This window comes from Desulfoluna sp. CYM3A (genome assembly GCF_056829965.1).
Genome location: NZ_CP186556.1, coordinates 4834055 through 4890795, shown reverse-complemented (window position 1 = coordinate 4890795; position 56741 = coordinate 4834055). Strand labels below are relative to the sequence as shown.

The window sequence follows — 56741 nt, the reverse complement described above, 5'->3', positions numbered from 1 at the left end:
GCGCTCAAGGCCTTTCAGATTCAGCCGGAAGATTTCGAGACCCCGGGCATCGCCCTCGATCCCTTTCACCCGGACGACCGGCCGCGGGTGATGGGGCGGGTGGAGATCACCCTGGCCGGGGGGGATGTGGAGCCCGCCGAGTACCGCATGATCAGCCGGGCTGGTGAGGAGAGGCGGGTGTTGCTGCACTCGGCCCCCATCGTCAAAAACAGCGCTGTGGTGGGTATCCGGGCGAGCCTTGCCGATGTGACGGAGTACCGTTCCATGCAGGAGGCCCTGCTCAAGCAGGGCAAACTGGATCTCATCGGTTCGTTTATCGGGGGCATCGCCCATGACTTCAACAACCTGCTTGCCGTTATGGTGGGGCGTGTGGAGCTGGCATCTCTCTGCCTTGACGAGGAGTCGCCGGCCATGAAGCACCTGGCGACCATGGATGAGGCCGTGCAGCGGGCCCGGGACCTGGTGGAACAGATGATCACCCTGTCGGCCCGGGGGGAGAGGGTGGATGCCACGGTTTCGATTCAGGAGGTGCTTCGCCGATGCGTGAAACAGGCCGGGGGACAGGGGGCCGGTGTGCACCTTGACCTGGCACCCGAAACGCCTCTGGTGGCCGTGGACGGGGCCCAGATGGGACAGGCCATCGATGCCGTATTGGAAAATGCCCTGGAGGCCTGCGGCGGGAAAGGGACGGTGTGGGTGAGCTGCGCCTGTTCCGACAAGGGGCCGCGGAGGCTGCCTGCTCCCGGCGGGACCTCTTGTGTGGACGTGACGATACGTGACTCGGGGTGCGGCATCGCCGAGGAGCATCTGCCCCATATCTTTGATCCGTATTACACCACCAAGGAGCGAAGCTCCCGCAAAGGGATGGGGTTCGGTCTTGCCGTGACCCACGCGGTGGTAACACGCCACCGGGGAACCCTTACCGTGGATTCCCGTCTTGGTGAGGGGACAACGGTCTCTATCTGTCTCCCCGTTGAAGGCGCCGCCCCCGCGTGAGGATCAGAGACCGGATATGCGGTCCATGAAAGCGGCCATGGCAAAGTCTTTTTCCGTGAGCCCCTCGGTGTCGAAGGTGGTCAGGGTGACGTCCACCCGGCCGTATACATTGCTCCACTCCGGGTGGTGATCTTCTTTTTCGGCCTTGATGGCCACACGGGTCATGAATCCGAAGGCCGCGTTGAAGTTTTTGAAGCCAAACCGCTTTTTCAAGGTATTTCCTTCCAGGTGCCAGGGCACCTGACATGCGTCGTTCAACTCCTCAAGACGCATGCTGATCTCCTCTTGGGACAAACCATTGGATTTCATGAAACCTCCAGTGTCTGCGGGCGGTCTGACGCCCTGTCTAACGCATGTCCATGCCGAGACGGCTATACCCTTCTGTCCGAATCTTCCACGGGTCGAATATACCCACACAACAGGCTGTAATAAAGCATCATTGCCCTTGAGCGGTCGTTTGTTCATGAAGTACCCGGGGTAGGCGAAAGCCGTCCAGTGATTCGCCGGATTGTCAGTGCTTCCATGAGTAATCAAATGGTGCAGTGGAATCAAGGGGAAATACACCTTTTTTCTCTTTTTCGGCCCGGCCGACCGGGATGCGATGTACCGGTCGGCCGGAGGCGTGGCATCGGGGCTGAGCGACCGATGCTGTCTTTTGGGGCGATGGCTGCACGAAGGTTCAGAAGGTGTAGAGAAGCTTCATGTTCCAGTCGTGGAAACTCACCAGGGAGAGATCGTCTATGCCGGCAGTGCCTGCCAGCTCCACTTCGAGGTAGAGGGTGTCGTTGAGGGGCCAGTCAATGCCCATGTTGCCCCGTGCGCAGGCATCGGAGCGGGAGAGCTTTCCGTGGTTGGCGGTGCCGTCATCGCTGACATGGATGTCCAGGTAGCCCAGGCCCGCAGAAAGATAAGCCCGTGCGCGGTCTGAGGAGACGGGGTACCAGCGGAGCATGACGGCGACCTGCCGGACGTCCACATCGTCGTCGGTAAGGGGGTTGGAGATGTCGAAATCGTCGAGGAACAGGGTCTCCAGAAGCAGGGCCCAGTCGGTGTGTATGTGGTGACCGGCCACAAAGCTGGCCCCCGAGGACTTGTCGAATTCAAAGTTCTTGCCCGCAAAGTGGGCGCCGACCCCCATGAAGGTGCCGCAGTTTGCGGCAAAGGCGGGCTGGGTGAGCAGGGCAAGCAGGCCGACAATCAGTAGAACGCGTCGTGTCATGGTGTCTCTCCTTTTTTAGCGTGGCAGCGATGAATGTGGTGATGGACATTTACTGACACGAGGAAAAGTTCACAAAGCGTGCCGAACGTCTCGCCCTTTGTTTTTTTGCGGGAACTGTGCGGAGGTGCTTTTAGATCTGAGCGGTGGGTTTTGTTTCGATTTCAGGAGGATGGGAGGTGGTGCGATGGCACGGTGAATTCTCAGGCACCCGCCACGGGGCGGGCGGGAGGAGCACAGCAGGGGGAACCCTTTGTTGTCAGGGGTGTCCGTGGGCTTGCCAAGGTGTCGTGCCCGGGTTGGCACGGCATGGTTTCAAGGGGATGGGGCGGGAAAAAGGGCGGTGAAGCGGTGACGCCGGTGGGCAAAAATACGTTCAAGGGTCCTGCGGACCACCAGGGCGTGCACCAGCTCGCCCAAAGGGCCGAAGGGAAGGCGGTAGCGCACGGTGTCCGTCATGAGGACACCCCCCGGCACCTCCCGGAGTTCATGGTGATGGTACCAGAACCGGTAGGGGCCGAGGCGCTGTTCGTCCACAAAACGAAACGGGGCCTTGATGTGCTTGATCTCCGTCACCCACCGCCTGCGCCCGAGAACGGGCAGGCCGATGCGGTACTCGATGATCAGCCCGTCTTCCATGGCCTCCGGAACGTCGGAGACGATCTCGAACCGGAGCCAGGGCGGGGTGATGGTATCGAGGTTGGCCGGGGCCTGGACAAAGGCCCACGCCTTGTCAATGGTGGTGGGAAGGAGCTGGCTTTGCCTGAGGGTGTGCATGGCCGCCCTGCCTTGTCTGACAGATGAGTCGGCCCGGTTTCGGCCGCAGTTGAAGCTATTGCTCTTCGATGCGCCAGCCGGGGCCGCAGATGATTTTCTTGCCTTTTTCGTCGATGAAGGAGAAACCGCCGCCGCCCCCGCCTTCGGAGGGGAAGGGAAAGACTTTAAAGCGACCCTCCCAGGTTTTCTTCGAGCCGTCGTAGAGGGTATGGGTGATGACCCTGTCCAGCCCCACGGCGTCGGCTCTTAAGTCCTTGACGCTTTTTTTGATGTCCTCACTGGGGATAAAGAAGGTCCAGGCGATCCATCCGGCGATGATGAGCACCACTGCGGCTCCGAATCCGAATTTCCATTTGCTCATGGTGTAGCAGTCCTTTTTTTGATGGGTGTGTCGGGTGGGATCAGTTAAACGCCCCCGGCTTGATTGCGGGGCCTCTGCATGACCGAAATTTTTCCCAGTATACGGGCGATTTGGCCGGATCGCAAGCCTGGGCGGCGGATTGGGTACCAGGTCAGAGAAAAAGGGGCTTGATCCGTCAAGAGGCGTTTGGGTATAGTCATCAGATTCAGAACATGGTGGTTGTCAGAACGGCCCGGAGACGTTTCGGGACCTGGCACCTGCCCCCATCATTACCAACCGCCTGTTCCGTCAGGCTGTGTAGCAAGGGAGCACCATATGGAGATCAAGCGCTATGAAACCAAGGCCCGCATGAGCCGCGCCGTGGTTTACAACAACACCGTATACCTCTGCGGCCAGGTGGCCAAGGACGCCTCAAAGGGCATTACCGAGCAGACCGCCACCACCCTCGAAAAGATCGAGGAGCTCCTTGAGAGCGTGGGGTCCGACAAGGACAAGATTCTGTCCGCCACCATCTACATCAAGGACATGGCATACTTTGCGGACATGAACGCTGTCTGGGATGCCTGGGTCACCCCGGGTATGGCACCTGCCCGCGCCTGTGTTCAGGCCGCCATGGCACGTGAAGAGCTCCTCGTGGAGATCTCCATCGTCGCCGCCGTGTAGATGTCCCGGATAAAAAACCGGCCGCAGGGTGCACGATGCCTGGGGCCGTGTTTTTCCGATGGTTTTCTCCACTTCCTCTGGGCTGCCTGCCTCCCCTTGTCGATCCTTCGAATCAATGCGAAATGCCTCATGCCTGCCCCAGTTTTTTCCGGGTGCATTGTCTTTGTCAGTATAAAATAATGAAAAAAAGGCTGTCTCGGGTTCAGAAACGGTGGCGAAAAGCCGATGACTTGAACGGTTTGGTATGTTTTAAGGCCCGTCGCCGTCCTTGCCCCAAGGACGGGGTTCATGCGGCTTTTTGGTGGGAAATACCGGTACGGGCTTTCCGGGCCGGGTCTGGGGGGGCAATGCATCTTTTACGGAATGGGAGGGCCGGGCATGGTCCGTCGTTGCTGCTGGGGGCGCTGTGCGTCCTTCTGTCGCCGATCTGCGCCTGCGCTCTGGAGCCGGTGTCCCTTCAGCTGAAGTGGACCCATCACTTTCAATTTGCCGGGTACTATGCTGCCCTGGAAAAGGGCTTTTACGAGGACGAGGGCCTGGGGGTGACGCTCCTGGAGGGCGGCTCTCGAAAGCAGGGGCCGGTGAGGGCCGTGACCCAGGGAAAGGCCACCTACGGCGTGGCCGGTTCGGAGCTGCTCATGTGGCGTCTCAACGGGATGCCTGTTGTGGCCCTTGCTCCTGTGTTCCAGCACTCTGCCACGGTGATTCTCGTGCGGCGGGATTCGGGCATTTCATCGCCCCAGGATTTTGCAGGGCGTCGCCTCGAAATGGGCGAAAAAGCCAACGACGCCGAAGTCTGGGCCATGATCCGGGCCGAAGGGCTGAATCCGGGCCAGTTTACACGGGTTCAGAATGATTTTTCAATTGAGGATCTCATCGCAAAACGGGTGGACGGGCTCTCCACCTATGACACCACCGATCCCTTTGTGATGCGTCAAAAAAAGATTCCCTACCGCGTGATCCGCCCCCTTCAATACGGCATCGATTTTTACGGCGATACCCTGTTTACAACCGAAGCGGAAGTGCGCAAACACCCCGATCGGGCGCGCCGTATGGTGCGGGCGTCCATGAAGGGGTGGCGCTACGCCTTTGAGCATCCCGATGAGATCATTGACCTCATCCTTGGGACCTACGTCAAAGGGGCGGACAGTCCCTCCCGCGAGCACCTCGTCTATGAATTCGAGGAGATGAAGCAGCTTGTTCTTCCGCGCCTGGTGGAGCTTGGGCACATGAACGAAGGGCGCTGGAATCACATGGCCGAGACCCTGGTGCAGATCGGCTTGGCAGATCCGGGGTACGATTTGTCCGGGTTTTTCTACAAGGCTGCCGCCCCGATTCCCTTTGACTGGGACCATTGGGCGGTGAGGGGAGGCGGGGCGGCGCTGATTCTGGCCGTCTCCGTGGGGGTCTGCCTCTGTTTTTACAATCGGAGAATGCGGGCGGAGATCTGCCGACGCATCCAAAGCGAGGAGGAGCGCGAGCAGCTTATTACAGAGCTGACCCAGGCCCTGGAAGAGGTGCGGGAACTCAACGGCCTGCTCCCCATCTGTTCCAGCTGCTTTAAGGTAAGAAACGACAAGGGGTACTGGGAGAAGCTGGAGAGCTACATCGAAAGCCACACCAAGGCCCGCTTCAGCCACGGCATCTGCACCGAGTGCATGAAGCAGCGTTACCCCTACCTGTTTGATGAAGAGGAGGAGGCCGACGGGGACGCCGACGCCCTGTACAACGAAGAATCCGGCACCCTGCCCCCGTCGTCGTAACGGTTCTGGCTATTCGTTTTCCATGGCCTGCCGGGTCGGTATGTCAATGACAAAGCTGGCCCCCCCGAGGTCCCCCTGGCCGATGCGGATGGTGCCGTTGTGATCCATGACGATGCGCTGGCTCAGGCTGAGGCCGATGCCGGTGCCGTCGCTTTTGGTGGTGTAAAACGGGTCGAACACGCAGTCACGGATTCGCTGGGGCACGCCGGGGCCCGAGTCCGAAACGGCGATGAGCACCCGCTCCGACTCCATGGCTGTCTTCACCTGGATGACCCGGGGGCCGGGCAGCTCTTCCATGGCTTCGGCGGCGTTGTGGATCAGGTTCATCATCACCCGAAGCAGCAGGTTGCTGTCTGCGTAGCAGGGGAGGGGCTCTTTGCTGAGGCTGGTCTCCACGCGGATGTCGCTCTTTCGAAGGGAGGCCTCGGTGAGCCCCAGGGCATGGGTGACGGGTTCGTTTGCATCCATCACCCTGAACAGGGGCATGCCCGGCTTGAGAAAGTCCATGGCCCGCCTGATGACCGTTTCAATGTCCAGGGATGCCTCCTTGAGCTGGCGGATGCATTTTTGGGTCTTTTCTTCCTGGCCGGGGTCCCCGGCGACTTTTTCCAGGACACCCAGGTAGAGGTTGATGCCGGACAAGGGGTTGCGGATCTCATGGGCGATGCCTGCAGTCACCCGTCCCAGGGAGGCCATCTTGTCCTTGATGCCCACCATGTGCTCCAGCTCCTTGGCCCGGGTGACGTCGATCATGTTGAGCAGGACAGACTCCTGTTCCTGGTAGACGATGCGAGCCGCCCTGCAGTGGACCCACCTTGCTTTGGGACCTTTGTCGCCCTCGGTGGACGGCAGGAAACAGAAATCGGACTCGTTGCAGGCGACCTCGCCGTTTTGAACCACCTCGATAAACCGTTTGATGCTCTCCCTGTCGTCATCGTGGGGGGCAATATGGCTGAAGACGTCTCCGTTGTCCTGCATGGGGCCGAAGAGCCTCTCCTGTTCCGGGTTTTGATAGACCACGCGGTTGCCCTGGATGATGGAGATGCCCACCGGAGAGTTGACGACCAGGTCAAGGAACTGCTTTCTGCTTGCCTTCAGGGCCTTTTCCGCCCGCTTGAATTCCGTGATGTCGGTGACAAAGCCGTCCACCGAAAGGAATTCGTCCTGGGGGCCGTAAAGCCCCACCCCCTGCTCCCAGACCCACTTTTTTTCCCCCGATGCCGTGGTGATGCGGTAGACCAGCCGATACGGTTTTTTTCCCGCCAGGGCCTCCATGATGGTCTCCCGGTTGGGACCGATGTCGTCGGGGTGGACCACTTTTTGGGCGTAACAGAGCTCCATGCCCGGTGCGCACAGGCTCTTGTAGCCGGTGAGCTCCTGGCATCCCTCGCTGGTGTAGTCCATGGGCCAGTTCTCTTTGTCCACGCGGTGGCTGAAGGCCATGCCCGGGAGGTTGCTTACCAGGGTGGCCAGCCTGTGCCTGTTGGCCCGCAGCTCTTTTTCCGCGGATTGCCGTTGGGCCAGCTCAAGGGTGAGCTCCCGATTTTTTGCACTGAGCCGTTTGCGCAGGGTGAGGTTCCAGGCCATGGCAAGCCCGCATGCGGCAACGGCAAGGAGAAGGGCCGGGGACAACGGGGAAGGTGGCTGGGAAATGGGTGTTTCGGCAAAGGCCGCCCCAGGCAGGAGCGTGGCCGCCAAACCGGTTCCCGCAACTGTGCAGATCATGGCACACAGCCTGTTGGTGACAGTGATAAGTGAGCGCATAATATCCTGATATCCCATGATGATGGTGTAAGTATGGCGATATGATGGCACACTTTGTAGGCAAATAGAATATCAATAATAATTTATTTTATAAAATTTAGTATTCCATGATGAGGACCTCTCCGGCATGACCGCCACCCGGAACATGGCAGGGCCGTGATTTTTTTCTTTGACTCTCCCCCAGGGGCGGGCTTCAGGGTGGCGGCTATGTGAACGCGGAACAACAGAACAGAGAAGGCGGAGTATGTACAATATCGGCACATTTTCACGGATCACGGGCCTGACCATCAAAGCCCTCAGGCTCTACCATGAGCGGGGCATTCTGGTGCCCCGTTTCGTGGACGAGAAGAGCGGCTACCGGTACTACAACCGGGACGACGCGGCCAGGGCCCGCGTGGTGGTGGCCCTCAAGGCCATGGACTGCTCCTTGTCGGAGATCCGGCACGTCATGGCTCACTGCGCCGATGAGTCCGACCTGGTGGGATTCCTCCAGAACAAAAGGGAGGCCCTCCAGGCCGAGATCGCAAGGCTCCACGACATCTCTTCTGTCATTGACCGCATCATCAACCGAGAAAGAGAGGTCATTAAGATGCAAGGAAAAACGTTTGAGGTGGAAGTAAAATGCGTGGAACCCCGGCTGGTGGTTGCCCACCGCTGGACCGGTGCGTGGCAGGAGATCGGCGAGGTGGTGCTCAAACTGCGCGGCGCAGCGGAACAGGCGATTTCAGGCCCTGTGGTAAACCTCTGCTACAACGATGAGTACAAAGAATTCGACGCCGACATTGAGGTGTGCATGCCCTTGTCTCAGCCCGTGGAAAGCCCCTGGACCTGCCGCACCCTCGAAGGGGGCGAGTTTGCCACCCTGCTGCACCGGGGTCCCTTTGAAACCCTGGGAGAGAGCTACCTCCGGGTCTTTGACTGGATCGACGCCTCGGGCCGCAAAGCCGGCCTGCCCACCCGCCAGGTGGTCCATAAAGGCCCTGGCCCCCTCCTTGAAGGGGACCCCGAGATGGACCGAACGGAGGTCCAGGTTCCTCGACCGCAGCGACTCTTCAGCTCAAAAAAGCCTCCGGCGGCAAGGTGGGGGCACCTTGAAACCCTATGGCGAATGCATGGAGGGAGACATCATGCATTCGCTTTCGGGGCATTCGCGTGGTGTGTGACATTTGCAGGAGAGGCCCATTTTATTCTTCTGGAAATACGATGAAGGGCCTTTAAAGGCCAGGGCTAATGCATTTAGATTTTGCTCCCGGCGGTCCTGCCGGGGATCAGCTTTTGAAAAGTTAGACAAATAGGCCATAATGAAGCCTTTTCCAGGCTTCGTCGAAACAATCTTATGATTTTCACATTGGGAACGTTTTTTGCGGAGCTTTTTTTCAAAAAAGCGACCCGCCGGAGGCAACTGAGTTGTCACATGCGTTTGCCCTGTTTTAAAAGCGGATTGCCCTTGTGCTTCCCCCACGATTGCGATGCCTGGAAGAATCGACTGGGATGGTTATGAAACAGATTGATTTTTTTTGCCTGATAAGCTAGCGTGCTAACAAAAAGCGGATTGGCCATTCTGCCGTCTCATTTTACCCAAGGAAGATACCATGAAAGGGATAGATCCCAACGAAAGCCTCGGTTTCCAATGCAACCTCACGGTGAAAGCCTTTGTGAACTCCCTTGAAGAGAGGCTTAAAGGGACCGGGGTGTCGCCGTCTCAGCACCGGGCCCTGGCTCACCTCATTGCCCTGGGGCCTTTGCCCCTCACCGACCTGGTGAAGCGGCTGGGCATTGCCACGCCCACCGGCGTGCGCCTGGTGGATCGCATGGAGCGGGACGGCTGGGTAACACGGGAGCCGGACCCCGAGGACAGCAGGCGTAAAATGCTTGTCCCCACGGAAAAGGCCCATGAGGTCTGGGCAACCATCTCGGTGGTTTCAAAGGAGATGCTGGACCAGGCCTATCAAGGCGTGCCCCCCGAAGAGATCGAGAGGGTCATCGCGGTGCTTGAAAGGGTGCGGGGAAATCTCTCCAGTTCCCATTAACCTCCGGTCCCCTTTTTTTATTGTAAAACCTAGCGTACTAACATTGCGGGGAAGTGCTTATGTTTAACATCATGTTGTACCTGGCAGCTTTTGTGTTGCTTCTGATCTCCTACGCCAAAGACAAAGGAAAGACACGGAAGGCTCTGATGAAAGCCTGGAAGTCGTTTGAGAACCTGATGCCCCAGTTTCTCGTCATTCTGCTGGTCATCGGGTTTCTCCTGGCGGCCGTCGGCCCTGAAACCATCACCCGTCTTTTGGGGCAGAATTCCGGCTGGGTGGGGATGGGCATGGCCGCCCTCATCGGGTCTGTGACCCTTATTCCCGGCTTTGTGGCCTTTCCGCTTACGGCGGCCTTATACGAACACGGGGGAGGGCTCATGCAGCTGGCCGTCTTTGTCTCCACCCTCATGGGGGTGGGCGTGGTGACGCTTCCCGTTGAAATGGGGATTTTCGGGCTGCGGGTCTCCCTGGCCCGCAATCTGTTAAACGTGCTGCTGGCCTTTGGGGTGGCTGCGATCATGGGGGTGGTGCTTACATGAGACCTTTGCTTAAACGCTACCGTGTTTTTCTTTTGATGCTCGCGGCCTTGGGTGGCCTCAGTTACGTTAACGCAGACCTTGCCGCACGCTCCCTGGGGCACTCCGTGGATTACCTCGTGGAGATGATGCTGGTGATTCCACCCATTTTTGTGCTTTTGGGTATTTTTGATGTGTGGGTGCCTCGGGAAACCATCGTGAGGCTCATGGGCGGGGAGTCCGGTGCCAAGGGCACGCTTCTGGCCCTTTGCCTGGGCTCGTTTGCTGCAGGACCCCTCTACGCAGCGTTTCCCGTGGCCGGGGTGCTGATCAAAAAAGGGGCGCGCTTTTCGAATATCATGATCTTTATCGGGGCCTGGTCCACCACCAAGGTTCCCATGCTTCTCTTTGAAGCCTCATCCATGGGCTGGGATTTCATGCTGTGCCGACTGGTGATGAACCTGACGGGGCTCATGGCCATTGCCCACATTCTGGATGCGCTGTTGCCCGAGGAGCACAAGGCCCTTTCCCCTTCAGGCTCGAAACGCGATGCGCCTGGCGCTCTTCGATGAGGATCATGGCGCAACAAGCCGCAAACACGTTCCGGTTGCCGATTGAGAGCATACGACGTGCCAACCAATGTGGAGATGACCTAAATCTTTTTTAGACCTGTTTGTCAAACCCAAGGCATCTAAATTGGCAAAAGTTTAGCCCCCGGCAGGGCCGCCGGAGGCTTTTTTCTTTTTTCCTTATTTTTTCCCCCCGCCCAGGTAGGCTTCCCGGACGCTGGGGTTGGCCAGGAGGGCGTCGGCGTCGTCTTCCAGGACGATGCGGCCCACCTCCATGACGTAGCCCCGGTGGGCGAGTTTGAGGGCGGCCTTGGCGTTTTGTTCCACCAGGACCACGGTGACCCCGCTTTTGTTGATCTCGGCCACGGTCTCGAAGATGGCTTTCACCAGGATGGGGGCAAGGCCTAAGCTCGGCTCGTCCAGGAGGAGGATCCGGGGGTTGTTCATAAGGGCCCTGCCGATGGCGAGCATCTGCTGTTCGCCGCCGGAGAGGGTGCCTGCCAGCTGGTTTTTCCGCTCCTTGAGGCGGGGGAACAGGTCAAAAATCCAGCGCCGGGTCTCTTCCACCCGTTTGTGGTTTTTGGCGGTGAAGGCGCCCAGGTTGAGGTTCTCCTGAACGGTTAAGGTGGAGAAGACGCGGCGGCCCTCCGGGGACTGGGTGAGCTTTTCCTCCACCACCTTGTGGGCGGGCATGGTGTGGATGGGTTTTCCGTCGAACCAGATCTCGCCTTCCGAGGGTTTCAAGAGCCCGCTGATGGTCATGAGGGTGGTGGATTTCCCGGCGCCGTTGGCCCCCAGGATGGTGACGATCTCCCCCTCGTCCACGTGCAGGTTGATGCCGTGAAGGGCCTCCACGGTGCCGTATTTCACATGGAGATTTTTTACGTCTAAAAGCACGTTTCGCCCTCCTCCTCATCGTCGTCAGTGCCCAGGTAGGCTTCGATGACCTTCTTGTTGGTCTTTATCTCTTCGGGCAGTCCTTCGGCGATTTTCTTGCCGTATTCAATCACCACCAGTTTTTCGCAGGCCTGCATCACCAGGCTCATGTCGTGCTCGATGAGAAGCACGGTGATGCCGCGGGCCTTGATGCGGGCGATGATGTCGATTAAGGCGTCGGTCTCCTGTTCGTTCATGCCCCCTGCCGGCTCGTCCAGGATGAGGAGCTTGGGCTGGGTGGCCAGGGCCCGGGCGATCTCCAGGAGGCGCTGGTTGCCGTAGGAGAGGCTGTCGGACCGGGTTTCGACATCTTCCGAGAGGCCCACGAAGTCCAACTCGGCCAGGGCCAGCTTGATGGCCTCTTTTTCTTCCCGCTTTTGAAAGGGCGTTTTCAGCATGGCGGCGATGGAGCCGGACGTCATGCGGCAGTGGCATCCGGCCAGGACGTTTTCCAGGGCCGAGAGGGTCTTGAAGAGCCGGATGGTCTGGAAGGTCCGGGCCACGCCCATGGAGACGATTCTGTTGGGGGCCATCCCGTTTAAGACGTGTCCGTTAAAGATCACCTTGCCCTGGTTGGGCACGTAGTTGCCGGTGATGAGGTTGAAGACCGTGGTCTTGCCCGCCCCGTTGGGGCCGATGAGGCCGAAGACGTCCCCGGCCTCCACGTCGAAGGAGACCTCGTCCACGGCCCGTAAGCCGCCGAAGTCCTTGATCAGGTTGTCCAGTGTTAACAGGCTCACGGCATCTCCTCCCGTATCTTGTCAAGGGGGTACGTCCTGGGCCGTGGAGGCAGGAGCCCTTCGTTTCTGAAAATCATCATGATCACCATGGCCGCGCCGAAGATCAGCATGCGGGCCTGGCTGAAGTTCCCGAAGTCCAGGGAGAGGGTGACGCCGAAGTTTGCAAATATGCTGTTGATGAGGTCGCTGACGGCGCTCATGCTTCGGAAGATCTCGGGCAGGCCGATGACGAGAAAGGCCCCTAAGATGACCCCCCGGATGCTGCCGGAGCCCCCTAAGATCACGATCATGAACATCACCACCGACTCCCAGAAGTTAAAGGACTCCGGGGCGATGATGGTCATCTTGGCTGCGTAGATGGTACCCACCATGCCGGCCCACACCGCCCCCAGCACAAAGGCGATGAGCTTGTAGTAGGTGGTGTTGATGCCGCTGCCCTCGGCGGCCACGTCGTCTTCCCGCAGGTAGTTCAAGGCCCGGCCGAACCGGGAGTTTTCCAGGCGGTGAAAGAGAAAGACCGTCACGGCCATGAATCCCCAGATGAGGTAGAAGAACTCGTGGGGTTTTCGGATCTTGAAGCCGAAGATGTACGGCCGGTCGATGCCGAAGATGCCGTTTGCCCCTCCGGTGATGCCGAAGACGTTGTTGATGAGGGCGATGCGCACGATCTCCACAAAGCCGATGGTGACGATGAGGAGGTAATCTCCTCGCAGATGGATGATGGGGCGTGCCACGATCAGGGCCACGAGCCCTGCCATGAGCCCTGCCACGGGCATGAGCCAGAGCACGGGGATGTCAAAGGTGGTGTTTAAGATGGCGGTGGTGTAGGCCCCCACCGCGTAAAAGGCGGCGTGGCCCATGTGGAACAGGCCGGCGTGGCCCAGGATGATGTTCAGGCTCAGGGCCAGCAGGGCGTACATACCGACGCTGTTCAGCACGTCCACCCAGTAGGCGTTGAGAAAGGCCGGTGAGATGGCCAGCAGTGATGCAAGTGCAATGTAAATGGCGTTTCGTTTCATACGGTCATGGCCTCGCTGTAAAAAATTCGGTCCAGGGTTGATAAAGGCGTGGTGGCGGGCCGTGGATGGCCCACGTGCGGGACAGGTCCCGTCACACTTTTTCCGCAACCCGTTCGCCCAGGAGGCCGGTGGGACGAACGATAAGGATGAGGATCAACACGACAAAGGCGATGGCGTCCTTCCAGGCGATGGATATATACGCCGCGCCCAGGGCTTCGATGACCCCCAGGAGCAGGCCGCCGAGCATGGCGCCGGGGATGTTGCCGATACCGCCCAGGATGGCCGCGGTAAAGGCTTTCAGGCCGTAAATCCAGCCCATGGTGAAGTTGATCTGCCCGTAGTAGAGGCCCACCATGAGACCGGCCGCGCCCCCTAAGGCCGGGCCGATGAGAAAGACGATCATGATGACGGCGTTGACGTTGATGCCCATGAGCTTGGCCGCGCCCTGGTCGATGGCAACGGCCCGGATGGCCGTGCCCGTTTTGGTCTTCTGGATAAAGAAGTAGAGGGCGGCCATCATCACCACGGAGGTGAGCAGGATCAGGATGCGCAGCAACGGCACATTGAGGCCGAAGATGGGGATCACCACCTTGGGCAGGATGTCGTGGGGGTAGACCTGGTAGCGGGCGCCGTAGATGAGCATGACGGCGTTCTGGAAGAAGATGGAGGCGCCCAGGGCCGAGACCACGGCCGAGAGCCGGTGGGATTCGCGCAAGGGGCGGTAGGCGATGCGTTCCAGGATGATGCCCACCACGGCCACAAGGCCCATGACCATGATGGCCAGGGCAAGGACCACGCCGAAGGGGCCCAGCCGGTCGGTGAGGCCCAGGGCAGAAAGCAGGGTGAGCCCCAGGTACGCCCCGATGGTGAAGAGATCGCCGTGGGCAAAGTTGATCAGTTTCAAAACGCCGTAGACCATGGTGTAGCCCAGGGCGATGAGGGCGTAAATGCCCCCCACGGCCAGGCCGTTGGTCAGCTGTTGAAAAAACAGTTCCATCTTACTTCTCCGGTGGTACGTCACGCGGCAGAGGCATCGGGAACCCGATGCCTCTGATGCGTGTTGGGATTTCTATCAACCCGGCGATTGCATGCACCCTTTGATTTAAGGTTGTCGCCGGGGTGATAAGCATGCGAGGCGCCTCGCCGTCTTCTGTCTGTCCGGGCGAGGCTGTCGCCCCTTACGGCTGCAGCACGAAGCTCCCCTGGCCGTCAACCTTGTAGAGACGGTAGAGATCGCCTACGCGGTCCCCTTTTTCGTTGAAGGAGAGCTTGCCGGTGAGGCCGGGCATGTCCTTGAGGTCGTTGTGGAGGTACTTGGCCAGGACCTTGGTGTCCGTGGAGCCGGTGGCCTTGATGGCGGCTGCGATGGCGTTGAACCCGTCACCGGAAAGAACCGCCCAGACCGAGCCGGGGACTCCGTTGTACTTCTTGGTGTAGGCGGCAAGGAAGGCCTTGGCTTCGGCGGAGTCCAGGTCCTGGGGAACAGGGGGGCTCAGGAAGAAGAAGCCTTCGGCGGCTTTTTTGCCGGCAATCTTGACCAGGTCGGGGTTGTTGGTGGCGTCGCCGCCGATGAAGGGCACATCCCAGCCCATCTCCATCTTCTGGCGAAGGAGAAGGCCCGCTTCGGGGTAGTAACCGGTGAAGAGGACGGCGTCGGGGGCCGAGGCCTTCATCTTGGTGAGGATGGCGCTGTAATCACGCTCTCCGGCGGTGAGGGCTTCGTAAAAGACGATTTCCGCAGGCTCTTTTTTCAGCAGCGCCTTGGCTTCGTCGGCCAGGCCCTTGGCGTAGGTGGTGTTGTCGTGGAGGATGGCTACTTTTTTGAAGCCCATGGTCATGAGGGTCTTCACCGCCACCTTGCCCTGCTCGTCGTCCCTGGGGCAGGAGCGGAAGAAGTAGTCCAGTCCCTTTTCCGACAGGCGGATGGCCGTGGAGCCGTTGGCGATCTGGATGATCTCCTCTTCGTCGTAAATGTTCTGGGAGGCTTCGGTGATGGACGAGCCGTAGGTGCCGATGACGGCGATGATATCGCGGGTGGCCAGTCGCTGGGCGGCCAGGGCGGCCGTACGGGGATCCTCCTCGGCATCGTCTTCGGTGATGATCTTCAGCACCTGCTTGCCGAGGAGCCGACCTGCAGGCTGTAGCTCCACTAGCAGCTCGACGATTTGTTTCATGTCCTGGCCTTCGCTGGCCCAGGAACCGGTGAGGGGACACATGAGGCCGATCTTGATGGTGGCGGCCGCGGCAATGGATGCCGTCAGGGAAAAACACAAGGCAAGAAACAGAACTCTTTTCATAAACACATCTCCTCATTGTTGGTCTCGGTGTGACGGGATCCGGTCCCACCCGGATCCGGACGGACAGGCGACGAGGGTCATGCAAACCGGTGTCGGCCGGGGGCCGGCCGGCTGTTTGCCCTGTCCGGTCATGCCTACTGGTCTCTTTGCGTCAAGTTGTCTCATATTACTATTGTGCGTTAGTAACGAGATATGACGAGGCCCGTGCATAAGCCGATGAACCCATGGGCACATTGCCACAACGCTTTATGGAAACGGTACGTGGATAGCTGGATACAGCGTTGGGGTTGGGTTGTCCTTACGAACGGTCATTTAACTTCTATTTTCATAAAACATCAAGTTTTTTCTATGGATTGCCTTGTATTGACTTGCTCAAATGTTCCTTGAATTAAGGCCTTCTTTGTCGGCTTTTCGATGATATGGGGCTAATATTATATTTGATTCTTCTGAAGATTTAGAAATTGTGAAGGCGGGTTGCTCGCAGGGTGGGGATGGTAATGATGGGATGGGTGGGGGAACTCGCAAAGGGTGGCCTAAGGGTTCCCTTTCCGGGTATACTGAAATCGGGCCCGGAATCACAGCCGGGTGACGGTGCCGTTCACAGGTCAAGGAGGTGCTTTCATGAAAGAGCTTCGTCCTGTCGGAAATATGGCAACCCTTGAGCTCCATACCGATCTTTGCGCGAGATGCGATTTTTGCGTCGTGGTCTGCCCCCAGGGCGACCTTGCCGGGGATGGCCCTGAAATGCGCGCCACCCGTCAAGACAACTGCCTGGCCTGCGGGGGCTGCGCCCGGAATTGCCCGGTGGCCTCAGCTTCCGCCAAGCCCGGCGTGGGCTGTGCCGCCTATATCCTCTCCGGCTGGGGCAAGGTGGGGACGCCTTGACATTCTGTGGCTACGCATTTCCCTTGTACAAAAGAAAGCGCGGATAATAGAGATCCCAGTGGATGGAGGCGCACCGCAGCCCAAAAGCCAGGGCCAGTCCGTAGTAACGGTTGAAAGCGTGGTCGGGGGCCAGGTGAAGAAGTAGGCAGAAGAGGGAGGCGCCGAGGAGGGCCGGGGTGGCGTAGAACTCCCGGCCCAAAAGCAGGGGCATCTTGCCGGTGAGGATGTCGCGGATCATGCCCCCGGCGATGCCGGTGGTCAGGCCCATGAGCACGGCCACCGGGTAGGAGAAGCCCAGGGAGAGGGCCTTTTCCGCGGCGGTGATGGTGAACAGGCACATGCCGAAGGAGTCGGCATAGAGAAACAGGGTGTAGGTGTTGCTGACAAAGCGGATAAAGAAAAAGGCGATGAGGGCGGCTGCCACGGAGACCCAGAGGTAGGTCTCGTCCCCGATCCAGAAGATGGGGTTGGCGTCCATGAGGATGTCCCGGATGGTCCCGCCCCCAAGGGCCGTCACCACCCCAAGGAGGATGATGCTGAACAGGTCCATGTCCTTTTTGCCCGCCGCCACCACCCCGGTGACGGAAAAGGCGGCAATGCCCACCATGCCGATAAGATAGATGATCATGTGTCGTAGCCTCAGCTGCGCGTTGGGGTCGTCTATTCGTGGGAAACTTTTCCCCGTGATTTTTTCAGGTCGCCGCGACGGGTCTTGGCCTTGAGGCGCCTCTCCCTGGAATTTTTCGATGGCCGGGTGGGGCGCCTTTTTTTGGGCACCGCGGTCACCCCCCGGATCAGGTTGATGAGGCGCTCCAGGGCTGCCTGGCGGTTCATCTCCCGGCTGCGGTGCTCCCGGGACTTGATAATCACCATGCCCTCGTCGGTGATGCGGTGGTCGGACAAGGCCAGGAGCCGCTCCTTGTAGACCTCGGGCAGGGAGGATGCACGGATGTCGAACCTCAGGTGAATGGCCGTGGCCGAGGTGTTGACGTGCTGGCCCCCGGGGCCCGACGCTTTGACGGCGGAGATCTCCACCTCGTCGTCACCAAGGGAGAGTCGCTGTGTGATCATGATTGGCAAAACATGGACTCCTTTGGTATCGGTTCAGGTAACTATTCAGCTTAAAAAAGCCTCCGGCGGCCAGGGGATGCAAGCCCTGGATCCAGGTTCGGGAATGCTCTATCGCCTTCGCTTGACGCGCCGTAGCCCGGTGACGTTGGTTCAGTGGTGATACGCAGACACGGGCGTAAGTGGATTTCTCAGGTTCATCCCATTTCCTGACGGGCTGTGCCCGTGTTGAAGGGCAATCCCCTGGCCCAGGGTACCCTTCGTTCCCAGGCTCCGCCTGGGAATGATGCATGGAGGCTCTGCCTCCACGATTGAGGTTGCGTAACACTGTATATTCTGCTCGTTATGCCGCCATGCCTCACACCTGCAAGGCGGAGCCTTGCAACCGACACCCCCAGGCAGAGCCTGGGAGCGAGGTGTCCGGCGGCCAGGTGGGGGCACCTGGAAACCCTGTGGCGAATGCTTGAAGGCAGACATCAAGCAACGGTACTTTGGGGCATTCGCGTGGGATGTGGCAACCGTGTTTTACAGGAAAGACCTGTTTGTCAAACTTTTCAAAAGTTTGGCCCCCGGCAGGGCCGCCGGAGGCATAACCCCCCTGTTTATTTTTTTGCGCTGTGGTACCACGCGGCAATGGCTGCCGCCGCTTCGGCCGGGTCGACGTTGGGCACGGTGAACAGGGGCGGGGCGTCCACGGCCTTGTATACCTTGTCGTAGTAGTCCACCATCACTTCATTGAGGAACCCGCGATAGTCTCCGGCGTCGATGGCCGCGCACCATCTCTCCACCGTCTCTTTGCCCACCCGACGCGTGAGAAACCGCACCGCGTCTTTGACCATCTCCTCCACCTCTTTGCCGCCTTTGCCGAAGTACTCCTTTTCCAGACGGGCCAGTCGGGTCTCGAGGGGGCAGGTGAGGCCGATGTGGGTCTCTTTTTCAAGGGCCTTGCAGACGGACGGGGGCAAGTTGAACCTGCCGATTTTGGAGCTCTCCATTTCGGTGAGAAAGGGAGGCAGGCTGCCGTCGGGGTTTCGGTGCTGCAGGATGTTGACGTAGAGGTTGGTCTCGAAGTCTCGCTGGCTCTTGGCCAGGGACTCCCCCATGAGGTTGAAGCGGATCTCCCCGAAGACCGAGGCGGCGTGGCCTGCCGCTGCTTCCAGGTGGAGGACGGGCAGGTCCGGGTGGTGTGCCTGGATGTACTCCAGCAGCTCGGATTTCCCGCAGCCGGTCTGCCCGGAGAAGGGGTAGAGGGTCAGCGTGGTTTCGTACAGCATGGTGTGCACCTCTTTGCGGAAGGCCTTTTGCCCGCCGTTGAGGCGCACGGCATCGATGCCGTTCTGGTTGAGCATGCTGGTGGTGTAACGGCTTCGGCCTCCGCCCCGCCAGCAGTAGAGGATCACGGGCCCGCCCTGGGCCAGCTCCCGGACCTTTTCAAGGTAGGCCTCTTCCTTTTGCCGGGCCAGGTGCCAGGCGTAGGAGAGGGCCAGGTCCTTGTCGTGGCGCTTATAGATGAGCCCCACGTTGTGCCGTTCCTCGTTGGTGAGGATGGGGATGTTCACGGCAAAGGGGAGGCGCTCCCGTTCAAACTCGGCCTCGGACCTCACGTCGATGAGGGTGTAGGGCCCTTTTTTCCCGTGGGCCAGGTCCGTGAGAATTTCCGTGAAGTTCTCCTGGGGCATCACCCGCTCGATGGCGGCGATGTCCTTGAAGTGGACGTGGGGGAGGTTCAAGGGAAGCACCTGTTTCAGCAGGGCCGCCAGCTCCTCCTTCTGGTCGTGATCGTGGTTGTCTGTGTCGCTATCGCTATGGGTCATGGGGGGGAATCCCTTATTCTTCGGTTGTATGGGTGACGGATGTCACCGCAAAACGAATCAAAGGGTGCGTTGCGATGGCTTCCTGTATCTCATTGTTGTGCCCGCTTCTTATCAGAAAGGGGCCGGGGGATGCCACCGGAAAAAACAGCACCCCCGAGTCGGGTCACAGGGTTTGTCTTATTTCATCCCAGAAGGCCAGCTCCCGGCAGGGTGGAGACGGGGCGACCTGTGGCCAGGGCGCTGTGGTAGACCTTGGCAATTTTCTCCAGGAACTCGGCGTTCCTCAGAGCCTGCTTGAGGGAGCCCCCCAAGTTCAGGGCGCCGTGGTTCTGCATGATAAAGCAGGCACAGCCGTTGGTGACGGCATCGCCCACCTGGGCGGCCAGGGCGTCGGTGCCGCTGATGGCATAGGGTATCACCGCCACCTGGTTGCCGATGTGCATGGTGATCTCGTCAAAGAGGGGTGGGATGGGGGTGTTGAGCACCGAAAAGATACTGGCGTGGAACTGGTGGGTGTGGGCCACGGCCCCCACGTCCGGCCGCGCCTTGTAAATAGCGGCATGCATCCCCGCCTCGATGGAGGGCTTCAGATCCCCTTCCAGCCGGTTGAGGTCGAAGTCCAGCAGGCAGATGTCCTCTGGGGAGAGTTCGTTGTAAGGCACGGACGACGGGGTGACGGCAAAAAGGTTTTCACCGGGCACCCGGGCTGAGACGTTGCCCCCGGAGCTGAGGTGGGAGCCGAAGTAGTTATTTTCCGAAAGCCAGAGGGCCGAATCCAGGACCTCCTGCTTGATGTCGATGGTTGCGTCCATATGTATAGGAACTCCTTCCTGGCACCACCCGGGCGATACCGGGAGGCCTTCGTTTTTCAAGGTCTTCTATGGTTAAAGTGAGTGGAAAAAGCATGCCTCCGGCGGCGAGGGTGGCGAAGCCACAATAGCGAAAACACCTCGAAAGCTTATTGCCCTTGCACGTTGCCCTTCGTTCCTCAGGGCAACGTGCAAGGGCCTTCGACTCGGGCTGCGCCCGACATAAACGCTGATGGCTTATGCGGGCTGGCTCACAAGCTTCGACGCCACAGGATACGTTGTCGCTACTAGTCATGCTCGGTACCCGCACTGCCTCCGGCGGCCCTGCCGGGGACCAAACGTTTAATCTGCCTTCGCCCACGTCCAAGGGGTACGGCGCGACAAGCGAGAGGGAAAGCGCATTCGCCCCCCTGTCTTCGAGGTGTCACACCTCGCCGCAGGAGTTATTCCGGTTAAAGGCAAGCGGCTCCCTAATGCCCTTCATCGGGTTTGCAGAAAAATAAAATGGGCCTCTCCTGCAAAAGCGGTTGCCATATGTCACAGGCCACGCGAATGCCTCGAAAACGTCTGCATGATGTGTCCCTCCATGCATTCGCCTTAGGGTTTCCAGGTGCCCCCACCTGGCCGCCGGAGGCCTGCTTTTTCAACCCGCTTTATCCATGGAAGGCAATCTGAGTAATGCCCAAACATTTTAGTATAGGCCCCCGGCATGGCACCGTAAAGAAGATTGTGGTGCGGGCTTGTGTCTGCCTGCGGGATACGATAAGAATGGGGAATTTCTTCGTAAATATCGATTGGATTGCAACAGGGCGGTGACCCATCGCCCGGGGAGTGTCGTTATGTTCGGATGGTGCGGAACCGTGCTTCGTGTGGACCTGACCCACGGGACCCTGGAAAAAAAAGAGCTGGACCGTGAGGTGGCCAAGGCCTTCCTCGGGGGCCGGGGCCTCAACGCAAAAACCCTGTTTGACGAGGTGGGACCGGGAGTGGACCCCCTGGGGCCGGAGAACCTTCTCTGTTTTGCCACCGGCACCCTGACGGCCACCACCATGGGGCTCTCCAGCCGTCTCCACGTCAGCACCCTGTCCCCATACAGCGGGATCATGGGGGACGGCAACGTCGGGGGAACCATGGGCAACGTGATGAAGCGCGCCGGCTACGATCAGCTCGTGGTGAAAGGTGCCTCGGATAAGCCCGTCTATCTTCTCATCGAAGACGGGGAAGTCTCCCTCCATGACGCCGGGGACCTCTGGGGCCTGGACACCTGGGCCACCACCGACATCCTCGTGGAGCGCCACGGCAAGGGCGTGAGCGTGGCCTGCATCGGCCAGGCCGGAGAGAACCTTGTGCGCCTTGCCTCCACCATGGTGGACAAGTACGCCTCGGCCTCCCGGGGCAGCGGGGCGGTGTGGGGATCCAAAAACCTGAAAGCCATTGTATTGAGGGGCACCGGACGCCCAGAGCTCTTTGACCGGCCCGGTTTCCTGGCTCTGTCCAAAGAAGACAAGCAGTTCATGGCCAAGGACCGGGTGCAGCAGGAGGTGGCGGCGGTTTACGGCTCCCACTACGGCATCACCCACTGGTATCCCGGGTACCGCAACTTTGAAAAGGAGCTTTCCCCAGAGGAGGTTCCTGCCCAGATTCGCCACGACGCGTGGAAAGAGTACGAGATCGACCGCGTGGGCTGTCAGAGTTGCCACATCAAGTGCAAGAACCTCTACAAGATTCCCAGGGGAGAGCGCAAAGGCGAGGTGGGGGAAGGCCTGGAGTACGAGGCGGTCTACTGCCTGGGCACCAACTGCGGGGTGGACGACCCGGTGGCCATCATGGAGATGGAGAACCTCTGCGATGCCTACGGCGTGGATGTCATTGCCATCGGCAACACCATCGCCCTGGCCAAGGACCTCTACAACCGGGGCATCATCGACGATGAGGTGACGGGGGGCCTCGACCTCTCCTGGGAGAACGCCGAAGACCAGGTGGAGCTGGTCCACAAAACCGTCATGCGCGAAGGCTTCGGCAACCTCATTGCCGAGGGCATGTACTCCCTGGCCAAGATCGTGGGCAACGGGGCCATGGAGTATTGTTACCATACCAAGGGCCTGGGGCGCGGGGTGTACCCTGCGGGTCTCTTCTCCCTGGCACACGCCATCGCCACACGGGGGGCCGACCACCTGCGCGGCCGAAGCTGGTCCTGCGGGGAGAACTCCGATGAGGACGTGCTCAAGGACCTTATGGATAAAGGCATCATCACCGACGATCCGGTCCACTCCATGATCCACGGGGAGCGGGTGACCACCCTGGCCGACACCATCGGCCGATGCAAAGGCGCGGTCAACACCTGGACCTGTGCCTTGCCCCTTATCTGGAAAGGGTCCCTTTTCGACGGCCTGGCCGACATGCTCACCAAGGCCACGGGCGTTGCCTACACCGGCGCCATGGTGGAAGAGGTCTCCGACCGCATCGGGGCCGTGGAGCGCGCCTTCAACGCCCGCCAGGGGATCACCATCACCCACGACATGCTGCCCCAGCGCCCGGACTTCAAGCACTCCCCGGAAGGGGCCGAAGAGCGGGAAGAGCACATGGCCCTGGTGCGGTCCTGGTACCGGGAAAACGGTTACGACCCGGACACCGGGCTGCCCACGGCCGAGACCTATGGCCGTTTGGGCATCCGGGATGTGGGAGACACCCTGGCCCGGGACGGGGCCTACACATCGTGGGACGGCCCCCTGCTGATGGAAGCAGACGCCTACCCCCGGGGCGGAAAGCGGTTCTAACCGGGTTCCCACATGCGACGTTCCTTCGTTACACCGGAGTATAGACGCAGAGAGTGACACCTGGTCCTAAATAAAAAAGGCCCGTAAGCGGTTCTCGGAAGGGACCGTCTGCGGGCCTTTTCATGTTTAATAAAGGAAATAAACGGGAACGCTGTGTTACAGCAGCCGCTTGTCGTCGGGGATGTCGCAGGTGTTGCTGGTACCGCATTGGGAGCAGTCGCAGCTGCACCCTTTCTTTTTACCGGTGAACGTGTGGTAGAGGGACCGCGCGGTAAAGAAAAAAGCGGCGGCCACCACCAGAATGACGATAGCTGTGTCAAGCATGAAATCGGCCTCTCTATTAAAGGGGTTGCGGCCCATGGTGTTGATGGGCACGGGGGCGGTGTAAGCCGCTTGGCACCCCCTGCGGGTGCATGAGAAAGATAGGGAGTGTCTGAGGATGTGTCAATGTAAAAAGTTTGGCTATCCGAAAAATATTTTAGCAAAAAAGAAGGTCTTTGGGTCAAAGTGTTTTACTGATTTTCCGGTTAACTATTTGAAATGATATGTTTGACTGGCCTGGCGTGGTGTGTGAGGGACCTCGTTGACCGATTGAAATCGTTGAAAAAAAGAGTTGCATGGGGTGAGGTGGTGTGCTATCAACCCCATAAAAACTTTGGCTTGCCAAAAAAGAGGCTTCCCGAAGGAACCGTGAGGTCATCGTTCCCCGAAAGCACCTCCCCGCAGATGAGATGCGGCAGGCACGCGGACCGGGGGCGCCTGTTCCCATGCGGATACAGGCAGCGACGACGTGGGGCATGAAGCCCCGTTTTATCTTTTCTTAACGGCAGTGTGACACTGGCATGAAGTGAGGCAACAATGGCAGAAATGATGAGTTTGCGTAAGATGAAGGTGGATCAGAAAGGCGTGATCCGCATGGTGACCGGCGAAGGAGAACTGGGCCGGAGGATCCGTGACATGGGCATCGTTCCCAACACCGAATTTACGGTGGTGGGCAAGGCCCCCCTCAAAGACCCCGTGGCCATCCGGCTCAGGGATTTTACCCTGACCCTCCGGAACAGCGAAGCGGATTTTATTTTTGTGGACGCCCTTGAAGCGTAGCACCGGCAGCCCTGCACAAGGCGCTCCGTCTGATGTAATCAAGGGGCGGCCTGGGCGCATGACATGGACATCTTACAGCAGGTAAGCAGAATTATCATGGACAAGCATTTGACGCTGGCACTGGCCGGCAACCCGAACTCCGGGAAGACCACCATGTACAACTCCCTCACCGGCGCGCGCCAGAGGGTTGGCAACTATCCGGGCATCACCGTGGAACATCGCGAAGGAGATGCCCGCCATAACGGTCACGAACTCACCATCGTGGACCTTCCCGGCACCTATTCCCTCACCGCCTACACCCCCGAGGAGCTCGTGGCCCGGGACTACATTGTGGAGCGTCGTCCCCACGCCGTGGTGAACATCCTTGACGCCACCAGCCTGGAACGAAATCTTTACTTAAGCCTTCAGTTTATGGAACTCGGGGTCCCTGTGGTCCTGGCCCTCAACATGATGGACTCGGTGCGAAAGCAGGGCAAAGAGATCGACACGGCCCTTCTTTCACAGCGCCTCGGCCTTCCCGTTGTGGAGACCGTGGCCCGCACGGGCGACGGAAAAGACCAGCTCATGGAAGAGGCCATCCGCTTTGCCGAAGAGAAGCAGGGCCAGTGGGCTCCCCTTGCCATCTCCTACGGACCGGACCTCGACCCTGTCATCGACGAGATGGTGGCCGTGGTGGAAAAAAACGCCTTTTTAGCCAAGCGCGCACCGGCCCGCTGGGTAGCCATCAAGTATCTGGAGAACGACGAGCAGGTGATCAAGATGGGGGAGAGAAAAGACCCCGAGACCGCCGCTGTCCTTACCAAGATGTCTGAATCCGTGGCCCGGCACTGCCGCTCCACCTTAAAAATCAGCCCCGAATCCCTCATTGCCGACTACCGGTACGGCTACATCGCCGCCCTGATGAAAGAGGGCGTGGTCCGTGCGGTACGTCCCCAGGCGCGCCTCCAGTTTTCCGACCAGCTGGACAAGGTCCTGACCCAGCAGTTCATGGGGCCGGCCATCATGGTGGCCATTCTCTACGCCATTTTTTATGCCACCTTCACCCTGGGCGAGATCCCCATGGGCTGGGTGGAGACCTTTTTCGCCTGGCTCTCGGATGCGGCCACGGCTGTCCTGCCCGAGGGCTTGCTTCAATCCCTTGTGGTGGACGGCATCATCGGCGGCGTGGGTGGCGTCCTGGGCTTTGTGCCCCTGATCATGGTCATGTTCATGATGATCGCCTTCCTTGAAGACTCCGGTTACATGGCCCGCATGGCCTATATGATGGACCGCGTCATGCGTGCCTTCGGCCTGCACGGGTCTTCGGTCATGCCCTTTATCGTCTCCGGCGGTATCGCAGGCGGCTGCGCCGTGCCCGGCGTCATGGCCACCCGGACCTTGAGAAGCCCCAAAGAGAAGCTCGCCACCGTGCTCACAGCTCCCTTTATGAGCTGCGGCGCCAAGGTACCCGTCATCATTCTTGTGGCAGCCGCCTTTTTCGAGAACTCCGCCTCGGTGATGTTCTGGACGGTCCTCGGCGGATGGGCCGCAGCCCTGGTGGTGGCCAAGCTCCTGCGATCCACGGTGATCAAGGGCGAGTCCACTCCCTTTGTCATGGAGCTGCCTCCCTACCGCATGCCCACCCTGAAAGGGCTTCTCATCCACACCTGGGAGCGTGCCTGGTCCTACATCAAGAAGGCCGGTACCGTGATCCTGGGGATCTCCATCCTCATCTGGGCCATGATGACCTTCCCCGGACTGCCTGAAAGCGAGACAGCTCAGTACGCGTCTCAGCGCACGGTGGCAGAATCCACCCTGAGCGCCGACGCCCTTGAGGCTCGCCTCGCCGAGATCGACAACAGCGAGTCCCAGCACGCCCTCAAGCACTCCGTGGCAGGCAAGATCGGCACCGGCATGGAGTCCCTCACCCAGCTCGCAGGGTTTGACTGGCGAACCAACATCGCCCTGCTGGGCGGCTTTGCCGCCAAGGAGGTCATCGTCTCCACCCTGGGTACTGCCTACTCCCTGGGCGAGGTGGACGCCGAAGAGGCAGAAGGGCTCTCCACGCGACTGGCCGCCGACCCCACCTGGAGCGTGGCAACCGCCGTGGCCCTCCTGGTCTTTGTGATGCTCTACGCACCCTGCTTTGTCACGGTGGTGGTCATCGCACGGGAGACCTCCTGGAAATGGGCCACCTTCAGCGTGGTCTTCAACACAGGCTTTGCCTTTGTGCTCTCGGTGATGGCCTACCAGGTCACCCGGGCCATCATGGGCGGCTAAGGCTGAAAAAAAAATAAAAGCACAAAAAACAGCCTCCGGCGGCAAGGTGTGCCACCTTGAAAGCAAATTACCGCCGGGCTTTGTCCCTCGTTCCTCGGGTCAAATCCCAGCGGTATTCTGGCGAACCATTGTGTGATTATTTATTTCCGACAGCCTGAGCTGGCAAGCGTTCCAGCTTACGCTGAAAGGCCGCATGCAAGATCCGTGGCCTGTGATACCTGAATTTCCTTGATTGATTGAGATGCCGTTGTGATGTGCCCATGGGTGAATCGCAGCGGCTTTTTTTTTGGGGGCGTAACGCCCTCTCCTGATAAGTTTTTACGGGCAAAGCCCGTCAGCACATTGGACGAACCCGAGGCATGAGGGTTCGGAGCATGTGCGAACCTTGGGTGCAGGGGATTTATCCCCTGCCCGCCGGAGGCATCGCTTGAAAAGGTGCCCATCCGACTGTAAAATGCCCCCATGAATATGAAACTCTTTGATACCCATGCCCATCTTCAGGATCCCCGTGTGGCAGGGGATATGGACGCCATGATGGCCCGGGCCCGTTCCGTTGGGGTTGCCCGCGTCCTCTCCTGCGGTACCCGGGAAGAGGACTGGGGGGCGCTGGGCGGCTCGCCGGGCGTGCACACCCGAGATCCTTCCTGCCACGGGTGCATCCCCTGAGTTCATCGAGAACCTCTCCCGGACTGGAACCAATGTGTTAGCCAGGCAGCGCATGACAGACGATGCGGCCGCCGTGGGGGAGATCGGCCTTGATTTTGCCGTGGACGGCCTGGACCGGGGCAAGCAGGAGGCGGTGTTTCTCTCCCAGCTCAGGCTGGCCAAGGCCCTGAAGCGGCCTGTCTCCATGCATTGCCGCAAGGCCTGGGGCCGCCTGGTGGAGCTCCTCAAACAGGAGGGGCTCGCCCACGGCGGCGCCATCCATGCCTTCTCCGGCTCCGTGGAGATGGTTCGCGAGTGCCTGCGCCTCGGCGCCTTTTTCTCTTTTTCCGGCTCCATCACCCGCCCGGCCAACCACAAAGCCAAAAAAGCAGCGGCTGCCGTGCCGGACCATTGCCTCCTCATCGAGACGGACAGCCCGGACATGCTCCCGGCAGAGGTCCCCGGGCCTTTGAATGAGCCCGCCCATGTGATACACGTCGTGAACACACTGGCCGCCGTACGCGAAACCACCCCTGACGAGATCGCTCAAACCACCTGGGAGAATGCGGTGCGGTTGTTTGGAGACGGATGAAAGCGTATCGTCTATGGTGAAAACCATTTGCAAAAGCATGCCTCCGGCGGCGAGGTGGAGCCACCTCGGAAGCATATTGCCCTTGCGCTTTGCCCCTCGTTCCTCGGGCCAAAGCGCAAGGGCCTTCGGCTCGGGCTTCGCCCGACATAATCGCTGATGGTTTATGCCGGCTGCTTTACAAGCATCGAAGTCACAGGATACGCAGCCATAGTTTGCTTGTTATCAGGTTTAACCGCATTGCTTTCGATGTAGAGCCTTGACGGATCGAAAGCTTGCAGCGAGACAACATCCAAGAAAGAGTTGCGCAAAGGGTTGAGACCGAGAAGCGAGGTCTCAATCCTTTGCGTCAGCGGAACGTTTTTTGCGGAGCTTTTTTTTAAAAAAGCGACCCGCCGGAGGCATCTACAAACATGACGACACCAACGCGCCATGCGCGAACAGAGCAGCTTCTCGGGCGAGATGGGCTGGATAGATTGCGGGAAGCCCACGTAACCATCTGCGGGCTGGGGGCGGTGGGCTCCTTTGCGGCCGAGGCTCTGGCACGGGCAGGGGTGGGGAAGCTGACCCTCGTGGACTACGACGTGGTGAGCGAGAGCAACATCAACCGCCAGCTCTACGCCCTCTCCTCCACGGTGGGCATGAAAAAATCGGCCGTGGCCGAGGCGCGCATCAAGGACATCAACCCGGAGTGCGAGGTGACGGTCTTTGACTGCTTCATCAACGAAGAGACCACGGACATCATCCTAGAGCGCCCCATGGACGTGGTGGTGGACGCCATCGACAGCCTCTCCTCCAAGGTGTTTCTCATCATCAACGCCAAAGAGCGCAACATCCCCATCGTGGCCAGCATGGGGGCCGCAGGAAAGCTCGACGCCAATCTCATCACCTCCGGCGATATCTCCGAGACCCGCATCTGTCCCCTGGCCAAGAGCGTGCGCCGACGCCTCCACAAAAAAGGGGTGTTTGACGGCGTCCGCTGCGTCTACTCCACCGAACCCGCCCGCAAGAACCCGTCCACCACCAGCGAAGAACCCACCGACGACGGCCAGCGCATCGCCCCGGTCCTCGGTAGCATCTCCTATCTGACCGCCATTTTTGGCCTCAAAGCCGCCGGAGAAGCCATTGGAGTTATTCTGGATGGACAAGGTGCATAACTTCGGGGCTCCTGCACCTTGCTTCGTTTAAATAAGCCTCCGGCGGGTCGCTTTTTTGAAAAAAAGCTCCGCAAAAAACTTTTCTAATGTACGAAGCAGGCAACATTCTTTCGGCGGAGCCTGGAAGGCTTGCTTAAGAGCTGTTTGTCAAACTTTTTAAAAGTTTGGCCCCCGGCAGGGCCGCCGGAGGCTTGCTTGGTCTGAATGATACAAAAAAGCCCTCAGCCGATCTGTGGAGATCAGCTGAGGGCTTTTGTCATAGGGGGGCATGGTCACATCCCGGATCCATGCGGCAGTGGGCTACACGCCTACAATTTTTCCAGGAACCTCACCAGGTGGCGATGGAAGGTTTCGGTCTGGTTGAGGTATGTGGGGTGGCCGCCTTCGGGGAGGATCACCACTTCGCTGTCGGCCAGGACGCTGTCCAGGATGTGGGCGTTTTCCACGGGGACGATGGGGTCGTTGTCGCCCCAGATGATGAGGAAGGGCAGGGAGGTGCCCTTGAGGGCGCCGGCGTTTTCGGGGATGCCCAGGGGCGCGGGCTTACCACGGCGGAAAAATCCGAGGGGTGCTCGGAGATGACGGGCAGGGCGTACTCGCCGCTGAAAGAGGGGGCCACGATGATGGGGGCGGTGACGCCCAGGGCCTCAATGATCAGGGGGAGGACCTGCTCCTTTGCGATGTCGGCGGCAGGGGACTGGCCGTAGCCGGGCAGGTCCACGGCGATGGCGTCAAAGCCTTTGTCTGCGAGCAGATCAAGGGTACCCAGCTCTTCCCAGTTAAGGGATGAAAAGCGCATCCCGTGGAGGAAGATCACGCTTTGTTTGTTTCCTTCGCCGCTCCTGCGAAGAAAGATATCGGTTTCCTGGATACGAATGGTCTGATGGTTGGGCATGGGTCACATCTCCTCATGGTTCTGATGTTTAAATAAGCCGGTGTGCCTGTGAGGCGGCTGCATGGATGATGTCGCTATTCTGATATATCAGATATCAGAATAGTGTGGAAGCAGACTTTTTTCAAGGGGGGCTGGCCGAAGGGGCCTCACCTTTCCCCAATTCATGGGGTGGTCGCGCGGAACCCTTTTGTATGATGGCATATGTGGTGTCTGTCATCTCGTGTGTTCTCATCAAAGCATCATCACAATGTTCAGAAAACCACGAAATCGGCGAAAAACCAAGGACAAAAAGCGGGGCGGTTGCATCCTTTTAGTGGGGGGGATATAGATGGCTAAGAGCTGACGCTAAGGCGAAAGGCTAAGGGCAAAAGGCGAAGGGCTAAAGGAGGGAGGGTCCGGTGGCTTTAGATTTTGTCGTTTCATTTTTTAACCCCACGATGTGACACAGGCGGTGGTATGGATGGGTACAGGGTTCCGGTGGGAAGGCACCGGGTGGAAGAGAAGATCGGGGGAAGCCTGTTTATCGCAACGGCCGAGAGGGTCTCGTCCGCGGAGGAGGCAAAGGGGTTTGTGGATGCCATGAAGCGGGAGTTTCGGGACGCCACCCACAACTGCCACGCCTTTGTGGGGGCGAGGTCGCCGGGCTCCTCGGTTTCGGGCATGGGAGACGACGGAGAGCCCCGGGGCACGGCGGGCCCGCCCATGCATCAGGTGTTGCTCCATTGCGGTATCGGTGAGATTGCCGTGGTGGTGACCCGGTATTACGGAGGCACCAAGCTGGGCACGGGCGGGCTGGTGCGGGCATACGGCGGCATGGTAAAAAGGTGTCTGAAGGAGATCCCCACCACTTTTTTCGCCACCTCTAAGCCGGTGGCCCTGACCGTGGCCTACGCAGACCTTTCGGCGGTGAAGCGCGAGGTGGAGGCCCACGGCGGCGAGGTCCTCAGCGAGTCGTTCACGGCGGTGGTGGGGCTGTCGGTGAGGCTTCCCGAGGATGCGAAGGCTGTTTTTTTAGAGCGTGTGTCACGCATGGCAACCATGACGGAGGAATAGATGGCGGTGGATGATTACATCCGGGGCATGACCGGGCACGAGGTGTTCTCGCACCATATTGCGGCCCACAAGGTCATCCCGGGGCGCGAGGCCTCCCTTGGGGAGCTGGACCCGCCGTTGCCAGGCGCCCTTGCGGCGGCGGTCAACGGGATGGGCGTGGAGCGCCTGTACAGCCACCAGGTGGCGGCCATCGACGCCATCAGGCGGGGGGAGCACACGGTGGTGGCCACGCCCACGGCCAGCGGCAAGAGCCTCATTTACAACCTTCCGGTGATGGAGGCGGTCCTCACCCAGCCAGACACCCACGCCCTCTACCTTTTCCCGCTTAAAGCCCTGGCCCAGGACCAGCTCAAGGGCCTTGAGCGCCTCACCTCGGCGGTGTTTGCCGCAGACCCTGTGACGGCGGCCATTTATGACGGGGACACCCCGCCCCATGCCCGCAAGAAGATCCGCACCCGCCCGCCCCATGTCCTCATGACCAACCCGGAGATGCTCCATCTCTCCATCCTTCCCTACCATGCCTCCTGGGCCACCTTTCTTCGGGGCCTGCGGTTTGTGGTGGTGGACGAGGTCCATACCTTAAAAGGTGTGATGGGCTCCCACATGGCCTGGGTGTTCCGGCGCCTCAAGCGGATCTGCCGGTATTACGGCTCGGACCCCTGTTTTGTTTTTTCTTCGGCCACCATCGGCAATCCGGCGGAGCACGCCTCAAGCCTTGCCGATGTGGAGGTGTCGGCCATCACCCAAAGCGGGTCCCCTGCCTCCACCAAGCACTTTATCCTTCTCAACACCCCGGAAGGGGCCTCCCAGGCGGCCATCAAGCTGATTCATTCGGCCATGCACCGGGAACTCCGCACCATTGTCTACTGCCAGTCCCGGAAGATGACCGAGCTCATTGCCATGTGGGCGGCCTCCAAAAAAGCGGATTTCGGGGAGAAAATCACGGCCTACCGGTCTGGCTTTCTGCCGGAGGAGCGCCGGGAGATCGAGCGGAAGATGACCGAAGGGGAGCTTTTGACGGTTGTCTCCACCAGCGCCCTGGAGCTGGGCATCGACATCGGCGGCCTGGACCTGTGCATCCTTGTGGGCTACCCCGGAAGCATTATGGCCACCTGGCAGCGGGCCGGGCGCGTGGGACGAAGCGGTCGCGATTCCCGGGATGCTCTGATTGCCCCAGGATCTGGACGAGTACATGATGACCCACCCGGACCTTTTTTCTCCGACGGACCCTGGAAAAGGCGGTGAACCCGGCCAACGAGGTGCTCATGGCCAAGCACCTGGACTGTGCGGCTGCTGAGCTTCCCTTGAGGCGCGGCGAACCCTTGTGTCGCCAGGAGGCCGTTGCCGACAAGCTTTCCCGCATGGAGGCCTTCGGGTCCCTTTTGGCCAGCGCGGACGGGGACCTTCTCTTTTCCCACCGGAAGTTTCCTCAGCGGTCCGTGGCGCTTCGGGGCACGGGGGATACCTTCGACATTGTCGATGCCGAGAGCCGTGAGCTCATCGGCAGCGTGGACGGGCACCGGGCCGTGCGGGAAACCTACCCCGGGGCGGTGTACATCCACCGGGGGGACTCCTACGTGGTGACGGAGCTGGATCTGGATAAGCGAACGGCCGTGGCCCAGAAGCAGCGCGTCCACTATTTCACCCGCATCCGCAGCCACAAGGCCACGGAGATCCTTGAAGTGAGCAACCGCAAGCCCCTGGGCAACGCCTGGGTGGGCGTGGGCAAGCTGAAAGTCACCGAGACCATCACCGGTTACGAAAAACGGCTGGTGAAGGGCCAGCGGCTCCTCACCGTGATTCCCCTGGATCTGCCCCCCCAGGTGTTCGAGACCGAGGGGCTCTGGCTGGAGGTGCCCGAGGCCGTGCGGGTGGACATGGAAAAAGAGCAGCGCCATTTCATGGGAGGCATCCATGCTGTGGAGCATGCCGCCATCGGGATTTTGCCCCTGTTTGCCATGGCAGACAGAAACGACATCGGAGGCATCTCCATTCCCCACCACCCCCAGCTTGGAAAGGGCGCGGTTTTTATCTACGACGGCTTTCCCGGGGGCATCGGCATCTGTGCCGGGGTGTTCGGCCAGGCCGAAGCCCTCTTTGACAGGACCCTGTCGGTGATCCGGGACTGCCCCTGTGAGACCGGCTGCCCGGCGTGTGTCCATTCGCCCAAGTGCGGCTCCGGGAACCGGCCCATCGACAAGGAAGCCTCCCGGGTGCTCCTTGAAAAGCTTCAAACACCCCTTGCTCCGGCCCTTCTCTCCGGGGAGCCTGTCCCTCGGTTCCCCGCACCCAAACCCGAGGACGCAAGGGGCAAGCCCCCGATTCCGAAGCGCTACGCCGTGCTGGACGTGGAGACAAGGCGGTCCGCCGAAGAGGTTGGCGGCTGGGGCCGCGCCCGGTTCATGGGGGTGAGCGTGGCCGTGCTCTACGATTCCAAGACCGATGCCTACACCGCCTGGACCGAGGATCAAATCCCGGAGATGGCCCGGCTCTTGAAGAAGATGGACCTGGTGGTGGGCTTCAACATCCGCCGGTTCGACTACGATGTGCTTTCGGGTGTGTGCGGCGCCGATTTTCACAGGCTCCCCACCCTGGACATGCTCGACGAGGTGCACAAGCGCCTCGGGTATCGCCTCTCCCTGGACCATCTCTCCAGCCACACCCTGGGCGCTGAAAAGAGCGCCGACGGCCTGGCCGCCCTGGCCTGGTGGAAGGAGGGGCGCCTGGACCTCATCGAATCCTACTGCCAGAAAGACGTGGCCCTGACCCGCGATCTGTACCTTTACGGTCGCGATAAGGGGTACCTTCTCTTCCAGAACAAAGCCCGGACCCTGGTGCGCCTTCCTGTGGTCTGGTAAGTCAACTCCCGGACATTGCAAACAAATTGACGTTGCCTCGCGGCTGCGTGTATACTGGTTCAACACGCATCATTGTTGTTGATCGAACAACGTCTTTCCTCCTGTTGTCTCTTCCGGGGCATGGACATGTGAAGGGCGGCTGATGCCTGCCCTTTGTTTTTTCCTTCCCCGTCGACACCCATCGGACGGCTGCGTGCCCTCCGCGAAAAACGCTTCCCCGTGTGAGGCCGCTGAAAGCGGTATGGCCTGCAAAAGGACTCATCACACGGCGTTTTGTACGCGGTTGGCCATGTGCAGCCTGTTCCCTGTGACCTAAAATCCCCTGCGCCGGAGTTTCATACCCCATGAAGTTATGGCGTTACATTTTGTTCTGGGCCCTTCTGGTGGCCGCCCTTTCCGTGGGGCTCTGGTTCGGCGTGCATTTTCTGAAGGGAGAAATGCGTCATAAGGAGCGGGTGACCACCTTGCGAGGGTTTCGTGCAGAGCTCGGGGAGATGATTTCCCACCGCTGGGAGGTTATTGAAAGCCTGAGCACCGAGCCCATGCTCCGCGAGGTGCTCTCCGGTGGCCCCAGTGCTGAACTGGATCATCTGTTTGACATGCTGGCCCATGCCGAGCACGTGGCTCTTATCTACCTGATGAATAGCGAAGGGCTCACTGTGGCGAGTTCTGTCTACGACGGTGAGAAGAGGGTGACGGGGCTGAACTATCGGTTCCGTCCCTATTTCAAGTATGCCATGACCGGGCGGCGCATGGTGTACCCGGCCGTGGGGGTGACCACCCATCGGCGGGGGATTTACATGTCCATTCCTGTCTGGGACAGGGGCATGGACCCCGTGGGCGTTCTGGTGTTCAAACTGGACCTGGAGGCGGTGGATGCCCTGTTTCAGGAGGTCTCGTCCCCTGTGGTTCTTATGGACCCTTTTGGGGTGGTGTTTGCAAGCAACACGCCGGAGTGGCTCTTTCATGTTTCAGAGCCCCCTACGGAGGCGGAGAGTGCAGGCGTGGACCTGAAACGGCAGTTTGGGGGGCGGCCCCTGAAGCTTCTGGGGTGGGACCCGGGACAGCCCGAGGTGTTGGTGGGGGCTGAGCGGTATGAGGTTGTGTCCGAGGCCATACCTGCTTTTCGATGGACGGTGGTGGGGCTGTTCTCCGGCGATCCGTATCCGCCATTTCCCCCCGGCCAGTTGATGATGACCCGGGTCGGTTACCTGGCGGGGCTCTTGCTGGTGACCCTGGTGATCAGCCTTTGGGCCACGGTTCGCAGGCGCCAGCAGGCGGAGCTGGTGCTCATCAAACACCGGGAGACCCTGGAGGGCGTGGTGAACAGGCGGACCCTGCAGCTTGAGGTGGTCAACGACACCCTGGTGCGGGAGCTGGAGGAGAAACGGTTTGCGGAAGTCGTCGGCGAGAACGAGACATCGTTCAAGCGCGCCAACCGTATTGCCGGGCTGGGAAGCTGGGAGTGGTTCCTGACCGAGGACAGGGTGGTTCTCTCCGATGTGATGGTGGCCATCTACAGGGGCGAAGACAAAAGCGAAAGCAGCAGGATTGAGGGCCGGTTTGAGGAGGTCATACAACGCATGGTGCACCCGGAAGACTCGGAGATGGTGGTGCGGGCGGGGCGAAAGATGGCCGAGACAGGTAAGGGCGAGCCCCTGGAATACCGTATTGTCCGGGGCAACGGGGATATCCGCTGGATCCGGGCCGAGGTACCGGAGGTGAAGGAGTTTCGGCGATCCGGGGAGGTGGTTTCTCTCATCGGCACGGTGCAGGACATTACGGAGCGAAAGCTCAGCGAGAATTCCCTGCTGCGTTTCAAAGCGGCCATGGAGCAGTCCGTGGACGGCATTGCCGTGGCAGACCTGGAAGGGGTGGTGGAGTTTGTGAACCCCTCCTGGGCCAAGATGCACGGGTACCGTACCGAGGAGCTGGTGGGGGTGAACCTGGAGTCGTTTCATACCCGGAATCAGGCCGAAGGCCCCTTACGGGATTTTCTGAAAAAAGTGAGACGCTACGGCAGCTGCGAGGGGGAGATCGACCACGTGGCCCGCAACGGCCGGGAATTTCCCACCTGGATGAGCTCTTCCCTTATGGCGGATCATGAAAACAACCCCATCGGCATTGTCTGGATTTGCCGGGAGATCAGCACCCAGAAGCACGCCGAGGCGATCCTGAAGCGTGCCAAAGAGGAGGCCGAAGCCGCCACCCGGGCCAAGAGTGTTTTCCTGGCCAACATGAGCCACGAAATTCGCACTCCCATGAACGGGGTCATCGGCATGATCGATATCCTTTTGGACACCGGGCTGACTCCTGAGCAGAAGGAGTACGCCGAGTCGGTGAAGTCCAGTGCCGATGCCCTGTTGATTCTTATCAACGATATCCTCGACCTTTCCAAGATCGAGGCGGGCAAGCTGGACATTGAGGCCATCGATTTCAACCTGCGCCATGTGTTGGAGCCCCTCAGCGATGTCATGGCCATCAAGGCCGGGGAAAAGAGCATCGCCTTCGGTTGCCTGATCCAGGACAACGTCCCGGTGCATCTCAACGGGGATCCGGTGCGATTGCGGCAGATCCTCACCAACCTGGCCGGAAACGCCGTTAAGTTTGTGGAAAAGGGCAGCGTGATGATCCGGGTGGCCCTGAAAGAGAAGACGGGCAAGGGCGTAAGGCTCTTCTTCGAGGTGGCAGACACGGGCATCGGTATTGAGGAAGAGGCCCGCTCCAGGATCTTCGACTCCTTTTCACAAGGAGACGTTTCTACCACCAGGCGGTACGGGGGCACGGGGCTGGGGCTTTCCATCTCCCGGCAACTTACCCGTCTGATGAACGGCAACATCGGAGTGGAGAGCCGGCCGGGCCAGGGGACCACTTTCTGGTTCACCGCAGAGTTCGACATCCAAACAGAAGCGCGGGAAGAGTGGTTCCACTCCAGCGACGTCCTTGAGAACGCCCATCTCCTCGTGGTGGACGATAACGCCGTGAACCGGTGGGTCTTTCGGGAGTATGCCCGATCATGGGGAAGCCGGGTCACCGAGGCGGAGTCCGGGGAGAGCGCCCTGCTGATGGCGGAACAGGCACGCAAGGACGGAACGCCCTTTGATGCGGCCATCATCGACATGCAGATGCCGGGTATGGACGGGGCTTCTTTGGGCGGTGCTTCAAAGACGGGGAGACCACCCGCCCCTCCTTTGATGGCCACCTCCATCGGTCAGAAAGGGGACGCCGCGCACATGGCGGAACTGGGCTTTTCTGCCTGCCTGACCAAGCCGGTGAGGAAGAAAGACCTGTATGAGCGGTTGAATCAGGTCCTGCATCGTGGTGAGGCAGGGGACCAGAGCCCGGATCTTCGAGAGCGGGAGACAAAGGCCCGCGGTGTGTCGGTGGAAACCATGCCCGGGATTCCCGCCATCCACGTGCTGCTGGCCGAAGACAACCCCATGAACCAGCGGGTGGCCGTGAGCATGTTGAAGAAGCTGGGGCATACGGTGAAGGTGGTGAGCAACGGATTGGAGGCGGTGGACGCTTTCGGCAGTGAAGCCTTTGACCTGGTGCTCATGGACGGGCAGATGCCGGTGATGGACGGGCTGGAGGCGACCCTGGCCATTCGGCAGCTGGAGCAGGAGGCCCTGGAGATCCCGGAACCGGGGCACGGGCCTGTACCCATCATCGCGGTGACGGCCAACGCCATGGCCGGGGACCGGGAACGGTTTCTGGAGGCGGGCATGGACGAATACATCACCAAACCCATCAAGAAAAAAGAGCTCGAGGAGGTGATCGTCCGGGTCATGGGGGAACGGGAACAGCCATGATGGGGGGAAGGGGCGAGGGCGTGGATGAACACGGGGAAAAGTTGGGTGATGTGGCCGGAGATGCCTTCCGGTCGGGCCGGGCCCTGGACCGGGAGGAGATGGATGCCACCCTGGACCTGGTCCGGGCCATTTTGCCCAGGGACCCTGTCACCCGGGGGCACAGCCTGCGGGTGATGGATTATGCCCTGGCCCTGGCCCGGCGGGTCAAGCTGCCCCGTATCGTGTTTCCCCACCTGGTGTTCGGCAGCCTGCTCCACGATTGCGGCAAGGGCGGGGTTTCGGACCATATCCTGCAAAAGCCGGGCCCCCTGACCCCCGCGCAGATGCGCCTGATGGGCCTGCACTCCGAGCGGGGCCATGCCATCACCCGGTGTGTGGGGCCCCTGGAGACCGCCTCGCTTTTTATCCGCCAGCACCATGAGCGCTGGGACGGGCAGGGGTACCCCGACGGGCTGCGGGAGGAGGGGATACATATCTGCTCGCGGATCATCACCCTGGTGGACGTGTTTGATGCCTTGACCACCCATCGCCCCTACCGGAAACAGATGCCGGTCCAGGCGGCCCTGGGCGTTATGCGAAGCGGCCGGGGGAGCCGCTTTGACCCGGAGCTCACCGATACCTTCCTGGCCATGATACGCGAGAAAATGGTGCCTGTGAGCCGGGGGCGGACCACCTTGTTTCGTCCCTGGTTCACCCCTTCCCTGGTGGCGGGGGACGCCTCGGCCTCCCTTCGCCATGCCCTGGCGCGAAGCCTTTCACCCTGCCCTGTTCAGCTGACGGTGGTGGGCTCCGGCGAGGAGGTGTTCAACCAGATGGAGGACGGGCCTGTTGAGATGATCCTGCTTGGGGAGTCCCTCGGGGACATGACCGGGGCCGAGTGCCTGTGGCTCAGCAGGGAGTTTGCGCCCCGGGCTGTCCGGCTCATGCTCTGCCCCTTCAACCGGCTGGAGGCCCTGGTGGCCCATCGGGAGCAGGCCGGGATCTATCGTTTCGTGGTGGTACCGTGGCAGGAGCGGGCCTTTCGGGAGCTGGTGGAGGAGGCCCTGGTGTGGCGCCAGATCACTGCGGCGGTGAAGGGGGCGTGAGGCGGGGCGGGGACGCCGCGGTGCTTTGGAAGCCCGGGCATCCCCATTGCCGGTCAGGCGAGTTCAAAAAGGGGGGTGGAGAGATAGCGCTCCCCGGTGCTGGGGAGGATCACCACCATGCGCTTTCCCTTGGATTCCGGGCGCCGGGCCACGGCAAGGGCGGCATGGACGGCGGCTCCGGAAGAGATGCCGCAGAGGAGGCCCTCCTGCTTGGCCAGGAGCCGGGCCGTGGTAAAGGCCTCTTCCGAGGGCACGGTGACCACCTCGTCCACCACGGACAGGTCCAGGGCGCCCGGGACAAACCCGGCACCGATGCCCTGGATCTTGTGGGGGGCTGCATCGCCCCCCGAGAGGACGGGGGACTCGGCCGGTTCCACGGCAATGGCCTTGAAGTCGGGGTTGACGCGTTTCAACACCTGGCTGATGCCGGAGATGGTCCCGCCGGTGCCCACACCTGCCACGACCATGTCCACTTCGCCGTTTAAGGCATTCAGGATTTCGGGGGCCGTTGTCTTTCGGTGGATCTCCTGATTGGCAGGGTTTTCGAACTGGTTGGGCAAAAAGGCGTTGTCGCTTTTTTCCACGAGGTCTACGGCCGCATCAATGGAGCCTTTCATGCCCTTGTCCCCCGGCGTGAGGATCAGCTTGGCCCCGAAGTGGGTGAGGAGCTTGCGCCGCTCAACGCTCATGGTCTCCGGCATGGTGAGGCAGAGGCGCAGGCCGCGGCGGGCGCAGAGCATGGCCAGGGCGATGCCGGTGTTGCCGCTGGTGGGCTCCACGATGAGGGTCTCGTCATTGATGCGCCCGTCCCGGATTCCGGCCTCGATCATGGCAAAACCAAGGCGGTCCTTGACGCTCCCTCCGGGGTTGAAAAACTCCAGCTTGGCGTAGATCTCCACGGGCAAGCCTTCGGCCATGCGGTTGAGGCGAACCAGTGGGGTCCTGCCGATGGATTGGTCTACGGTTTTATATTTAAACATGAGGTCTCCTTTGATGTGCGTGTCGCTTTGGACCGTTACGGGCTAACACCGTTGCGGTTCGGGCATAGCGATGAGAGGCAGCGAAGCCCATATCGCCGGTAAGGCTGACTTAACCGCTACCGTCGAACCCGCTTTCGAGGTGGCTCACCTCGTTTTTGACCCGTTGGAGTCCATGTAGATGAGCTCCGGGGTTTCGATGAAGACCTTGGTGTCCGCGGGCACCGATGAGGTGAGCCAGACGTTGCCGCCGATGGTGCAGTTCCTGCCGATGGTGGTCTTGCCGCCCAGGATCGTGGCGCCGGAGTAGATGATGGCGTTGTCCTCGATGGTGGGGTGGCGCTTTTTCCCCTTGAGGTGTTCGCCTGCACCGGGGGCAGGGAGAGGGCCCCTAAGGTCACGCCCTGGTAGATGCGCACGTTTTCCCCCACGAGGGTGGTTTCTCCGATGACCACACCGGTGCCGTGGTCGATGGCGAAGCGCTTGCCGATGCGGGCGCCGGGGTGGATGTCGATGCCCGTGGCGCTGTGGGCGATCTCGGTCATGATGCGCGGCAGGATGGGCACCCCGAGCTCGTAGAGCTTGTGGGCCATGCGGTAGACGCTGATGGCGTAAACCCCGGGGTAACTGAAGATGATCTCGTCCACGCTGTGGGCGGCGGGGTCGCCGTCCCGGGTGGCCCGGACGTCTTCGGCCAGGGTGCGCTTGATGTCGGGGATGGCCCGGAAGAATTCGAGGACCGCCTCGTGGCCTTCGCTGGCGCAGGAGGTGCAGGACTTGTTGTAGCGGTAGCAGTCGTGCCTGAAGGAGAGCACCACCTGCTCGGTGAGCAGGTCATACAAGGTGGTGGTGAGCTGCCCGATGCGGTACGTCAGGTTCAACGGGTCGATCTTTTTTCCGGCAAAGTAGCCGGGGAAGAGGACCTGCATGCCCACCTTGATGATCCTTTTGGCGTCGTGCCGGGAGGGGATGGGCTCGTAGCCCACGTGCTTGAAGCACTCGGGCTCGTTGCAGCTGTCGATGATCTCTCGGGTGATGTCCGGCATCAACCGGCGAAATCGTGCGATGGACTCGTTTTCCGAACGGCAGCGGTCTGCTTCCTGGGGATATATTGGATTCATGGGACTGGTATGCTCCGATAAAAGGTGATCAATAGTTGGTGGGGTCAAGCGGCATTCATACCTGCCCGGCCTTAATTGACGTACATACCACATTGTGGTAGCTTGGGGCAACGTTGCTCGATACCAAATTTTATCGGAGAATCCATGGACAGTAAAGAGTTCGCGGCCATACGCGGCCGGTTGGCCAAGACCCAGAAAGAGATGGCGGCACTGCTGGGCCTGTCGGTCAAGGCGGTCCACAGCTACGAGCAGGGGTGGCGCTCTGTCCCCGCCCATGTGGAGAAGCAGCTCCTCTTTCTGCTGGCCCGGAGAAGGGGGCAGAGTGCTTCTCCCTGCTGGGCGGTCAAGGGGTGCGACCCCGCGCGGAAAAGGAGGTGTCCTGCCTGGGAATTCCAGGCAGGGGACATGTGCTGGTTTCTCTCGGGAACCTCCTGCGATACCCAGGGGACCCTCTCCTGGGAAGAGAAGATGAAGCAGTGTCGGCGCTGCCCCGTCTTGAACTACACAACCCTCCTCGGATTGAGAGAACACCATGACCGACCCCTTGAAACGGAAGTTTGCCACCCGCGTGATCCATAGCGGCCAGGAGACCCACGCCTGGGAGGGGGCCACCCTGCCCCCCGTTTATCAAAGCGCCTCCCACAGGCACCCCACGGCCGAGAGCCTTTCCGATGCCTTTTCGGGCCAGGGGGGCCATATCTACGGCCGCCTCTCCAATCCCACCAACGACGTCCTCGAAGCCAAGCTCAGCGACCTGGAGCAGGGCAAGGGCTCCCTTGTCATGGCCTCGGGCATGGCCGCCGTCAGCAACACCTGCATGGCCCTCTTGCGGGCCGGCGACGAGTTTGTGGGCGGTCGTTCCCTGTTCATGTCCACCTGGCTGCTCTTTACCCGCATTTTTAAGAAATACGGCATCACCGCCCGCCTGGCCGATCCCACGGACTTGGGCGCCATGGAAGCCGCCATCACCGAAAAGACCCGTTTTCTCTATATCGAGAGCATCGGCAACCCGGCCATGGACGTACCGGACATTGAAAAAACAGCGGCCCTGGCCCACGCCCACGGTCTCCCCCTGGTGGTGGACAACACCCTGGGCACCCCCTTTCTCGTTCGGCCCCTGGAGCTGGGCGCCGACGCCGTGGTGCACTCCACCACCAAGTACATCAGCGGCCACGGCAACGCCACGGGCGGGGTGGTGGTGGATAGGGGCGCCTTTGACTGGGCCACCGAGAAATTCGCCGATTTTGCCCCCTTTGTGGAAAAAAAAGGGAACCTGGCGCTCCTGGACCGCATCTGGCGGGAACACCACATCAACCACGGCACCACCCAGGCCCCTATGAACAGCTACCTCACCATGGTGGGGCTGGATACCCTGGCCCTGCGCATGGAGAGGCACCTGGAAAACGCCCTGGCCGTGGCCCGATTTTTAGAGGCTCACCCCAAGGTCGCCTGGGTCAACTTCCCCGGCCTTGCCGGCCACGCCAACCGGGATGTGGCCCACAGGCAGTTTGGCGGCAAAGGCTTCGGTGCCATGCTCACCTTCGGCCTTGAAAGCGAAGCCGCCTGCCGCAAAACCATCGACGGTCTTTCCATGATCTACCACCTGGCCAACATCGGAGACTGCAAGAGCCTGATGATCCACCCCTGGTCCACCCAGTACGTCTCCTTCGAGCCCGACGAGAAAACAGCCCTGGGGATCCGCCCCGACATGCTGCGCCTCTCCGTGGGCATCGAGGCCGTGGAAGACATTATCGAAGACCTGGACCAGGCCATTGAAATGAGCAGGGGATAAAGTTCAAAACAGCGGTTTCTTCTGGTGAAAAATACGAGAAAAAAGCGCCTCCGGCGGCCAGGTGGGGGCACCTGGAAACCCTGTGGCGAATGCATGGAGACCATGGTGATGCAGGCGTTTTGGGGCATTCGCGTGAAGGATAACGTTTGGCAACTGCCTTTGCAGGAGAGGAGAGTGTCACTGTTTTTTCTACTCGTTGCGTCATGATTTGATCTGCCAACACGTTTTCTCGCTCCCAGGCTCTGCCTTGTTGGTGTGGAATATGCCGGTGCAATCACCTGAATTCACAGGACGAAGCGATATCAGCCGTGGAGGCAGAGCCTCCGTGTATTATTCCCAGGCGGAGCCTGGGGACGAAAGGTAAAGTTTCATAGTGGTATAGATGAAGGCATTTGAAGTTCTTTTAGCGTTGCTCACGGGCGAAGCCCAGTCCGAAGGCCCTTGCGCTTTGGCCCGAGGAACGAGGGACAAAGCGCAAGGGCAATGAGCTTTCGAGGTGGCTCACCTCGCCGCCGGAGGCAAGCTTTTGGTTTTTTGATTTACGTGGGGGAAGGATAAAAACGATGGTACACGCGGTGAAGCAGGTGCATACTCTGGAGGGGCCGGTGACCCTTGAGAGCGGGGAGGCCCTGTCGGAGGTGACGGTTGCCTTTGAGACCTGGGGAACCCTGGATGCGGACAAGGGCAACGCCATTTTGATCTGCCATGCCCTCACCGGGGATTCCCACGCGTCATCTGCGCCGGGGGAGGAGCTGCCCGGGTGGTGGGAGACCATGGTGGGGCCGGGGCGGGCCATTGATACGGATCGCTATTTCGTCATCTGCTCCAACGTGTTGGGGGGCTGCATGGGTACCACCGGGCCTTCGTCCGTTAATCCGGAGACGGGGCGGCCCTTTGGCACCGATTTCCCGGTGGTGACCATCGGGGACATGGTGAGGGTTCAGGCGGGGCTGGTGGATCATCTGGGCATCGGGCGTCTTCATGCGGTCATCGGGGGCTCCGTGGGGGGCATGCAGGTGCTCTCCTGGTGCCGTCAGTTTCCGGAGCGGGTGGGCTCGGGTGTGGCCCTTGCCACCACCATGCGTCACTCGGCCTTGTCCATTGCCTTCAACGAGGTGGCCCGCCAGTCCATTGTTTCGGATCCCAACTGGAACAAGGGGCACTACTACGGCGGGGAGAGACCGGCCCTTGGGCTATCCGTGGCCCGCATGATCGGCCATATCACTTATCTGTCCGACGACGCCATGCACCGAAAGTTCGGGCGGCGGCTCCAGGATCGCGATGAGTTTTCCTTTGATTTTGATGCCGAGTTTCAGGTGGAGAGTTACCTCCACTACCAGGGCGCCAAGTTTGTGGACCGCTTTGACGCCAACTCCCTGCTCTACATCACCAAGGCCGCCGACTATTTCGACGTGGAGGAAGGCCTCCGCGACGGCGGGGCCCTGGATCGCATGGCCGAGCTGAGGCACCCTTTTCTGGTGGTGTCCTACACCTCGGACTGGCTTTACCCCACGTACCAGAACCGTGCCATCGTGAGCCTTTTCAAACGCCACGGGGTGGACGTGAGCTTTTGTGAGATTGAGGCGAGCTGCGGTCACGATGCCTTTCTCCTGCCCAGCGATCGCCTCACCACCATCCTCACCGGATTTTTGGGAAAGGGGGCCCATGCCTGAGAGTTTGAACAACCTGCGTTTTGATCTGTCCATCATCGCCGCCTGGGTCCGTCCCGGGTCCCGCGTCCTGGGGCTGGGCTGCGGGGACGGCGAGCTGCTCCATGCCCTGAAGCGCCACAAAAAGGTGTCGGAGACCGGCATTGAGATCGACGAAGCCCAGGTGGCCCGGTGCATTGAGCGGGGTCTCACCGTGGTTCAGGGGGACATGAACGAGGAGATCAGGGATTACCCCGACGATTTTTTTGATTACGTGATCTGCAGCCAGACCCTCCAGCAGGCCTACGACCCGTCGGGGTTGATCCGGGAGATGCTGCGCATCGGCAAGCACGCCGTGGTCTCCTTTCCCAACTTTTGCCACTGGCGCATCCGGCTCCAGATGCTTGCCTCGGGGCACGTCCCCCGAACCCGGGAGCTGCCCTATGAGTGGCACGACACCCCCAACATCCGGGTGCTCTCTTTAAACGATTTTCGCCGGTTCGCAGACGAGGTGGGGTTTTCCATTCGAAGGGAGGCGGCCATCAACTCCCGGGACATCCGGGTCACCGGCACCCGGGTGAGGGTGTGGCCCAACCTGCGGGCCACCTACGGGATTTACCTCATCGGGCGTTGAGCCCTTATTTGACATGTGAAGGACGGTACACCATGGCACACGCACCGCACCAGACCGGCAAGGTGGTTTCCCTTGCCGTAAGCACGAAAAAAGGCATTCCCAAGACCTGCGTCTCCGAGGTGACCGTGGTGGAAGACCACGGCATCGAAGGGGACGCCCACGCCGGTCCCTGGCATCGTCAGGTGAGCCTTCTGGCCCAGGAAGGGATCGAGACCATGGTGGCTAAGGGCCTCACCGTGGGGTTCGGCGATTTTGCCGAGAACGTGGCCACTGCGGGTATCGACTGGCTGAAGGTGCCGGTGGGCACCCGGGTGGCCCTGGGCGATGCCGTGGTCCTTGAGATCACCCAGATCGGCAAGACCTGCCACAAGCCCTGCGCCATTTTTCACCGGGCCGGAGACTGCATTATGCCCCGGGAGGGGATTTTCGGAAAAGTGATAGAAGGCGGCCTCCTTCGGGTGGGGGATGCCGTTTGGGTGGGTACAGCCTGACACAGGACATGAGGTCCCATGAAACGACTGCTTCCCATATTTCTTGTGCTGGTCTCCGTGGGGATCGGGGTGCTTCATTTTGTCACCCCGGGCCACGACATGTTCCTCCACGATACCTGGCGGCGCCTCAGCTACTTTCCCATTGCCGTGGGTGCCTTGTATTACGGCCTCCGGGGCGGGATCATCATGGCCCTGCTCAACTCTCTCGCCTTTATCCCCCATCTTCTCCTGTACATGGGCCGCAACCCCGTGACCTATCGCAGCGAACTCACCGAGGTGGGCCTCTATTTTGCCGCTGGCATCCTTGTGGGTGTTGTTTCTGGAAAGGAGAAGCAGGTGTCCGCACAGTACCGGGCCGTCTCCGAGCAGCTCGAAACGTCCCTTAAGCGGGTCAAGGACGATGCCCGGACCCTTTTGAGCCTGGAAGATCAATTACGGGTGAGCCAGAAACGGGCGGTGGCAGGGGAGCTCTCCTCTTCCCTGGCCCATGAAATCAAAAACCCTCTGGGGGCCATTCGGGGGGCTGCGGAGATCATTCTGGACGAGGCGCCGGAGGAGGGGCTCTCCCGGAAGTTTGCCGGAATCCTCATCAAGGAGACGGAGCGTCTGGACAAGACCCTTGCCGGGATGCTCGCCATGGCAACCTCCAGGGAGAGCGGAACCCAGGAGGTGGAGCGTACCCTTTCGGAGGTGGTGGATCATGTCAACGACACCATGTCCATCCGATTGAAGGATCGGCAGGTGCGCCTTACCATGTCCTGCGGGGACAACGCCAGGGGGGTGAGGGTGGAAGGGGAGAAGGTGTCCCAGGTTCTGGTGAACCTGGTGCTGAACGCGGTGGCGGTGGTGGGCAAGGGGGGACGCATCGATGTGACGGCCACGGTTTCGGAAGGGGTGTGTTCCGTGACCGTCAGCGACGACGGCCCCGGCATTGATCCGAATTTTTTCCCGAGGCTTTTTGAGCCCTTTGTCTCCGGGAGTAAGGAGGGTACAGGGCTGGGGCTTCCCATCTCCCGCCGCATTGCCCAGAGCCTGGGGGGCAGCCTGGAGGCCAGAAACCGCGATGACGGCGGTGCGGAGTTTTGTTTTTCCTTTCCCTGCCTGACAGAGTGAGGGCCTTGGGATATGGGGTGCGTGGCAGGGGAGTTCGAACCAAAACCAACGGGTACGTTTGATTGCCTTTGATGTCAGGAGAATTCACATGGCCGGTCATCTGCTTTTGATTGACGACGACGAAAGCCTTCTGGAAGTGACGTCGCACAACTTGTCCACCGGGGGGTTTTCCGTGCTTGAGGCGCGCAGCGGAGAGGAAGGCCTGGCCCTGTTCGCGAAAAAATGGGTTGATCTTGTGGTGACGGACGTGAAGCTATCGGGCATGGACGGCCTTTCCGTCCTTGCTGCCGTCAAGGAGATCAACCCCGATATCCCGGTCATCGTCATCACCGCCCACGGCACCATTGAGATGGCGGTGGAGGCCATGAAGCAGGGGGCCTTTACCTTTATCACCAAGCCTTTCAGCCGGGACGCCTTGCGGCTCTCCTGCCGAAAGGCCTTGGAGATGGGGTCCCTCCAGCGAAAGAACCGAGAGCTCACCGATGAGATCGAGGCCATCCGGGGCAAGGAAGCGCCTGTGGTGGCATCTCCGGTGATGGAGCAGCTCGTGGCCACGGCACGCCGTGTGGCCAACAGCGATGCCCCTGTCCTGATCACCGGCGAATCGGGGACCGGCAAAGAGGTCATCGCCCGGTTGATTCACCGGGAGAGCCCGAGACGCAGCGGCCCCCTGATTACGGTCAACTGCGCCGCCATTCCGGAAAACCTGGTGGAGAGCGAGCTGTTCGGCCACGTGAAGGGGGCCTTTACCGGGGCGGTTTCCGATCAGCCTGGAAAGTTTCGGGCGGCAAACGGGGGCACCCTATTTCTTGATGAGATCGGCGACCTGCCCCTTGCCATTCAGGCCAAGCTCCTGCGTGCCATTCAGGAGAAGGAGGTGGAGCCCGTGGGGAGTCAGAAGGTGATCTCGTGCGATATTCGCCTGATCTCGGCCACCCACCGGGACCTTGCCAAGGCCATTGTGGAAGGTGCGTTCCGGGAGGATCTCTTCTACCGCATCGGCGTGGTGCCCCTGCACATTCCCCCCTTGCGGGAGCGCCCCGAAGAGATTGTGCCCATGGCGAACCATTTTCTTGCCGCCTTCGGTTCCCATTCCGGCCACTCCCTTGCCTTTACTAAGGGCGCTTCAGGCGCTCTGGTGGCCCACCCCTGGCCGGGAAATATCCGTGAGCTGAAGAATGTGGTGGAGCGTTGCGCCATCCTGGCCTCCGGCCATGCCATCGACACCACCGACCTTGCCCTGGCCGGTTCTTCCGGCACCGCTCCGGGCGGTGCATTCCGCCTGCCGGAGGGCGGGCTGAGCCTGCCGGACCTGGAAGAGGACCTCATCCGCCAGGCCCTCTCCCGCTCCGGGGGAAACCGGTCCCAGGCTGCCCGGCTTCTGGGCATCCCCCGCCATGTTCTTATCTACCGCCTTGAAAAGTACGGGATTAACGGCTCTGCCGATGCCTGATGCCCTGCATCAGGCCGTGGACTCTCCGCTTACCACCCGGTTTCGTCCCTCTTCTTTTGCCCGGTACAGGGCCTCATCGGCTCGTTTGATGAGGTCGTCTGTTTTTTCCCGCAAGGCCAGCCTGCAGGTGGCGGTGCCAAAGCTTGAGGTGATGGCGATGAGCTCCCCGGTCTCGGGGTGGATGATCTCTTTTTCCTCCACCGCTTTTCGCAGCCGTTCCGCAACAGATCGGGCCTGGTCATCCATGGTGCCCGGCATGCACACCACAAATTCCTCACCCCCGTAACGCCCCAGAAAGTCATACGGCCGGAGGATTTCCTTCAGGGTCTGGCAGAAGCACTGGAGTACCAGGTCCCCTACCTGGTGCCCGTAGGTGTCGTTGACCCGTTTGAAGTAGTCGATGTCGGAGATGAGAAAAGAGAGGGCTGTCTGTTCGCGATGGGCCCGTTCGATCTCCTGCTCAAGGCGTTCCATAAAGGCCCGCCGGTTCATCATGCCGGTCAGGGCGTCGGTGTTGGCCAACTGAAGGATGCGGTGTTCCAGGTTGATGATGCGCTCTCCGATGCGGATGCGGTACTTGAGCTCTTCCTGGTTGAAGGGCTTGGTGAGGAAATCATCGGCGCCGGCTTCCAGGCCGTGGATGATGTCTTTTTTCTCGCCCTTGGTGGTGAGCAGGATGATGTAGATGTACCGTGCAATGTCTAAGTCACGAATGGCCCTGCAGAGTGCGGGCCCGTCCATGAGGGGCATCATCCAGTCCGAGATGAGCAGGCTCGGGGGGCTGGGGCGGGTGATCATCTCAAAGGCTTCCCGGCCGTTGACGGCCACGTCGATATCGTAGCCCCACTTCATCAGGTTGGTTTGAAGGACGCGCCTGGAGATCAGGTCATCTTCGGCGATCATGATTTTCATGGGCCATTCCCTTGAGGGTGAGGGTGAGTTCATGGGCCAGGTCATGGAGTGTGGTTTCCAGGGCTGCGGCCTCTTCTTCTGCCAGGTCAAAGTGTCCGTTGGTTCCGTGGGTTTCCAGGCGCTGGGCTGTGTCGTGGGCCTCGGTGGCGGCAAAATTGACCACAGCCCCCTTGATGCTGTGGGCCAACCGGGCGATGGCCGGCCCGTCTTTGGTCAACAGGACCTGACGGAGGGTGGCCAGGTTGCCGGGAAGCTCCTTTAAAAAAATATCGGTGATTTCCCGGAACAGTTCGGGGTCGTCCAGGACATTTTCCATGGCCGAGGCCATGTCAAAGGTTGTGGGTACAAAGGGTTTTCCAAGGCTTTCGGATCCGCCGAGGACCCGTTCCACGGTCTCAAAAAGCGTGGCGGGGTTGATGGGCTTGGCAACATAGGCATTCATGCCCGCCTCCAGGCACTTTTCCTGATCGCCCTTCATGGCATGGGCCGTCATGGCGATGATGGGAATCGCGGCGCCCTTTTCCGACAGGCCGCGGATGATTCGGGTGGCCTCAAAACCATCCATCTCCGGCATTTGGACATCCATGAGGATGAGGTCGAAGTTTTCGCGTTTGTAAGCTGCTACGGCCTCCTTCCCGTTGACCGCCAGGGTGACCTGATGCCCCTTGGATTTGAGGAGATTGACGGCGAGGACCTGGTTGACCCGGTTGTCTTCGGCCAGCAGGATCTTGAGCCGTTCCTGCAGGTCGCACACGGTGTGGCGGGTGACGACCGTGGTGTTTTCTCCCTCCTGAAGGCCCATGGTGATGAGGATGGTGTTGAGGAGCTCCGATTGCCTGACGGGTTTGGACAGATACCCTGAGATTCCCGTCTCTCTGCAGCGCCGGGCGTCCTCTTTTTCTCCCATGGACGAGATCATGATCATCTTCATCCCCTCCCCGAAGGGGGCCTCTTTGATCTTTTGGGCAAGCTCGAATCCGTTGATTTCCGGCATCTGCATGTCCAGAAGGGCCAGCCGAAAGGGTTTCCCGTTTTCAAGGGCCTTGGCGGCAAGGCCCAGGGCCTCCCGGCCGTCGGCTGCGCTTGAAGGAGAGAGTCCCCAGGTGGTGAGCATCTCCTGGAGAAGAAAGCGGTTGGTGGCGTTGTCGTCCACAATGAGAGTGGGCAGTCCGGCCAGGTCCTGCCTGTTGAGGCGCAGGGAGGGGGGCTCTTCCGAACGGTTCAATTCAAAGACGGCCGTGAAATGGAAGATGCTTCCCGGGCCCCCTTCGGGGGAGCCCCGGTAGAGGTCAGGCACGGGCTCGTCCCCTGCAAAGGGGTTGGGGCTTTCGGCCCGGATGGCCCCTCCCATGAGTTTGACCAGTTGCCGGGAGATGGAGAGCCCCAGGCCCGTGCCCCCGTATTTTCGGGTGGCGGATCCGTCGGCCTGCTTGAAGCTGTGGAAGATGGTGTCCAGGGTGTCCACGGGAATGCCGATGCCGGTGTCGGAGACGGCAAAGCGCAGGGTGGCGGTGGTGTCGGTCTGGCTCTCTTTTTCCACGCGGATCACCACCTCCCCTTTTTCGGTGAACTTGATGGCGTTGCCTGCCAGGTTGACAATGATCTGGCGAAGCCTGCCCGGGTCTCCCATGAGGGCGGTGGGCACGTCCGGACGGATGTGGCAGACAAGCTCCAGGCCCTTTTCATGGGCCTTCAGGGCCAGGGTATTCACGGCGTTTTCCAGGGTGATCCGCAGGTTGAACTCGATGGTTTCAAGCTCCATCTTTCCGGCTTCGATCTTGGAGACATCCAGGATGTCGTTGAGCAGGCCGAGGAGGGCGTTGGCCGACATCTGTGCCATCTCCAGGTACTCGCGCTGCTCCCCGGTGAGGGGGGTGCCCAGGACCAGGTCCGTCATGCCGATGATGCCGTTCATGGGTGTGCGGATCTCGTGGCTCATGTTGGCTAAAAATTCGCTTTTGGCGGCGCTGGCCATTTCGGCCCGCTGGGTGAGGGTGTGGGCATGTTCAATGGCCTTTTCAAGCTCCCTGTTGATTTGCTTGAGCTCTTTTTTTGCCTGTTTTTCCCGGGTGATGTCCTGAAAGTTGGCCACGATGCCGCTGGCTTCTCCGGAGGCACTGCGAAGCAGGGCCGCACCCAGCCGGACATCAATGGTGCGGCCTGTCTTGGTGGTGCGCCTCGTCTCCAGCCCTTTGATGTGGGCTCCCCCCAGCACCTTTCGGATGGCGTGGCGGATTTCCGGGAGCAGGGGATCGGGGATGAACGTGCAGGCAGGGTCCCCGAGCTCTTCGGCGGTCCACCCGAACACCTGGGTAAAGGCGGGGTTGACGTAGGTGGCCCGACCCAGGGTGTTGAAGACAGCCACGGGATCCACGATGGTCTCCATGACCGTCCGGATCCTCTCCTCGCTTTCCCGGATCTTTTTCTCGGCTTTTTTGATGGCGCTGATGTCCATGAAGGCTTCAAGGATGACATCGTTGCCGTCGAGTTCCACCTGCAGGGCTGTTTTAAAGACCGGAATCCGTCGTCCATCCTTGTGGATGATCACTTTTTCGGACTGATCGACCTGGTTTCCGAGGTTTTTGAGGTGGCAGTGGCCCTCATCCGCGGGACAGATGGTGCGGTGACAGGTGCGGCCGACGATGTCGGTCTCGGAGTCGTGGCCTGTCATCTTAAGGGCCGCGTTGTTGATGCGGCGCACGATATGGTCCTTGCTTACGATCATCACGCCGATGGGCAGGGTGTTGATGATGGTCTCGGTGCTCTCCAGAGATTTTTTGAGCTGTTCTTCCACCATCAGGTTGCGGGTGATGTCCTTGTCCACCCCCCGGTAGCCAAGCCATTCACCGCTGTCCCCCATGATGGGGACCCCGTTGGTGAGCATGCAGACCCGGGTGCCGTCCTTTTTTATGCACCAGTTTTTCAGGTCCACGATGGGGTGCTTCAGGGCGAAGATTTTCGCCATCTTTTTTGCCACGCTGTCGGCTTCGTCCCGGGGCATGAAGTCCATGGGGGTCTTGCCGAGCATCTCCTCCGGGGTGTAGCCCAGGACCTTACCGATGTTGCCTGCCGTAAAGGTGTAAACCCCCCGGGTGTCCACCTCCCAGATCCAGTCCGCCATGCTCAGGGAGATGTCCCGAAAGCGGGCTTCGTTGAGGGCCAGGATCCGTTCGGTCTCCTTCTGGTCCGTGACGTCCCTTCCGATGCCCCGAAACCCCACGATTTCCCCTGAGGGGTCCCTTACCAGGGAGACCGAGGTCTCCACCCGGCGTTTGGAGCCGTCCTTGCGGATCATCTCCCAGGAAGCTCCCATGACCGATTCGTTGGATTTGTAGACCCCGGTGAAGATCTCGAAGACGATTTTCGCGTTTTCCTTGTCGAGAAAATCCTGGTTGTTTCGGCCCTGGAGCTCCTCTCTGCTGTACCCCAGGAGCTTGCAGAAAGCCTGGTTGAAGAAGATAAAGTTTCCCTTGAGGTCCACTTCGAGGTAGCTGTCCGCGATGTTTTCGAAGATGGTCCGGTATTTTTTTTCGTTTTCCTTCAGCTCTTCGGTGATCTGGATGTAGGTGTCCCGTTGCTGCGCAAGGAGCCTGATCTGGTGTTCCAGCTCCAATGGGTTGGGTTTCAGGGACATGGGGCCACCTATGGCTTGGGTGAGGTTTGGTGTGGCGCCGGACAAGGGCGGTGACCTGACATCCGTGATGGGCACGGTGCCATGGAAGACGGGGGCGCCTGGTTCTCGGGGGTAAAACCCTGTGGGCGAAGAGACGGGGAAGGGGGCAAGGGGTAGTGGGTGGGACGAGGATTCCCAATACCTGCCTGTATTTGTAATATTTTAGCTGGATCAGGGGGGCGGGTCAAGGGGGGACGCCCGGGGTCGCAGGGCCAACGCATTTAAAAATCGAGTTGCCTCCGGCGGGTCGCTTTTTGAAAAAAGCTCCGCGAAAACTTTCCGGTAATTAAATCGCTTATCTGACCCAGTCCGTAAAATTCGCAGTAGAAGGCCTTTGCGCTTTGGCCCGAGGAACGAGGGACCAAGCGCAAAGGCAATCAGCTTTCGAGGTGGCTCGCCTCGCCGCCGAAGTCCTGATTTTTCAACCCACCTTGACATTTATCCCCAGGCGTCGTGGGGGGTGCGGGCGATGATCTCCCGCTGGTGGTCGTCGTCGAGGTCCACGAAGTAGTCGCTGTAGCCTGCCACCCGCACCAGGAGGTCGCGGTGATCTTCCGGGTGCTTTCGCGCCTCCTCAAGGGTGTGCGTGTCCACGATGTTGAACTGCACGTGGTGCCCCCCCAGCCCGAAGTAGGTGCGGACCAGTCGAGCGAGGTTTTCGAGGTCGGTGTCGCTCTCCAGGAGCCGGGGCATGAAGCGCATGTTGAGCAGGGTCCCCCCGGACTTGACCTGGTCCATTTTGGCAAGGGACTTCATGACGGCCGTGGGGCCGTTTTTGTCCGCGCCGTGGGAGGGGGAGGTGCCGTCGGAGGCGGGCTGGTGTGCCTGCCGTCCGTTGGGGGTGGCCCCGAGCATCTTGCCGAAGTAGACGTGGCAGGTGGTGGAGAGCATGTTGAGGTGGTAGCGCCCCTCTTTGGTGTTGGGCCGCCCGTCGATGGCGTTGAAGAGGGAGGCGTAGACCCGCTTCATGAGGTCGTCGGCCCGGTCGTCGTCGTTTCCGAAGAAGGGGGTTTTGTTTTTGAGGGTGAGTCGCAGGGCCTCGCTCCCTTGGAAGTCGGCGTTGAGGGCCTCCACCAGATCGGACAGGCTGCGGGTGCCCTCATACACGTGGACCTTCAGGGCCGAGAAGCTGTCGGTGACTGTGCCGATTCCGCAGCACTGGATGTAGGTGGTGTTGTAGCGGGGTCCGCCGTTGTAATAGTCTTTGCCGTTTTTCACGCAGTCGCGGATCACCGAGGAGAGAAAAGGGGCCGGTGCGTACAGGGCCACCATGCGCTCGATGGTGTTGTTGACGGCTACCTTGATGTCCACCACGGCCTTGAGCTGGGTCTCAAAGGCGCGGTAGAGGGCATCGAAGGAGGTCAGTGAGGCGGCATTGCCGGTGGCGGGACCCACCTGCACCCCCGGCGAGGGGATCCATCCCGTTGTCCAGGGTCATCGCAGCGGATCTTCGGGACGTTCAGGTACCCGGTGAGAATGTAGGCCTCTTTTCCGAAGGCGCCGGTCTCGATGCAGCCGCTGGTGCCGCCTTCCCGGGCGTCTTCAACGGATTTTCCGGCCCGCACCTGTTCCATGATCACGGCATCGGCGTTGAACAGGGAGGGGTAGCCGAGTCCTTTTTTGATGACCCGTGCAGCAGCCTTGAGCAGGCGATGGGGGGTGCGATGGCTCACCTGGACGTTGCACTGGGGCTGGAGCAGGGCCAGCTCGGCGGCCACCTCCAGAAGCAGGTGCGAGACCTCGCTGGAGCCGTCTTGCCCCTCTTTTGTCAGGCCGCCGATGTTGATGTTGGTAAAATCGTTGTAGGTACCGCTCTCCAGGGCCGTCACCCCCACCTTGGGCGGGGCGGGCTGGTTGTTGAACTTGATCCAGAAGCAGCAGAGGAGCTCTTTGGCTTCCTCCCGGGTGAGGGAGCCCTGGCGCAGCTCTTTTTCGTAAAAGGGCGCCAGGTGCTGGTCCAGGTGGCCGGGGCTCATGGCGTCCCAGCCGTTGAGTTCGGTGATGGTGCCCAGGTGCACGAACCAGTACATCTGAAGGGCTTCGTGGAAGGTCTACGGGGCATGGGCCGGGACCTTGCGGCAGATGCGGGCGATTTCCCGGAGCTCTGCCCGGCGATCTGCCTCTTCGGTGTCTGCGGCAAGGGTCTCTACCAGCTCGGCGTGGCGCTCGGCAAAACGGATGGAGGCCGTGCAGGCAATGGCCATGGCCCTGAGCTCCTCGGCCTTGTCTGCTGCCTCCGGGTCGGTGAGGTAGTTTAAGGTCTCTAAGGACTCCTGGATGTCGTGGCAGATCGCAAGGAGGCCTTTTTCGTAAATGAGGCCGTCCAGGGCGGTGTGGCCCGGGGCCCGCTGCTCCATGAACTCGGTGAAGAGGCCTGCCTCGTAAGCCCTTGTCCACGCCTCGGGCACGTGGGCAAAGAGGCGGTCCCGCAGGCTGCGGCCGGTCCAGTAGGGGATCACCTCCCGTTCATAGGCGGCGATGTCCTCGGGGGCCACCCGGTATCGCGCCATGGGCCGGTCATTTAAGATGCGCAGGTCCTCGGCCGTGTGGCAGGTGAGCTCAGGAAACGTTGAGACCGCCTTGGGTGCCGGTCCCCGCTCCCCCACGATGAGCTCCCCGTCGCCCAGGTACAGGGTCTGATGCTCGCAGAGATGGGCAAAGTTTTGTCGCCCGCATCACCGCCGCCCGGGGGCGCCTGTGCCTGCCCGCCTCCTGCTTGTAGAACTCCGTGACAAGAAGGGCCCGCTCAATGGAGATGGACGGGGTGGCGGCAACACTTTCAGCTTTGAGTCTCCGGACGCGCGGTGTCATACAGTGGTCTCCATGATGGGGGGATTTCCTTCCCGCAATCGTTTGGTTGGTACAATGAAACCAAAAAGCCTCCGGCGGGTCGCTTTTTGAAAAAAGCTCCGCAAAAACTTTTCGGTAATGAAGAAATAAGAGGGGCTATGCCCTGTAGGGACGCATCCTCAAAAAACAAAATCTGTTTGTCTAACGTTTCAAAAGTTCTGGCCCCCGGCAGGGCCGCCGGAGGCAAAAATCTAAATGCGTTAACCCTGTCAATTTAATGGGCCTCTCCTGCGAAAACGGTTGCCACATATCACACATCACGCGAATGCTCCGAGACCGATGGCATTATGGCTGCCTTCATGCATTCGCCATAGGGTTTCCAGGTGCCCCCACCTGGCCGCCGGAGGCCTGCTTGTTCCACTCCCGTTAACCATAGAAGGCGTATTGGCATGTGCCACCTCCCTTACCCCCCGACATTCACCGTGAGCCCCATGCTTTCCAGGCGTGCGGCGGCTTCCACAGGTGACCGGGCAGGGGCGATGTCTCTCCCTTCCAGGGGATAGGGGAGGGTGAGAAGGGTGTATTTGCTTGTCTGGTAGCTGTGGTAGGGCAGCAGGTGCACGGGGGGCGGGTTGTCCAAACCGCTTAAAAACCGGCCCGTCTCGTTCAGGTTCTCCTCGCCGTCGGTGATACCCGGCACCAGGGGAATCCTCACGGCAAGGGGTGTTCCGGTGCCTGCCAGGTACCTGAGGTTGGCGAGGGTGCGCTGGTTGGGCACCCCGGTGAGGCGGCGGTGTGTTTCGGGATCCATGTGCTTGAGGTCGCAGAGGACCAGGTCGGCCCTGGTCGCCACATCGGCCACCACGGCCCGCGGGGCGTGGCCCGAGGTGTCCACGGCTGTGTGAAGGCTCTCTTTGGCGCAGGCGGACAGGAGGGCCAGGAGAAAGTGGGGCTGGGCCAGGGGCTCGCCCCCGGAAAAGGTGACCCCGCCTCCGGACTCTTCGTAGAAGGGGCGGTCTTTGAGGAGGCGCTCCATGACGTCATCCACGGTTGCCGTGCGGCCCACAAGCTCCCTGGCTTCGGCCGGGCAGGCCGTCACGCAGGCTCCGCAGACCCGGCAAGCGGGGGCCAGGGAGGTCTCCGGGGTGGGCGTCTGGTCCGGGCAGGCTGTGCGGCACTCCCCGCAGCCGATGCAGCGATCGGGCCGGACCAGAAGATGGATCGAGGGCATCAGGCCTTCCGGGTTGTGGCACCAGGCGCATCGCAAGGGGCAGCCTTTGAAGGCTGCTGAGTGCCCGGTCCGTCGTGGACGGCAAAGGGTTTGATATCGAAGAGGGTTCCGGTGATTCCCATGGCCTGGTATTCCTTTTCTGAAAAGAAAAGGGTATGTTAATACAACGATTTGAAAATGGGAACCGTCAATGTCTCTTCACCGACAATCAGGAGGGCCTATGCCTGGGGTACGCCGTTTTGAGGTGGATGATGTGCTTTATCCGTTCGAGTCCCACTGGTATGAGTGGAACGGGGCGTGCATGCACTATGTGGACGAGGGAGAGGGGGTGCCTGTGGTGATGCTTCACGGTAACCCTACCTGGTCCTTTCTCTACCGAAAGGTGATCCGCAAGCTGCGGGGGCGGTGTCGGTGCATTGCCCCGGATTATCCGGGCTTCGGGTTCTCGGACC

The 56741-nt window shown here is 60.5% G+C and carries 50 protein-coding genes and 3 pseudogenes (2 of these 53 running past the window's edge); 27 read left to right on the top strand and 26 right to left on the bottom strand.

Annotated elements, in window-relative coordinates:
* Positions 1–996, top strand: partial view of a PAS domain S-box protein gene (locus tag ACOYW1_RS24750; protein WP_482420156.1) — the 3' portion only. The gene continues 1950 nt to the left of window position 1, outside the view; 996 of the gene's 2946 nt are visible here — the last part of the coding sequence; the start codon falls outside the window, past its left edge; the stop codon is at positions 994–996.
* Positions 997–999: 3 nt separating this feature from the next.
* Here ACOYW1_RS24750 and ACOYW1_RS24745 read toward each other — a convergent pair whose 3' ends face one another.
* The 4 genes from ACOYW1_RS24745 to ACOYW1_RS24730 all read right to left on the bottom strand — a co-directional run bounded on the left by ACOYW1_RS24745 (position 1000) and on the right by ACOYW1_RS24730 (position 3350).
* Positions 1000–1305 carry a 4a-hydroxytetrahydrobiopterin dehydratase gene (locus ACOYW1_RS24745; RefSeq protein WP_482418224.1) on the bottom strand — a complete coding sequence of 102 codons (306 nt, stop codon included), beginning with the start codon at positions 1303–1305 and terminating at the stop codon, positions 1000–1002.
* A 370-nt stretch (positions 1306–1675) separates the two neighbouring features.
* Positions 1676–2215 carry an outer membrane beta-barrel protein gene (locus ACOYW1_RS24740; protein WP_482420155.1) on the bottom strand — a complete coding sequence of 180 codons (540 nt, stop codon included), beginning with the start codon at positions 2213–2215 and terminating at the stop codon, positions 1676–1678.
* 312 nt (positions 2216–2527) lie between these two features.
* A complete protein-coding gene (locus ACOYW1_RS24735) occupies positions 2528–2989 on the bottom strand; it encodes an SRPBCC family protein (RefSeq protein WP_482420154.1) in 462 nt (153 codons plus the stop codon).
* 55 nt (positions 2990–3044) lie between these two features.
* Entirely contained in the window at positions 3045–3350 is a 306-nt protein-coding gene (locus ACOYW1_RS24730; protein WP_180142373.1) for a hypothetical protein, read from the bottom strand.
* Positions 3351–3665: 315 nt separating this feature from the next.
* On the opposite strand from ACOYW1_RS24730, the gene ACOYW1_RS24725 reads away from it, so the two are divergent.
* Complete coding sequence (locus ACOYW1_RS24725; RefSeq protein WP_482420153.1) at positions 3666–4013, top strand: RidA family protein; 348 nt, start codon at positions 3666–3668, stop codon at positions 4011–4013.
* A 449-nt stretch (positions 4014–4462) separates the two neighbouring features.
* Entirely contained in the window at positions 4463–5776 is a 1314-nt protein-coding gene (locus tag ACOYW1_RS24720; RefSeq protein ID WP_482420152.1) for an ABC transporter substrate-binding protein, read from the top strand.
* 9 nt (positions 5777–5785) lie between these two features.
* Here the strand turns inward: ACOYW1_RS24720 and ACOYW1_RS24715 are convergent, their stop codons facing one another.
* Positions 5786–7540 carry an ATP-binding protein gene (locus ACOYW1_RS24715; protein ID WP_482420151.1) on the bottom strand — a complete coding sequence of 585 codons (1755 nt, stop codon included), beginning with the start codon at positions 7538–7540 and terminating at the stop codon, positions 5786–5788.
* A 244-nt stretch (positions 7541–7784) separates the two neighbouring features.
* Between ACOYW1_RS24715 and ACOYW1_RS24710 the strand changes: the two genes are divergently transcribed.
* The 4 genes from ACOYW1_RS24710 to ACOYW1_RS24695 all read left to right on the top strand — a co-directional run bounded on the left by ACOYW1_RS24710 (position 7785) and on the right by ACOYW1_RS24695 (position 10657).
* Positions 7785–8747, top strand: a complete 963-nt coding sequence (locus ACOYW1_RS24710; RefSeq protein ID WP_482420150.1) for a MerR family transcriptional regulator — start codon at positions 7785–7787, stop codon at positions 8745–8747.
* Positions 8748–9132: 385 nt separating this feature from the next.
* Complete coding sequence (locus tag ACOYW1_RS24705; RefSeq protein WP_482420149.1) at positions 9133–9570, top strand: MarR family winged helix-turn-helix transcriptional regulator; 438 nt, start codon at positions 9133–9135, stop codon at positions 9568–9570.
* A 59-nt stretch (positions 9571–9629) separates the two neighbouring features.
* On the top strand, positions 9630–10109 hold the full coding sequence (locus tag ACOYW1_RS24700) for a hypothetical protein (protein ID WP_482420148.1): 480 nt from the start codon (positions 9630–9632) through the stop codon (positions 10107–10109).
* A complete protein-coding gene (locus ACOYW1_RS24695) occupies positions 10106–10657 on the top strand; it encodes a permease (RefSeq protein WP_482420147.1) in 552 nt (183 codons plus the stop codon). The genes ACOYW1_RS24700 and ACOYW1_RS24695 overlap by 4 nt, the downstream gene beginning before the upstream one ends.
* A 177-nt stretch (positions 10658–10834) precedes the next feature.
* Here ACOYW1_RS24695 and ACOYW1_RS24690 read toward each other — a convergent pair whose 3' ends face one another.
* The 5 genes from ACOYW1_RS24690 to ACOYW1_RS24670 form a co-directional block, all read right to left on the bottom strand.
* Positions 10835–11551, bottom strand: coding sequence for an ABC transporter ATP-binding protein (locus ACOYW1_RS24690; RefSeq protein ID WP_482420146.1), 717 nt, complete (start codon positions 11549–11551; stop codon positions 10835–10837).
* Complete coding sequence (locus tag ACOYW1_RS24685) at positions 11542–12330, bottom strand: ABC transporter ATP-binding protein (protein WP_482418214.1); 789 nt, start codon at positions 12328–12330, stop codon at positions 11542–11544. Before ACOYW1_RS24685 ends, ACOYW1_RS24690 begins: the two co-directional genes overlap by 10 nt.
* Complete coding sequence (locus ACOYW1_RS24680; RefSeq protein WP_482420145.1) at positions 12327–13349, bottom strand: branched-chain amino acid ABC transporter permease; 1023 nt, start codon at positions 13347–13349, stop codon at positions 12327–12329. Before ACOYW1_RS24680 ends, ACOYW1_RS24685 begins: the two co-directional genes overlap by 4 nt.
* Before the next feature lie 91 nt (positions 13350–13440).
* Positions 13441–14346 carry a branched-chain amino acid ABC transporter permease gene (locus tag ACOYW1_RS24675; RefSeq protein ID WP_180142405.1) on the bottom strand — a complete coding sequence of 302 codons (906 nt, stop codon included), beginning with the start codon at positions 14344–14346 and terminating at the stop codon, positions 13441–13443.
* Positions 14347–14527: 181 nt separating this feature from the next.
* Complete coding sequence (locus ACOYW1_RS24670; RefSeq protein WP_482420144.1) at positions 14528–15646, bottom strand: branched-chain amino acid ABC transporter substrate-binding protein; 1119 nt, start codon at positions 15644–15646, stop codon at positions 14528–14530.
* A gap of 621 nt (positions 15647–16267) precedes the next feature.
* Between ACOYW1_RS24670 and ACOYW1_RS24665 the strand changes: the two genes are divergently transcribed.
* A complete protein-coding gene (locus ACOYW1_RS24665; protein WP_482420143.1) occupies positions 16268–16531 on the top strand; it encodes a 4Fe-4S dicluster domain-containing protein in 264 nt (87 codons plus the stop codon).
* Positions 16532–16541: 10 nt separating this feature from the next.
* On the opposite strand, the gene ACOYW1_RS24660 is transcribed toward ACOYW1_RS24665, so the two are convergent.
* The 4 genes from ACOYW1_RS24660 to ACOYW1_RS24645 all read right to left on the bottom strand — a co-directional run bounded on the left by ACOYW1_RS24660 (position 16542) and on the right by ACOYW1_RS24645 (position 20225).
* Complete coding sequence (locus ACOYW1_RS24660) at positions 16542–17159, bottom strand: trimeric intracellular cation channel family protein (protein WP_482418211.1); 618 nt, start codon at positions 17157–17159, stop codon at positions 16542–16544.
* 32 nt (positions 17160–17191) lie between these two features.
* Positions 17192–17602: an alternative ribosome rescue aminoacyl-tRNA hydrolase ArfB gene (gene arfB, locus ACOYW1_RS24655; RefSeq protein ID WP_482423815.1), complete on the bottom strand. Its 411-nt coding sequence runs from the start codon at positions 17600–17602 to the stop codon at positions 17192–17194.
* A 599-nt stretch (positions 17603–18201) separates the two neighbouring features.
* Complete coding sequence (gene mnmH, locus ACOYW1_RS24650) at positions 18202–19413, bottom strand: tRNA 2-selenouridine(34) synthase MnmH (protein ID WP_482420142.1); 1212 nt, start codon at positions 19411–19413, stop codon at positions 18202–18204.
* Positions 19414–19595: 182 nt separating this feature from the next.
* On the bottom strand, positions 19596–20225 hold the full coding sequence (locus ACOYW1_RS24645) for a class II aldolase/adducin family protein (RefSeq protein ID WP_482420141.1): 630 nt from the start codon (positions 20223–20225) through the stop codon (positions 19596–19598).
* 836 nt (positions 20226–21061) lie between these two features.
* On the opposite strand from ACOYW1_RS24645, the gene ACOYW1_RS24640 reads away from it, so the two are divergent.
* Positions 21062–22999: an aldehyde ferredoxin oxidoreductase family protein gene (locus ACOYW1_RS24640; RefSeq protein ID WP_482420140.1), complete on the top strand. Its 1938-nt coding sequence runs from the start codon at positions 21062–21064 to the stop codon at positions 22997–22999.
* Between the two features lie 156 nt (positions 23000–23155).
* Here ACOYW1_RS24640 and ACOYW1_RS24635 read toward each other — a convergent pair whose 3' ends face one another.
* Positions 23156–23323 carry a FeoB-associated Cys-rich membrane protein gene (locus tag ACOYW1_RS24635; RefSeq protein WP_180142424.1) on the bottom strand — a complete coding sequence of 56 codons (168 nt, stop codon included), beginning with the start codon at positions 23321–23323 and terminating at the stop codon, positions 23156–23158.
* A 534-nt stretch (positions 23324–23857) separates the two neighbouring features.
* Between ACOYW1_RS24635 and ACOYW1_RS24630 the strand changes: the two genes are divergently transcribed.
* The 5 genes from ACOYW1_RS24630 to ACOYW1_RS24610 all read left to right on the top strand — a co-directional run bounded on the left by ACOYW1_RS24630 (position 23858) and on the right by ACOYW1_RS24610 (position 28750).
* A complete protein-coding gene (locus ACOYW1_RS24630) occupies positions 23858–24100 on the top strand; it encodes a FeoA family protein (protein ID WP_180142426.1) in 243 nt (80 codons plus the stop codon).
* A gap of 96 nt (positions 24101–24196) precedes the next feature.
* A complete protein-coding gene (feoB, locus tag ACOYW1_RS24625; RefSeq protein WP_482420139.1) occupies positions 24197–26359 on the top strand; it encodes a ferrous iron transport protein B in 2163 nt (720 codons plus the stop codon).
* Between the two features lie 462 nt (positions 26360–26821).
* Positions 26822–27025: a hypothetical protein gene (locus ACOYW1_RS24620; RefSeq protein ID WP_482423884.1), complete on the top strand. Its 204-nt coding sequence runs from the start codon at positions 26822–26824 to the stop codon at positions 27023–27025.
* Positions 26997–27596 carry a TatD family hydrolase gene (locus ACOYW1_RS24615; RefSeq protein WP_482423814.1) on the top strand — a complete coding sequence of 200 codons (600 nt, stop codon included), beginning with the start codon at positions 26997–26999 and terminating at the stop codon, positions 27594–27596. The genes ACOYW1_RS24620 and ACOYW1_RS24615 overlap by 29 nt, the downstream gene beginning before the upstream one ends.
* Positions 27597–28006: 410 nt before the next feature.
* Positions 28007–28750: a tRNA threonylcarbamoyladenosine dehydratase gene (locus tag ACOYW1_RS24610; protein WP_482420138.1), complete on the top strand. Its 744-nt coding sequence runs from the start codon at positions 28007–28009 to the stop codon at positions 28748–28750.
* Between the two features lie 308 nt (positions 28751–29058).
* On the opposite strand, the pseudogene ACOYW1_RS24605 reads toward ACOYW1_RS24610, so the two are convergent.
* Both ACOYW1_RS24605 and ACOYW1_RS24600 read right to left on the bottom strand, forming a co-directional pair.
* Positions 29059–29292: pseudogene (locus ACOYW1_RS24605) on the bottom strand (alpha/beta fold hydrolase); the annotation flags it as partial.
* Positions 29235–29645, bottom strand: a pseudogene (locus tag ACOYW1_RS24600) (alpha/beta fold hydrolase); the annotation flags it as partial. The pseudogenes ACOYW1_RS24600 and ACOYW1_RS24605, both read right to left, overlap by 58 nt.
* A 456-nt stretch (positions 29646–30101) precedes the next feature.
* Here ACOYW1_RS24600 and ACOYW1_RS24595 point away from each other — a divergent pair.
* The 5 genes from ACOYW1_RS24595 to ACOYW1_RS24575 all read left to right on the top strand — a co-directional run bounded on the left by ACOYW1_RS24595 (position 30102) and on the right by ACOYW1_RS24575 (position 38453).
* Positions 30102–30698, top strand: a complete 597-nt coding sequence (locus tag ACOYW1_RS24595) for an IMPACT family protein (RefSeq protein ID WP_482420137.1) — start codon at positions 30102–30104, stop codon at positions 30696–30698.
* Complete coding sequence (locus tag ACOYW1_RS24590; protein ID WP_482420136.1) at positions 30699–31943, top strand: DEAD/DEAH box helicase; 1245 nt, start codon at positions 30699–30701, stop codon at positions 31941–31943.
* Positions 31940–33556: a Zn-binding domain-containing protein gene (locus ACOYW1_RS24585; RefSeq protein ID WP_482420135.1), complete on the top strand. Its 1617-nt coding sequence runs from the start codon at positions 31940–31942 to the stop codon at positions 33554–33556. The genes ACOYW1_RS24590 and ACOYW1_RS24585 overlap by 4 nt, the downstream gene beginning before the upstream one ends.
* 344 nt (positions 33557–33900) lie before the next feature.
* On the top strand, positions 33901–37368 hold the full coding sequence (locus ACOYW1_RS24580; protein WP_482420134.1) for a response regulator: 3468 nt from the start codon (positions 33901–33903) through the stop codon (positions 37366–37368).
* A complete protein-coding gene (locus tag ACOYW1_RS24575; RefSeq protein WP_482420133.1) occupies positions 37365–38453 on the top strand; it encodes an HD domain-containing phosphohydrolase in 1089 nt (362 codons plus the stop codon). The genes ACOYW1_RS24580 and ACOYW1_RS24575 overlap by 4 nt, the downstream gene beginning before the upstream one ends.
* A gap of 53 nt (positions 38454–38506) precedes the next feature.
* Here ACOYW1_RS24575 and cysK read toward each other — a convergent pair whose 3' ends face one another.
* Both cysK and ACOYW1_RS24565 read right to left on the bottom strand, forming a co-directional pair.
* Positions 38507–39433, bottom strand: a complete 927-nt coding sequence (gene cysK, locus ACOYW1_RS24570) for a cysteine synthase A (protein ID WP_482420132.1) — start codon at positions 39431–39433, stop codon at positions 38507–38509.
* 116 nt (positions 39434–39549) lie between these two features.
* Positions 39550–40551: a serine O-acetyltransferase gene (locus ACOYW1_RS24565; protein ID WP_482420131.1), complete on the bottom strand. Its 1002-nt coding sequence runs from the start codon at positions 40549–40551 to the stop codon at positions 39550–39552.
* A gap of 144 nt (positions 40552–40695) precedes the next feature.
* On the opposite strand from ACOYW1_RS24565, the gene ACOYW1_RS24560 reads away from it, so the two are divergent.
* The 7 genes from ACOYW1_RS24560 (at position 40696) to ACOYW1_RS24530 (ending at position 47683) form a co-directional block, all read left to right on the top strand.
* On the top strand, positions 40696–41130 hold the full coding sequence (locus tag ACOYW1_RS24560) for a helix-turn-helix domain-containing protein (RefSeq protein ID WP_482418197.1): 435 nt from the start codon (positions 40696–40698) through the stop codon (positions 41128–41130).
* Positions 41084–42343, top strand: coding sequence for an O-acetylhomoserine aminocarboxypropyltransferase/cysteine synthase family protein (locus tag ACOYW1_RS24555; RefSeq protein ID WP_482420130.1), 1260 nt, complete (start codon positions 41084–41086; stop codon positions 42341–42343). Before ACOYW1_RS24560 ends, ACOYW1_RS24555 begins: the two co-directional genes overlap by 47 nt.
* A gap of 563 nt (positions 42344–42906) precedes the next feature.
* Positions 42907–44016: a homoserine O-acetyltransferase MetX gene (gene metX, locus ACOYW1_RS24550; protein WP_482420129.1), complete on the top strand. Its 1110-nt coding sequence runs from the start codon at positions 42907–42909 to the stop codon at positions 44014–44016.
* On the top strand, positions 44009–44626 hold the full coding sequence (metW, locus tag ACOYW1_RS24545) for a methionine biosynthesis protein MetW (RefSeq protein WP_482420128.1): 618 nt from the start codon (positions 44009–44011) through the stop codon (positions 44624–44626). The genes metX and metW overlap by 8 nt, the downstream gene beginning before the upstream one ends.
* A gap of 32 nt (positions 44627–44658) precedes the next feature.
* The gene (locus ACOYW1_RS24540) at positions 44659–45117 is read left to right on the top strand and encodes an MOSC domain-containing protein (protein WP_482420127.1); all 459 of its coding nucleotides are present in this window, start codon (positions 44659–44661) and stop codon (positions 45115–45117) included.
* An 18-nt stretch (positions 45118–45135) separates the two neighbouring features.
* A complete protein-coding gene (locus ACOYW1_RS24535; RefSeq protein WP_482420126.1) occupies positions 45136–46230 on the top strand; it encodes a sensor histidine kinase in 1095 nt (364 codons plus the stop codon).
* A gap of 88 nt (positions 46231–46318) precedes the next feature.
* Positions 46319–47683 (top strand): sigma-54-dependent transcriptional regulator, encoded by a 1365-nt coding sequence (locus ACOYW1_RS24530; RefSeq protein ID WP_482418191.1) that lies wholly within the window; start codon positions 46319–46321, stop codon positions 47681–47683.
* A gap of 9 nt (positions 47684–47692) precedes the next feature.
* Here ACOYW1_RS24530 and ACOYW1_RS24525 read toward each other — a convergent pair whose 3' ends face one another.
* The 7 genes and pseudogenes from ACOYW1_RS24525 to ACOYW1_RS24495 all read right to left on the bottom strand — a co-directional run bounded on the left by ACOYW1_RS24525 (position 47693) and on the right by ACOYW1_RS24495 (position 56411).
* Positions 47693–48595, bottom strand: a complete 903-nt coding sequence (locus tag ACOYW1_RS24525) for a diguanylate cyclase (RefSeq protein ID WP_482420125.1) — start codon at positions 48593–48595, stop codon at positions 47693–47695.
* Positions 48570–52229 (bottom strand): PAS domain-containing hybrid sensor histidine kinase/response regulator, encoded by a 3660-nt coding sequence (locus ACOYW1_RS24520; RefSeq protein WP_482420124.1) that lies wholly within the window; start codon positions 52227–52229, stop codon positions 48570–48572. The genes ACOYW1_RS24525 and ACOYW1_RS24520 overlap by 26 nt, the downstream gene beginning before the upstream one ends.
* A 477-nt stretch (positions 52230–52706) precedes the next feature.
* Positions 52707–53663, bottom strand: a complete 957-nt coding sequence (locus ACOYW1_RS24515) for a pyruvate formate lyase family protein (protein ID WP_482420123.1) — start codon at positions 53661–53663, stop codon at positions 52707–52709.
* Positions 53630–54874 (bottom strand): annotated as a pseudogene (locus tag ACOYW1_RS24510) (pyruvate formate lyase family protein). The gene ACOYW1_RS24515 and the pseudogene ACOYW1_RS24510 overlap by 34 nt, the downstream one beginning before the upstream one ends.
* Positions 54828–55079, bottom strand: a complete 252-nt coding sequence (locus ACOYW1_RS24505; RefSeq protein WP_482420122.1) for a hypothetical protein — start codon at positions 55077–55079, stop codon at positions 54828–54830. The pseudogene ACOYW1_RS24510 and the gene ACOYW1_RS24505 overlap by 47 nt, the downstream one beginning before the upstream one ends.
* 442 nt (positions 55080–55521) lie before the next feature.
* A complete protein-coding gene (locus ACOYW1_RS24500; protein WP_482420121.1) occupies positions 55522–56289 on the bottom strand; it encodes a glycyl-radical enzyme activating protein in 768 nt (255 codons plus the stop codon).
* On the bottom strand, positions 56289–56411 hold the full coding sequence (locus ACOYW1_RS24495) for a hypothetical protein (RefSeq protein ID WP_482420120.1): 123 nt from the start codon (positions 56409–56411) through the stop codon (positions 56289–56291). The genes ACOYW1_RS24500 and ACOYW1_RS24495 overlap by 1 nt, the downstream gene beginning before the upstream one ends.
* Positions 56412–56509: 98 nt before the next feature.
* On the opposite strand from ACOYW1_RS24495, the gene ACOYW1_RS24490 reads away from it, so the two are divergent.
* Positions 56510–56741: the 5' portion of an alpha/beta fold hydrolase gene (locus tag ACOYW1_RS24490; RefSeq protein WP_482420119.1), read on the top strand. 671 nt of this gene lie beyond the right edge of the window; only the first 232 of its 903 coding nucleotides appear in the window; its start codon is at positions 56510–56512; its stop codon lies beyond the right edge, outside the window.

Coding starts and splice junctions, on each gene's coding strand:
- ACOYW1_RS24680 (WP_482420145.1), bottom strand. CDS start 13,349: ATGAAACGAAACGCCATTTACATTGCACTTGCATCACTGCTGGCCATC.
- ACOYW1_RS24705 (WP_482420149.1), top strand. CDS start 9,133: ATGAAAGGGATAGATCCCAACGAAAGCCTCGGTTTCCAATGCAACCTC.
- ACOYW1_RS24745 (WP_482418224.1), bottom strand. CDS start 1,305: ATGAAATCCAATGGTTTGTCCCAAGAGGAGATCAGCATGCGTCTTGAG.
- ACOYW1_RS24630 (WP_180142426.1), top strand. CDS start 23,858: ATGGCAGAAATGATGAGTTTGCGTAAGATGAAGGTGGATCAGAAAGGC.
- ACOYW1_RS24715 (WP_482420151.1), bottom strand. CDS start 7,540: ATGCGCTCACTTATCACTGTCACCAACAGGCTGTGTGCCATGATCTGC.
- ACOYW1_RS24575 (WP_482420133.1), top strand. CDS start 37,365: ATGATGGGGGGAAGGGGCGAGGGCGTGGATGAACACGGGGAAAAGTTG.
- metX (WP_482420129.1), top strand. CDS start 42,907: ATGGTACACGCGGTGAAGCAGGTGCATACTCTGGAGGGGCCGGTGACC.
- ACOYW1_RS24700 (WP_482420148.1), top strand. CDS start 9,630: ATGTTTAACATCATGTTGTACCTGGCAGCTTTTGTGTTGCTTCTGATC.
- ACOYW1_RS24530 (WP_482418191.1), top strand. CDS start 46,319: ATGGCCGGTCATCTGCTTTTGATTGACGACGACGAAAGCCTTCTGGAA.
- ACOYW1_RS24635 (WP_180142424.1), bottom strand. CDS start 23,323: ATGCTTGACACAGCTATCGTCATTCTGGTGGTGGCCGCCGCTTTTTTC.
- ACOYW1_RS24670 (WP_482420144.1), bottom strand. CDS start 15,646: ATGAAAAGAGTTCTGTTTCTTGCCTTGTGTTTTTCCCTGACGGCATCC.
- mnmH (WP_482420142.1), bottom strand. CDS start 19,413: ATGACCCATAGCGATAGCGACACAGACAACCACGATCACGACCAGAAG.
- ACOYW1_RS24730 (WP_180142373.1), bottom strand. CDS start 3,350: ATGAGCAAATGGAAATTCGGATTCGGAGCCGCAGTGGTGCTCATCATC.
- ACOYW1_RS24710 (WP_482420150.1), top strand. CDS start 7,785: ATGTACAATATCGGCACATTTTCACGGATCACGGGCCTGACCATCAAA.
- ACOYW1_RS24540 (WP_482420127.1), top strand. CDS start 44,659: ATGGCACACGCACCGCACCAGACCGGCAAGGTGGTTTCCCTTGCCGTA.
- ACOYW1_RS24610 (WP_482420138.1), top strand. CDS start 28,007: ATGACGACACCAACGCGCCATGCGCGAACAGAGCAGCTTCTCGGGCGA.
- ACOYW1_RS24740 (WP_482420155.1), bottom strand. CDS start 2,215: ATGACACGACGCGTTCTACTGATTGTCGGCCTGCTTGCCCTGCTCACC.
- ACOYW1_RS24660 (WP_482418211.1), bottom strand. CDS start 17,159: ATGATCATCTATCTTATCGGCATGGTGGGCATTGCCGCCTTTTCCGTC.
- ACOYW1_RS24640 (WP_482420140.1), top strand. CDS start 21,062: ATGTTCGGATGGTGCGGAACCGTGCTTCGTGTGGACCTGACCCACGGG.
- arfB (WP_482423815.1), bottom strand. CDS start 17,602: ATGATCACACAGCGACTCTCCCTTGGTGACGACGAGGTGGAGATCTCC.
- ACOYW1_RS24590 (WP_482420136.1), top strand. CDS start 30,699: ATGGCGGTGGATGATTACATCCGGGGCATGACCGGGCACGAGGTGTTC.
- ACOYW1_RS24505 (WP_482420122.1), bottom strand. CDS start 55,079: ATGACACCGCGCGTCCGGAGACTCAAAGCTGAAAGTGTTGCCGCCACC.
- ACOYW1_RS24535 (WP_482420126.1), top strand. CDS start 45,136: ATGAAACGACTGCTTCCCATATTTCTTGTGCTGGTCTCCGTGGGGATC.
- ACOYW1_RS24675 (WP_180142405.1), bottom strand. CDS start 14,346: ATGGAACTGTTTTTTCAACAGCTGACCAACGGCCTGGCCGTGGGGGGC.
- ACOYW1_RS24620 (WP_482423884.1), top strand. CDS start 26,822: ATGAATATGAAACTCTTTGATACCCATGCCCATCTTCAGGATCCCCGT.
- ACOYW1_RS24695 (WP_482420147.1), top strand. CDS start 10,106: ATGAGACCTTTGCTTAAACGCTACCGTGTTTTTCTTTTGATGCTCGCG.
- ACOYW1_RS24520 (WP_482420124.1), bottom strand. CDS start 52,229: ATGTCCCTGAAACCCAACCCATTGGAGCTGGAACACCAGATCAGGCTC.
- ACOYW1_RS24565 (WP_482420131.1), bottom strand. CDS start 40,551: ATGAATCCAATATATCCCCAGGAAGCAGACCGCTGCCGTTCGGAAAAC.
- ACOYW1_RS24500 (WP_482420121.1), bottom strand. CDS start 56,289: ATGCCCTCGATCCATCTTCTGGTCCGGCCCGATCGCTGCATCGGCTGC.
- ACOYW1_RS24595 (WP_482420137.1), top strand. CDS start 30,102: ATGGATGGGTACAGGGTTCCGGTGGGAAGGCACCGGGTGGAAGAGAAG.
- ACOYW1_RS24580 (WP_482420134.1), top strand. CDS start 33,901: ATGAAGTTATGGCGTTACATTTTGTTCTGGGCCCTTCTGGTGGCCGCC.
- feoB (WP_482420139.1), top strand. CDS start 24,197: ATGGACAAGCATTTGACGCTGGCACTGGCCGGCAACCCGAACTCCGGG.
- ACOYW1_RS24525 (WP_482420125.1), bottom strand. CDS start 48,595: ATGAAAATCATGATCGCCGAAGATGACCTGATCTCCAGGCGCGTCCTT.
- ACOYW1_RS24560 (WP_482418197.1), top strand. CDS start 40,696: ATGGACAGTAAAGAGTTCGCGGCCATACGCGGCCGGTTGGCCAAGACC.
- ACOYW1_RS24735 (WP_482420154.1), bottom strand. CDS start 2,989: ATGCACACCCTCAGGCAAAGCCAGCTCCTTCCCACCACCATTGACAAG.
- ACOYW1_RS24645 (WP_482420141.1), bottom strand. CDS start 20,225: ATGGACGCAACCATCGACATCAAGCAGGAGGTCCTGGATTCGGCCCTC.
- metW (WP_482420128.1), top strand. CDS start 44,009: ATGCCTGAGAGTTTGAACAACCTGCGTTTTGATCTGTCCATCATCGCC.
- cysK (WP_482420132.1), bottom strand. CDS start 39,433: ATGTTTAAATATAAAACCGTAGACCAATCCATCGGCAGGACCCCACTG.
- ACOYW1_RS24495 (WP_482420120.1), bottom strand. CDS start 56,411: ATGGGAATCACCGGAACCCTCTTCGATATCAAACCCTTTGCCGTCCAC.
- ACOYW1_RS24555 (WP_482420130.1), top strand. CDS start 41,084: ATGACCGACCCCTTGAAACGGAAGTTTGCCACCCGCGTGATCCATAGC.
- ACOYW1_RS24665 (WP_482420143.1), top strand. CDS start 16,268: ATGAAAGAGCTTCGTCCTGTCGGAAATATGGCAACCCTTGAGCTCCAT.
- ACOYW1_RS24725 (WP_482420153.1), top strand. CDS start 3,666: ATGGAGATCAAGCGCTATGAAACCAAGGCCCGCATGAGCCGCGCCGTG.